Genomic DNA, 57,671 nt, shown 5'->3' with positions numbered 1-57,671 from the left:
CTTAACCGTTGAGAAGCTGTCAGCGTTTATCAAAGAGGTACTCAATGATAAGTAAGTATTTACTCACCTTTGCAGGTATCTCTGGCGCGATTGCTGTGATGCTTGGTGCCTTCGCGGCTCACGGGTTGAAAGCTATTTTACCTGAGTATCTGCTAGGCGTGTTTGAGACGGGTGTTCAGTATCAGTTTATCCATACTTTGGCGATATTGGCGTGTGGCGCTCTGCTGCAGATGAAACTTGGCGCTAAATCACAAAAATATTTTTTCATTGCGGCAATTTGCTTTATCATCGGCATCCTTTGTTTTAGTGGCAGCCTTTATGGCTTGGCACTGACAGGAATAAAATGGTTTGGCCCTATCACTCCGTTTGGTGGTCTACTATTTATCATTGGTTGGGGAGTCTTCTCCTTCGCTGCTTTGAATATAAAAGAGGTAACTCAGTGAAACACGTACTACTTTATTGTCGCTCTGGTTTTGAAAAAGAATGTGCTGGCGAAATTCAAGACAAGGCAACACAACTGGAAGTGTTTGGTTTTCCTCGCTTAAAGAACAATACAGGCTTTGTATTGTTTGAATGTTATCAAGCAGGCGAAGCCGATAAACTGGTTAAAGAGATCGACTTCCAATCGCTTATCTTTGCTCGTCAAATGATCGCGGTAGCGGTTGAAATCAAAGACCTGCCAACTGATGATCGTATTTCTCCAATTCTTGAGTCGCTTGCTGAGAAAGAAGGTTTTCCACGTTGTGGTGATATCCGCATTGAAACGCCAGACACCAATGAAGCGAAAGAGCTTTTGAAGTTCTGCCGTAAGTTTACTGTGCCAATGCGTCAAGCTATGCGCGGTAAAGGGCTGATGACAGCGAAAGACAATGTTAAGAAGCCTGTGCTTCATTTATGTTTTATCGCTCCGGGTCACTGTTTCGTTGGTTACTCTTACCCAACCAATAACTCACAGTTCTTCATGGGCATTCCTCGTTTGAAATTCCCATCAGATGCGCCAAGCCGTTCTACATTGAAGCTAGAAGAAGCATTCCACGTATTCATCCCGCGTGATGAGTGGGACGAGCGTCTGGCTCCGGGTATGTGGGGCGTAGATTTAGGTGCGTGTCCTGGTGGTTGGACTTACCAATTGGTTAAGCGTTCTATGTTTGTTCACTGTGTCGATAACGGCATGATGGCGGATAGCCTAATGGAAACGGGTCAAATTAAGCACCACATGGTGGATGGCTTTAAATTCGAACCTGACCGTAAGAACGTGACTTGGATTATTTGTGACATGGTTGAGAAGCCAGCTCGTGTTGCTCACTTAATGGGTGAGTGGATCATCAAAGGCTGGGCGAAAGAAGCACTGTTCAACCTTAAACTGCCAATGAAAGGCCGTTACGATGAAGTTCTGCAGGATATAGAAAACCTAAAACAGTTCCTGATTGATAACAAAGTGAAGTTCAAGATGCAGGCGAAGCACCTTTACCACGATCGAGAAGAGATCACTGTTCATATTCAGTCGCTTTCGAATATCTCACCGTACTAATATTTACGTTAGTGTGTCAGTGATAAAGAAATGCTCCTTTAAGGGGCATTTTTTATATCTGAAGTTTGTTTATGAGCTTGATTATCGCTTCGTACGGATAATATAGAAAGGTTGGTCTATTTGCGTTTCTTAGTCATATTTAACTTGGTTGATAGTCGTCGAATTGTCGACTATTAGTGTCGATATGAGACAAAAAAGCCGTAAGCTATCGATACTTACGGCTACCTAGTTCAGCGATGAAACGAAGAAGGGTTTATTTAAAATTCAGCAGTAAATTACAGCAAGAACATCCTAATCAAATTGTATTTTATTATAAGTAAGTAAATGTAAGTAAAGAATGTAAATGATAACCATTGCTATTAACATTATTATTAGTGTCGTGTACCATTCGTGCACTTTTACTTAAATCTATAAAATATAAGTCGCATTATGAAACTTAAAGCACTATCAGTAGCCGTTACGGTTGCCTTGACCTCATTTACAGCATTTGCTGCCGAAGAACCTGAAACCGTAGTTGTTATCGGTTCTGCCCTTGACCAATTGATTCAGACTGAAATCAACTCTGACACACTTGAAAAGAAGCAAGCATCAGACATCAAAGATGTTTTGAATACTATGCCTAGCGTTACGGTTGACGGGAACGCACGTTACTCTCGTAAAGTATTTGTACGTGGTATGGAAGACAAATTTGCCGTAGTGACTATTGATGGTGCGCGACAAGAAGGTCAGCTTTTCCACCACTCTGGTGACCAAGCGATTGATCCTGCAATGCTAAAAAGAGCTGAAATTGAATTAGGTGGTAACTCTGCTCTGTCGGGTTCTGGCGCTATCAATGGTTCATTTAGTTACGAAACGAAAGACCCAAGCGATCTTCTTAAGCCGGGGGAAAGCGTTGGTGCTCGAGTAAAAACAAGCTATCAAACAGCTTATGAGCGTTTTGCAACCAACGTTGCTGTGTATGCAAAAGTAAATGACAAATTGCAATTCATGGGTATTGCGAACTATTCAGAAGATGGTGATCTGCACATTCCTGATCAAGAAGCGGTAACCTCTAAGCAGGGTGAGCTTAAGTCGGGTTTGGCTAAGGTTATTTTCATCCCGAATGATGAGAATGAATTTAAACTGACTTTTAACCGATACAGTGATGGTGGTACGCGTCAGCTTTCTGGTGAGAAGGCAGGTGCACTGTATGCTGATGATAAACATAACTATCACTCGCTTAATCGCGATACTGTGACGCTGCAGCACGAATATGATGCGGGTAGTGATCTGGTTCACCTGAAAAGCAACGTTTACTACAACCGTCAGTACATGAATCGTGATGCATTGACCGAAAAGTATGGTGAATGGAATAAAGTTAAAGGGAAATGGAAATTTACTGAAGATGGCGATTTGTCTATCCCAGATCGCGAATACAATGTGACAACCATTGGTGGTGACATCCGTAACGTTTCTTGGGTTGGTGACCATGAGCTTACTTATGGTCTTGATGGCTACAAAGCCAAGCAATGGATTGATGCTGGTCAAGGTGTATACCTAAACGGCACTAAGCAAAGTGAAACTAAGCAGTACGGCATGGATGGCGGAACAATTACCGCTTACGGTCTGTATCTGCAAGATATGTACGAATTTAGCGACTTCCGTCTGACTACAGGCCTTCGTTACGACGTTCATAAACTTGGTGGCGTGTATAAGGGCGAGTTTGACCAACTATCTCCAAAGTTCAAAGGTGAATACCAAACAACGGAAAATCTAAAACTTCGTGTGGGTTACGGTCGTCTGTTTAAAGGCGCGTCACTGCCAGAAACGCTAACGATGAAAGCACCAAGCAAAGTTAAGCAGTCTGATACGAAGGCGATGACGGGTAATAACTATGAAGCGGGCTTTGATTACGAGTTAACACGTTTGCTTGCGGCTGATTACGCGATTCTAGGTTTCACGGCTTATACCTATGACCTTGATAACCAAATGCACCCAACTAAGAACAACGCAACATTATCTAATAAGTATGATGTTGAAGTTTGGGGTGTAGAGACTGTATTGAGCTATCAGTTAGATGCATTAAGTGTTTACGCTAACCACTCTTACTCAGATGGTGAGCAAAAAAGCCTGAAAACCGGCAAGACAAGCCACATGAATAAAACCGGTATTCATAACTTTAAGGCCGGTTTTAACTACAGCCTAAACAATGAATTTGTGTTTGGTTGGGATTCACGCTTTGTTCCGGGGAACGATTACGAGAACGAAAAAGGCAAAGAGATCAAACGCTCAGGCTTCGCAACGCACAACATTTGGGCGGCTTACACACCGACGTTTGCTAAAGACCTAGAGATGAACCTTGGTATCGATAACCTGCTTGATAAGAAGTACGCTGAGCATACTGGTTTTGGTATCTCTTGGGGTTCAGAAAAGTACACCAGCTATGAAGCGGGTCGTAACTTTAAAGCTTCTATCGCTTATAGCTTCTAATCTGCTCTTAGCTGAAAGTTACTCTAGAAATAGAGAGTTATCAGTATAAGTGCAATGTTGCGTCTTAAAATGAAACAACAAAAAAGCCTTAGTTCAGACTAAGGCTTTTCTGATTTCTAATGATTGAGTTTCTAACTTTTTTATTTGTAAATGATTGATTTGTAACTGTTAGCTTCTAGTGACGAAATTGGTAACGTCGGATTAAGACACAGCTTCATAGCGGATATCTTGCAGATTAAATCCAAGATCAATGTCGGTTTTGAGCGCTGATACTCGCTTACATACACGTGCCGATTCAATGTGTTCATCGAACTTCTTACGATATTTTTTCGGTAGGTCTTCAGCTAGGAATGCTGTTTCGATATCAGGGTATGTCGTTAATATCTCTTTGGCTGCTTTTGGCCCTATACCTGGAATTCCGGGGACTTGGCTTGAGCTGACGCCCGTTAATCCCCAGTAATCAGCCAGTTGCTCTGGCTTTACGCCAAATTCCGCTTCGATAAAGGGCTTATCTAACCAACGGTGTTGGAAATAATCACGGATTTGTAGCGTTGGAGACAACAGTTGGCAATAGCCCTTATCTGTCGAAATGATAGTGACGGTTTCTCCGTGGTCAGCGACTTTCTTTGCCAATGTTGCAACTAGATCATCCGCTTCATCGCCGTCAGAGAGCAGTGAATCAATCCCTAATTCCCACCAAGCTTGTTGAATCGCATCGAGACCTTTCATCAATGGTTCTGGCATCGGCTTACGGTTTTGCTTATAAGCGGGGAGGACTTCCGCGCGCCAACCTCGATCTTGTAAATGATGATCAAATACCGCAATGATATGAGTGGGCTTTGATTCGTTTAGGATGCGATTAAGAGTACGAGCAGTCGTGGTGATGGTTCTTGCAATATCGGTTGGGTCCGGCTGAACAGAGTGCACGCGTCGGATGAGGTTCAAGGCATCGATAATAACAAGATGGATAGACATAAGTTTCCACTAAATAGGCAATAAATAAGGGGCTGCTAGCCCCTTATAGTAACGTATCACTTGGTGAGTTGAAACTTTGGTGACGTAAACGTCATGACTTGTTTAACTTTATGCTTGTGGCTTGTTATCAGTTACTTGCCGTTATTCGCTGCTAGGCATGATTTTATAGCAAGGAACATAGTCAGTGCCGCCCGGCAGTTTCATTCGATGTTGTTCAACAAAGTCATTCAGCAGCTGGTCCATTTTTGTCATCAGCTCTTTGTCGCCATCAATCAGGAAGGGGCCATGCTTCTCTATCTCCAAAATACCTTCAGCTTTGACGTTACCAGCCACAATCCCAGAGAACGCTTTACGTAGATTCGCCGCAAGGCTTTCTGTTTTCTGATCCATATGCAGATCAAGCGCCGCCATAGATTCATGTGTAGGGTCGAAGGGCAGTTGGAACTCAGGTTCAATATGCAGTGACCAGTTGTAGCTGTAGGCATCCCCAGTTTCTTTACGGTGAGAGCGTACATCTGGCATTGCCTGCTTCATGATTTTCGCAGCGCGTGCTGGGTCATCAATTACGATCTCATAGTGTTTTTGCGCATCAGGCCCTAAGGTTTCGCCGATGAACTTATCGATAGAACGGAAGTAAGCTTCACTCTCTTTTGAGCCCGTTAAAACTATCGGCATTGGTTGGTCGACGTTATTTGGGTGCATCATGATCCCTAAGATATACAGCAGCTCTTCAGCCGTACCTGGACCACCGGGGAAAATAATGATGCCATGCGCCATACGAACGAATGCCTCAAGACGCTTCTCGATATCTGGCATGATCACCAGTTCGTTCACTATCGGGTTTGGTGGCTCAGCAGCAATGATTGATGGTTCAGTTAGCCCTAAGTAACGGTGGTCTGTATAGCGCTGTTTAGCGTGACCAATTGCAGCCCCTTTCATTGGCCCTTCCATTGCCCCGGGTCCACAACCGGTACAGATATTCAGTTCACGTAGGCCAAGTTCATTACCCACTTCGCGAGTGTATTGGTATTCAGTGGCATTAATTGAATGACCCCCCCAACACACGATCAGGTTAGGTTCGATACCTGGCGTAAGTGCGCCAGCATTTCTCAAAATGCCAAATACAAGGTTGGTAATATGAGTGGCATTGGTCAGGTTGAGTCTTTGGTTGTCTGCAAGATGCATGTTGACGTAGACAATGTCACGCAACACTGAGAATAAGTGTTCTTGGATACCCTTGATGATTTCACCATCCACAAAGGCATGTTCTGGAGGGTTGCTCAGTTCGAGTTTGATCCCGCGCTCACGACGGACGACCTCAACATCAAACGATTGATATTTATCGAGCAGCTCTTTGGAGTTGTCGGTGTGGCTACCCGAGTTGAGTACCGCTAACGTACAGTTACGATAAAGCTGGTACAGATCACTAGATGCGGTTTTCTTAAGACGCTCAACTTCAAGTTGAGAGAGTAAATCCATGCTACCGGCAGGGCTGATATGAGTGATCATAGTGCCTCCTTGTTGAAAGGAACTAAGGGACGTTGGAAGTGGCCCTTTAGTTCGAGGTGAGAAGCTAACGTTGAAAGTGTTTGGTTAAAGGGGGTGAGAGTTAACCAGACGAAACGGTTACGACAGCGTTGCTCAGTGATTTAGATACGGCATTGCTTGCGAAGAATGCTTGTTAAGCGAATGTTAATCATTAGCTTAGCAAACATTGAGGGATATGGTATGTGATAAGTATTTGAAAAAATGAAATAAATTAAATCTAGGGCAGCCTTAGTCCCAAACCAGTTGGTTGTTACCGCGCTGTTTGGCTTTGTTTAGTGTTTTATTGAGTCGTTCTAATACTTCTTCAGGTGTGTCTGACTCTTTAAACTGAGTACTTGCCGCGCACAAGGTAATTGTGATTTGTTGGTCACGGAATTTGAAAGGTAAGCGGCTGACTTGATTCTGGATGCTTTGAGTCACTTGATGGCAATATTCATCGCTTTGCTCGGGGAGTAGCAAGATGAACTCTTCACCAGAAAATCGAGCGACAGTATCGGTAGTACCAATTTCTTTGGTGATCGCTCTTGCGATGATCTTGAGTGCTTTGTCACCTGCGGTATAGCCAAAGCTATCATTAATTGCTTTGAAGTTATCGATATCTAACAGCACGACTCTTAGTGAGTGTTGTGCGCGAATCCAGCGACGATATTCTAACTCTAAACGATCCGTGAAGGCGGTACGGTTGTAGATCTTAGTCAGAGGGTCAAGCAGCATACGCTGAGCCTGATCTTCTAGGCGCTTACGATAATCTTGGGTGACTTCATAGAGCGAATCTAACTGGTTTTTTCCGTAGCTCATTCTTTCTATTAGAGCTTGTTCTTTCTGTTCTGCGTGATTCAGTCTTTCTGAAAGAGAGGCAATTTCACTGAGCAGCGGGTTTATCGAAAGTTTTAAGTTATCAATGTCCGTTGCTTTATCAACAGAGCTTTGGCTCTTAGTAACAAGTTCATTCAACTCTGAATTAAGACCTTGGCGATGTTCAAAATAGCTTTGGCTCTGGTCGGCGTTTTGATCTGCTGTTTTGATACTAGAAGCGAGCGAGGAATTGAGTTGTTCGATAAATTGTTCAGACTGCTTACGCTCTAGGCTCGTGCCATCAATCACCAGTTTGAGGATCTGAAGTGCTAGCTCAAGTAGGTTTTGTGTTGAAACACCAAGTAGTAACTTCGCTCGAATATCGGTCAGTAGATCTCCCGATTCACCCTCGAAGTCGAGTTCAGTGATCAGATGCTGTAATTCGTTTGATAGTTCGGAAAGGAGCTCTTGTTCAGTTGATTGAGCTATGTCGGCAAAATGAGTGCGTGAGTTGTTTGCCATAATCTTAATGGCACGTTCATAAATGCTGAGAAGTTTCATGGCATGGTCGACTTTTTGACTGCCATGACACTCGGAGAAGCTAAGTAAGTTTCTTAGATCGCGCTTTAGCTGTGCCGGAAGGCCTGTTATACGCTGCAGCGTTTCCCCACTGTGCTTAATACTATCATCCAGATATCCGTTCTGTTTATCCATAGCCAACGTTTTTTGCTTGAGCATCCTTTCTAATACTGCCAACTTGGGGATCATTGAGCTAATGTCTTTTTTCTTTTCGAGCTCTTCCCTAAGGGCTGTGAGATTTTCATCTAAATGAGTGTTGCTGCCAACACATGCATCACTTAAAGATGTAACGATACGCTTTAGAACTTTCTGTTCTCGAATAAATTTGAACGAGGTATCTCTTTGCGTCAAGCGGACTTGCTCCAACTGAGATTTCAGCTGGTGGAGTTGCGCCTGAATGTCTTTTTCAAGAATGCCCATAGATGTATTAATTAGCGCCGCGTAGACCGTACTCGATCGTTTAGATGAAATTCCGTGACCTTGATAATAACAAAACTAAAAATAAGGTCACGACCTACAACGTTTAACCGCTCGCAAATTAGTCATCTTTTAGTATTTTTTTGATATTGTCCTCATTCTGATGAGATGACTGTATCTTTATTAACCCTTGATTAATCGCATGTTTACAAGCTTCTCTTATGTTACCCGTTGCAAGGCTCGCCGCTGGTGCATTATCGATGGCTTTAAGGTACACCCATTGGCTACTGCGTTCTTTGAGACTGATTTCTCGAGCCAGATTGGTCGACATCAATAGTACATCAAGCAACTCTTGGTCGTTAATTGCGGTGTAAGCACGTGGTAAGAATGGGTAGTCAGCGATGCCCATGCGGACTGTTCGGTTAATGTTTCGCTCTGGTTCGAAGTGATTTACCCAAGATTGAATTTTCCTGAACATGGCCTCAGGTGATAGATCCCGGTCAGCATTTGGTTCGATATAAAGCAAGTTCGCATCGGAGAAATGGTAGACGCGCGCGGGGCCTTCTAGCTTAGATTTAAGGAACTCGCCGAAAGCATCTTCGAGTTCTAAACCTGCTTTATAACCGTTCTGTGTGTACATATTTCGTAAGAACGGTAAATCAATCATCACAAAGCGTAAACGGTCATTGAGTGGCTCATGAATAAGTTCACCAAGTTGCCATTGTTCGAAGTTTTGGCTGGTTTGTTCTAGTGAGTTTGATAGCTTCGCGTTCAGCATTCTTAGATTGGGAAGCTTTGAGCGTGAGTGTGTGAATAGGTCGGTACGCAGTGAATCCATTTCCGTGACTAATGTCTGAATGATGTAGCCTCGGCGTAGCACAAAGAAGAACAAGACAATACTAAATAAAAATAAGGCGAACGATATTTTCTGGAATTTATGGTGCTCAAGTTTGTATTTCTCTAATTCTTGCTCTTGACCTGCATAGTGCAGTGTTTGTTCGGCAAACTCTTTTTGTTGGCGGAATGCGTCCTCACCAACACGGTTGAGTTTTTGTTGTTCTAAAGAGACAAGGATATTGTATTGCTTGAGGTTTGCTAACGCTTGTTGTGGAAGCCCCGCTTGTTCATAACCCAAAGAGAGCAAGTAGTACGAGCGTTGCGACAGATGCATGTTTTCTACTTGACGCGAAATCTCTAGCGCACGTGTAGCATGCTTGATGACATCTTCGCTTTCCTGTAGATGGTAAGCCAACCCTGCCGATAAGAGTGCAGCGCGGCCTTCTAATTTAGGTATGTCGGAATACTCTAGCAATTCAAGGGCCCGTGCGAGATATTGCTCAGCTAGAGGGTAGTTATAAAGTCGTAAGTAAGTCGCAGATAAACTTAGACGAATATCAATGACTTGCTGGATGTCTCGGTCGGTACTCTCATGATCAAGGACATTGAAAAAGTGCACGAGGGCAAGGTTATATTTGCCTTGAAAGAAGTACACATCACCCATCTTTTTTAGTACTTGCGCTAATATGGGAGAGCTTTCAAAATTATCGTAAAAGTCAGCGGCTTGAGACAGGTGCTCTAGAGCTTTATCTAATACTTGGCGTTCAAAGAAAAGCTGTGCAAGTAGGCGGTTTACTTTAGCCAAGCGCGAACTCAGGTTACCTTCTACTGATTTCCAGTAGCCGTACAATAACTCAGATAGTGCATGGTTGTACTCTTTATGGGTAAGATAAAACTCGCCGACGGTGATGTGATAGTCAATGACGACTTTTTCTGAGTGACGCTGTTCTAGGTAAGTTTTTGCTTCTTGATAGAGTTTTTCTGCTTCCCCTATGTTGTTGTTATAAGAGGAAATGTCGGCTTTCAACATGATTAAGCGATAGGTAATCCCTTCCGTCAGGCGTAAGGTCTTATTAACCGACTCTAAGCTTGTTTCTATTTTTTTTAGCTCTGATTCTGCTTGGGCAGATTTTCTGTCCGTAAGCCAAAGTAGCCTAACTTTGAGTATTTCCAGATCCAACTTTAAATACTCAAGCTTATAGGTTTTTGCTAGCTCAGAGGCTTTGTCGATGTGCTGAATCGCAATACGAATGTTGCCTAGATTAAACTCTGCTTTCGCTAAGATCTTGTACGCATCGATACTGCTGTTTGGGGTTCTAATCGAAGAGTCGGCCTCTTCACGAGAAATAGCTGACGGGCTCTTCTCGCGTTGATCTGAAAGGATACGTAGCGTTAGGTAGCTGTTAGCCATTCGTTTTGCTTGGCTCGGTTCTATCTCAACCAAGTTATTGGCTTCATTGAGGAGCGCCGACGAATAGACCGACGCATTAACCGATGTGCTTAAGCTTAAAATGAATAGACTAACAACGTATAACCAACGCATTTCAATGTCCCTTTAAAGATTTGGTAGGTTCAAATAAGTGTGGGCGGTTCACGCCGATTATTGGCGAGCCATACGCTTATTGTGGCTTGGTCTATCTTGCTCAGTTGAACGGTATGGATTGATATCCAGACCGCCACGACGCGTGTAACGTGCAAATACGGTTAGCTTCGATGGTGAACAGTATTTCATGATGTCAGTGAAGATACGCTCAACACACTGTTCGTGGAATTCATTGTGCTCACGGAAAGAAACTAAATAGCGTAGCAGAGCTTCACGGTCAATTTGCTTACCGGAATATGCGATCTCTACGCTGCCCCAATCCGGTTGGTTGGTGATTAAGCAGTTCGACTTCAATAAGTGACTATGTAGAGTCTCTTCTACTTCTTGCTCGCCAGCTGCACCTTCAAGCAGTGACGCTTCAAAATCATAGCTCGCGATTTGGATGTCTTGATTGTCGATACAGTCACCTTCCATCGTCACGATAGTTTGGTTGGTGTAATCGGTTACTGAGTTTACATTCACAATCACAGATTCGCCTGCACATGCCGACAAATCTTGAGTTAGACGCTCAGTGACTTGATCCCAGTTTTCAAACTGAGTTTGGTTGTAGCTGTTTAGGTACAGCTTGAAAGATTTTGACTCAATCAAATTTTGGCTGGTTGCCGGAATGAACACTTCACCAACAGCCACTTGTGGTAAGCCATTGGTGTTTAGCCACGAAAGCTCGTACATCGTCCAAATATCATGACCAACAAAAGGTAACTCTCCGTTTAGCGCAAGATCATTACGATTAAGGCTACGAGGTACTGGTTGCAATAAACTTGCATCGTATTGGTTAGAGTACTCAGTTTTTTGGCCAAGGGTTAAACCCGCTAGCTCTTTTGCGTCAGAATATTTGCTCATACTTTCGTTTCAAATTCGATTAGAATGGGGTCGATTTTACTGAATCCCCATTACCCTGTCATTAAGTCATCGCTTAATCGGCACGGAAAGGGCTCGGATTCTATTTATTATTTTGTGTTTAGGAGATTTTCATGACTCAACGCGCTCAAGACGCACTACTTTCTTTCAGTCAGCGATACGTTGACGCGTGGCAGCAGCAACACCAAAGCTTACCTCGTAATGAGGAGTTAGTGGACATCGTATCGCCATGCGTAGAAGAAAAGAGTGGTGATGCCGTGTTGTGGAAACACTATCCACGTGAGCAATTCGCAGATTTCACCAATGTTGAAACTGGTATTGAGCTGACTCTGCATGAAGACGTCAAGACTTTCTACGGCGCACAATTTAGTGCGGATATGAACGCGACTTTTGATGGTAACGAACTGACTCTGTTACAGATTTGGAGTGATGAAGATTTTGAATGCCTACAAGAAAACATCTTAGGTCACCTAGTGACTCAGCGTCGTTTGAAGCTAAAACCAACGGTTTTCATTGCCGCGACTGATGCTGAACTGGATGTTATCTCTATCTGTAACCTAACGGGTAACGTGATCCTAGAGCGTTTAGGCACCAAAAATCGTGATGTGTTAGCCGAGACATTGGCAGAATTTTTAGAAAAGTTACAACCAGCGGTATAAATAGATGTACGTACTAGAACTTCAATTTGAGTGTTTTGATAACACAACGGTAAGCGCTGTCGACAAGGCAGTTAATGGCTTGATGGATGCACTTCGTTATAACGGACAAGTGTTAGGTCGTGAGTTTCCAATCGTGATGGGTGACGGCGAATTTTATGTTCGCGTTGTGTGTCCGGAGCAAGATAGCTTACACCCACGTAATCATTCAGATTTCGTCAAAGTCTGTTTCGAGCGCTTATCTGCGGCGAGTTTATTAGCGCCTAAGATGCGTCTGCTTGGCCGAGATCTTAATTCCGAAGAAGCAGCCGAAGATGAAACACCAAGTTGGCAGGTGTTATACACGACATTCGTGCATACCTGTTCACCGCTGCGCAGTGGTGAGAGCTTATTGCCGATCCCTTTGTACCGCAATCCACCGACTTTTAATGGTGACCATAAAGCCGTGTTGAAATGGCAGACCGAATGGCAGGCCTGCGATGAAGTCCAAATGGGTGGTGGTTGCCGTGCGGAGCATGCAACGTTGACCGAGATTAGCGATACCAAAAGTGTATTGTTTAAACGCGGTTGGGGTTTAAGAGGGCGCATTGAGTATCTCACTAAGATCCCAACGTATTACTACTTGTACCGTGTGGGCGGCATTAGCTTAAAAGCTGAAAAAGAGCGTAAATGTCCGCAATGTGGTGGCGAATGGCTGCTAGATGCGCCGATCCACGATATTTTCTATTTCAAGTGTGATGATTGCCGTCTGGTATCCAACATTTCTTGGGATCACCTCAAGTAATCGACTTCGTTTGATTCACCCAGAGAAGCTTTACTTTCTAGCAAACTTTCATTATTAAAAAAGGGGCTGACATTGAGTCAGCCCCTTTCGGTATCTATAAGTGTCTATTTAAGCTGATTACCAACCTTTAACTACGCCACCTTGGAAGATGTCAGAAGCTGCGTTGTATACTTCTTCAGTTTGGTATGCTTTAACGAAGTTTTGTACGTTTTCTGCATTTAAGTTGTCTTCACGAGAAACGATAAGGTTCACGTATGGAGAATCTTTATCTTCAACGAATACGCCGTCTTTTTGTGGAGTCAGATTGATAGAGCTCGCGTAAGTAGTGTTGATGATAGATAAAGTTACATCATCAAGAGAACGTGGCAGTTGAGCTGCGTCTAGTTCAACAATCGTTAGGTTCTTAGGGTTACCAACGATGTCACGAACGGTAGCCAGTAGACCTGCACCTTCACGAAGTTCAAGTAGACCTTGCTGCTCAAGAAGCAGTAGAGAACGACCTAGGTTTGTTGGATCGTTTGGTACAGCGATACGAGCACCATCTTGGATGTCGTCTACAGATTTAACTTCTTTAGAGTAACCAGCAATAGGGTAAACAAAAGTGTTACCAGCGACCGTTAGCTTGTAACCACGGTCAGCAACTTGCTGATCTAGGTACGGCGTGTGTTGGAATGCATTGATGTCGATAGAACCATCATCTAGCGCTGCGTTAGGTGTTACATAATCCGTAAAAGTGACCAGTTCAACATCCAGGCCGTATTGCTCTTTCGCGACTTTAGCTGCGACTTCAGCAACTTGTGCTTCTGCACCTGCCATTACGCCAACTTTGATCTTAGAAGTATCGACTTCTTTATCACCACAACCTGCTAGTATTAGCGCTGAAGCTGCTGCTGCAATAGTAAGTAAACCTTTAAGGTTAAATTTCATAATAATCTCCTTTTAATAAATCTATTTAATTTGTTTTAGATGACTTTACGTTTCTAATGACTAACGCTTTTAATGAATAGGCGTTTCCAATAACGCAGTCAGTCTTTATCTGTGGTCAACGCGGCGAACCAATGAATCACCGATTGATTGAATAATTTGTACCAGCACAATTAACATGACGACTGTCACAGCCATAATGGTCACATCGTAGCGGTGGAATCCGTAACGAATCGCGACATCACCTAGGCCACCACCACCCACAGTCCCCGCCATTGCCGAGTAGCTCACAAGAGTCACTAGCGTAATCGTCACTGAGTTGATGATCGTCGGCAGTGCTTCAGGAAGCAGAACCTTATTGATGATTTGTGTTGGTGTTGCCCCCATTGACTGAGCTGCTTCCACTAGACCTGTTGGTACTTCAAGTAGTGCACTCTCGATAAGTCGAGCCACGAATGGGATTGCGCCAATGGTTAATGGAACAATCGCTGCGGTTGTACCGATGAAGGTACCAATCAGCATCTTAGTGAGAGGGATGATCGCTACCATCAGAACTAAGAAAGGCACTGAACGGCCCACGTTCACAACGGCACCAAGAATTTTGTTTAGCTTGGTGTTCTCTAACAGACCACCTTTTTTAGTCGTGTGTAGAATCACGCCTAATGGAATACCGACAGCGAAACCAACGATGCCAGCAACAGCAACCATGTAAAGCGTTTCGCCCGTTGCTTCGAGTAGAAGGTTGCCATTAAGGCTGATCCAGTCAGCAATCTCGTTGAAACTAAAGGACATAACCAAGCACCTCTACTTTTACATTGTTGTCGCGTAGGAATTGGATAGCAGCATTATCATCTGCTTCGTTACCGAACAGTTCAGCCACCATCATGCCGAACTTCACGCCGCCGGCGTAATCGAGGTCAGAGCTTAAGATGCTGACATCGATATTGAATTTGCGAGCAATTTGCGTCATCAGCGGAGCATCAACCGTTGCACCAGTAAACTCAAGACGCACTAATGGGTAGCTACTGTTAACACGAGTTTCTTGCAAACGCGCTTGATAATCTTCAGGGATAGATAGGTCTAGCGTTGAGCGAATAAACTGATGTGCTAGCTCTGTCTTAGGGTGTGCGAAGATGTCGCCAACTGTGCCTTTCTCTACTAGCTCGCCACCACCAATGATCGCGACTTCGTGACAAATGCTCTTAACTACGTCCATCTCGTGCGTAATAAGTAGGATCGTGATGTGTAGCTTGCGGTTGATTTCACGTAGCAGCTCAAGAATAGATTGAGTCGTTGCTGGATCCAGAGCACTGGTCGCTTCATCACACAGTAGTACTTTTGGGTCTGAAGCTAGCGCACGAGCAATCGCGACACGCTGCTTTTGACCACCACTTAAGTTCGCAGGGTAGGTATCACGCTTATCCGATAGGCCGACAAGCTCAAGTAGCTCACTCACTTTCGCTTCAATCGCAGCTTTATCTCTACCAGCAAGCTCTAAAGGCAGTGCTACGTTGTTAAATACAGTACGAGAAGACAGCAGATTGAAGTGTTGGAATATCATGCCGATGTTACGGCGTGCTTCGCTAAGTTCTGATTTGCTGAGTTTTGTCAGGTCGATACCGTCAACAATCACTTCACCTGACGTTGGAGCTTCCAACATGTTTACACAACGGATAAGGGTACTTTTGCCTGCACCTGAAGAGCCGATGACTCCAAAGATTTGACCTTGAGGAATGTGGAGGTTGATATCAATTAAGGCATTGATTTCTTTAGTGCCTTGATAAAAAACCTTATTGACTTGATTCACTTTAATCATAGAGAAACCCGTGCAGGTAGAACAGAATAATATATTGATGACTCACTCGATTTACAGATGATGCTATGGTGTTCTATGATCTAAGTCAATAGATATTTTTACGTCTAGACGGCTAAACGCGAGTTGCGAAGTTAAACTAGAAACAAATCGTTAACGAACGCAAAACTAAATAGATAGTGATGAAGCAAATAAAGCGTGTAATAATTAATGATTAATAGAGAGTTGATAGAGAACTGAATTTTGTCTAAACCTGCTGTTTTTTTAGATCGTGATGGTGTGATTAACGTTGATCACGGCTACGTACATGATGAACATGACTTTGAATACATCGATGGTGTGTTTGAAGCGGCGAAAGCGTTTAAAGATATGGGTTATTTATTGGTGTTAGTGACCAACCAATCTGGTATTGCTCGCGGCATGTTTAGTGAAGACCGTTTTCTTTCTCTAACGCAGTGGATGGATTGGAACTTTGTTGATAACGGCGTTGAGCTAGATGGTATTTATTACTGCCCGCACCACGCTGAGCACGGTGTTGGTGACTACAAACAAGATTGTGAATGTCGTAAGCCAAAGCCAGGCATGTTCATTTCTGCGCGTGACTTTCTGAAGATTGATATGACTAACTCGGTCATGATCGGCGATAAAGCTGAAGACATGATGGCTGCAGAAGCGGCGGGTGTTGGCACTAAAGTACTGGTAAGAACCGGTAAGCCAATCACTGAAAAAGGTGAAGCGCTTGCAAGTGTCGTGCTTGACAGTATTAAAGATGTACCAGCATTCTTAAAAGGTTAAGACACTAAGTCTCTTTTACTTAGATATAAGTGTTATTCACTATATAAAGATGAGGAACGCAGTATGAAAGCATTGTTGATAGCATCTCTATGTACGGTAGCGTTATTCGGATGCTCTAAATCAGCAGCTCCTGAGACTGAGAGCGCAGCATCGGACGATCAATTCGTGACTTATCAATGTGAGTCTGACGCTTCATTTAAGGTCGCTTACCTTGGTGATGAAAAAGCGGTATTACGTTTGCCAGAGAATGAATATCGCCTCACTCAAATAGCGGCAGGTTCAGGAACGAAGTACATCTTAGATGATGGAACCTCTGAACTGATCAATAGCGTAACTTTACGCACTAAAGGTGACAATGCCCGTCTAGAACTTGGTCGTGTTATCTATAAAAACTGCCGAAAGTAGGTCATAGTTAGCGACTAGGATTTACAAACAGTTAAGTGAGGGAGTTCGCCCTCACTTTTTCTTTCTCTTCCCTTTAACGTCAGACTTTTTATGAGCAAAAAACTCACTATTCTCGATATTGCTAAGCTGTCCGGTGTTGGTAAGTCTACCGTATCTCGCGTTCTGACCAATGATCCCAAAGTAAAACCAGAAACCCGTGAAAGAGTGGAAAGAGTAATTCAAGAATCAGGGTACACGCCTTCGAAGTCTGCACAGTCGATGCGTGGTGGCAGTCAAAAAGTCATCGGTGTCATCATTTCACGTCTGGACTCTCCTTCTGAAAACAAAGCGGTAAGTACGATGCTGGCCGAGTTGTATCGAGCGGATTACGATGTCGTGATCATGGAAAGCCAGCTAGATAGAGAAAAAGCCAATGAGCATCTGCAGGTTCTCAAGCGTCGCAATGTAGACGGCATCATTGTATTCGGTTTTACTGACTGTGATATTCCTGCCATTGAAGCTTGGGAACATAAAGCGGTGGTGATTGCTCTGGATACCGAGAATGTGACGTCGATTAACTATGATAACCAACAGGTGATCAATAGTGCGTTAACGCATCTAGCAGAGCAGGGGATCTTTGAGGTTGGTTTCATTGGCGTTGATCCTAGCGACAAATCAACAGGTGAACTGCGTCTTAAGGCCTATCTAGATTGGTGTGAAAGCGCTGGAGTGATTGCCAACTACCGTACTGGCCAACTTCATCATGAAAGTGCTTATCAGCTGGTGGATGAGGTACTAACCCCTAACACCCAAGCTATAGTCTGTGCTAGTGACACATTGGCTCTTGGTGTGATCAAACGTCTGCAAGAGCGACAACGTGAAGATGTGGTCGTCACCGGCGTTGGTGGTAATGATCTTCTCTCTTTCCTATTCCCACGAGTATTTAGCATTGATCCTGGTTACCAATCTGCAGGTAAACTGGCTGCTAATCTATTGATCTCTCAGCTTTTAGGCAATTCAGATATCTCTCATCACACTCAATCTCCGATTCTATAATCCACTCAATTAAGCGAAATTGAACCGCTTAGATTAAAATTAGAGTGTGATCTCTTTCAATTAATGGGACTGTTCCCATTTCAATTTATCATTCACGTGGGCATTATAATGACTGTGATTGGGAATGTTCCCATTAATCTAAATTCGAGTGGTTATCGCTGCATGGTTTAGGTGAGTAATTGAATGAAACCAGGGTGGGGTAGTATGAGTAAGATAGCGAAGCAAGACGTTGCGCGTCTTATCGAGTTAGTCGGTGGTAAAGAAAACATTGCAAGTGTCAGCCACTGTCTGACTCGACTGCGTTTCGTATTGAACGATACAGAGCAGGCAAACAAAGCTGAACTCGAAAAATTGAAGCTTGTAAAAGGCTGCTTTACTAACGCAGGTCAATTCCAAGTTGTGATTGGCACTGAAGTTGATGAAGTGTACGCACTTCTGATTGAACAGACAGGTAAAGAGGCATCATCAAAAGATGAGGCGAAGCTGGCTGCCCGTCAAAATATGAACTTCCTTGAGCGTGGTATATCCCATTTAGCCGAAATTTTCGTACCACTGCTGCCTGCCATCATTACTGGTGGTTTGATTCTTGGTTTCCGTAATGTGATTGGCGACATTCGCATGTTCGACGGCAAAACCTTGGTTGAGATAAGCCAATTCTGGGCTACCGTTCATTCTTTCTTGTGGTTGATTGGCGAAGCGATTTTCTTCTTTCTACCGGTTGGTGTGTGTTGGGCGACGGTTAAGAAACTCGGCGGAACCCCTATTTTGGGTATCACGCTCGGTGTAACTTTAGTTTCACCACAACTCATGAATGCATACATGATAGGTAAATCGGTACCTGAGGTGTGGGACTTTGGTTTGTTCGTGATTGAGAAAGTCGGTTATCAAGCTCAGGTGATCCCTGCGATGTTAGCGGGCGTGGCTCTGGCTTTCATTGAGACCAACCTTAAGCGCATTGTACCTTCTTATCTGTACCTAGTTGTCGTGCCATTTGTCTCGATCATCTTGTCTGTGATTCTGGCTCACGCCTTTATTGGTCCATTTGGTCGTATGTTGGGTGATGGTGTGGCATTCGCTGCCAAAGTGGCAATGACAGGTGACTTCGCGATTCTTGGTTCAGTGGTCTTTGGCTTCCTATACGCACCTTTGGTTATCACGGGCATTCACCACACAACCAACGCTGTGGACTTACAACTGATGCAAGACTTAGGTGGCACACCAATCTGGCCTTTGATTGCGCTATCAAACATTGCACAAGCTTCAGCGGTTGTCGGCATCATCATTTTGAGTAAGCGCGAAGGCGAACGAGACATCTCGGTACCTGCGGCAATCTCTGCGTACTTGGGTGTGACGGAACCAGCGATGTACGGCATCAACCTTAAATACAAATTCCCAATGCTGAGCGCAATGATCGGCAGTGCCGCAGCGGCTGCAATCTGTGGTAGTGCAGGTGTGATGGCGAATGGTATCGGTGTTGGTGGCTTGCCGGGCATCTTATCGATTCAGCCTCAATATTGGTCGATTTACTTAGTTGCGATGCTGGTGGCGGTTGTATTGCCGATAACGCTGACATTGTTCTTCTATAAACGAGCACAGATGAAAGGCGAGCTAGAAACCGCCAACGCGTAACGCATTTAATAAGCGATGACTTCAAGTAAGTCATCGCTTTTTCCCTTATTTATAGCTTTTTCTTTTAGTTATAACGGCTATTCGACCATGTGAGCATGGTGATTTTTTATTTATATTTTCTGGTAAGTGAGTGTTAGAGATGGCGATGACTGAGCATGATGAAAGTTGGTGGAAAACCGCAACTATCTATCAAATCTACCCAAAGAGCTTTTGTGACAGTGGTAGCAAAGGTACTGGCGATATTAAAGGGATCATTTCGAAACTGGATTACCTTAAACATTTTAGCGTGGATGCGATTTGGCTAACCCCAGTTTACGCGTCACCCATGATCGACAATGGTTATGATATCTCCGACTACTACGCGATTAACCCTCAATTCGGCACCATGGAAGACTTCGACCTGTTACTGTCTGAAGCGCACCAACGTGGCATCCGTATCGTGATGGATATCGTGGTAAACCATACTTCAACCGAGCATGCATGGTTCCAGTCTGCATTGGGTGACAAAAACAGCCCATATCGCGACTACTACATCTGGAAAGACCCAGTAAACGGTCAAGCACCAACTAACTGGCAGTCTAAGTTTGGTGGTAATGCATGGGAAATGGATGAGGCTACTGGTCAATATTTCCTACACCTATTCGCGAAAGAGCAGGCCGACCTTAACTGGGAAAACCCGGTTGTACGCGAAGAAGTGAAAGACGTTATCAGTTTCTGGGCTGAGAAGGGCGTTGATGGTTTCCGCTTGGATGTAATCAACCTGATTTCGAAACAGCAAGATTTCCCTAATGATGATATCGGTGATGGTCGTCGTTTTTACACTGACGGCCCGCGTGTACACGAATATCTGAAAGAGATCAGCGAAGCGGTATTCCAGAAATACGGTAGCGTGACAGTAGGCGAGATGTCTTCAACAACACTGGAGCACTGTCAGCAGTACTCAAATATTGATAACAGCGAGTTATCGATGGTGTTTAATTTCCATCACCTCAAGGTGGATTACACCAATGGTGAGAAGTGGACTAGTGCGCCGTTTGATTTCTTACAGCTAAAATCGATCTTCAACCATTGGCAAACAGGTCTGAATGGTAAGGGGTGGGGAGCACTGTTTTGGTGTAACCATGACCAACCGAGAGTCGTGAGTCGCTTGGGTAACGATCAACAATATCGTGTTGAATCGGCTAAAATGTTGGCTGCTTCTGTGCACATGATGCAAGGCACACCTTATATCTATCAAGGTGAAGAGATTGGCATGACCAACCCAGGTTACACCGAGATCAGCCAGTATCGTGATGTTGAGAGTACCAATATGTACGACATCATGGTGAACCGTGATGGTGTGGCGCATCAAGATATGATGGCGATTTTAGCGCAGAAATCTCGTGATAATTCTCGTACACCAATGCAATGGAACAGTGAGCCTTACGCCGGATTCTCACAAGCTCAACCATGGCTTGATGTGGCTAATAACTACACTGAAATCAACGCCGAGCAAGCGTTGGAAGATAAAGACTCTGTATTTTACTTCTACAAGGCTTTGATTGAGTTACGTAAACAGCTACCGGTGATTACGGATGGCAGCTATCAAGATCTATTGCCTGAGCATTCATCTGTATTTGCGTATGTTCGTGAGAGTGAAGGGCAAACTCTACTGTGCATTAATAACTATTATGGTGAAGAGGCTGAATGCGTTTTACCTGAACGTTTTGAGATGGCGAAGGTTAAGAGCTTGTTGTCTAATTATCAAGTGAGCGAGAGTTTAGTGGCGTCTCATCATCAAGTTTTGCGACCTTACGAGACTCGTATTCTCTTGATTGAAGATTAGCCTTGTTTCTATTTCTATTTCTATAAGCCTAATTCTATTCCCCTTAAGAATTAGGTTGTTAAAAAGGCTTTGGAGTGCTCCCCAAAGCCTTTTTTAGTTATGCCTGGATTATCGTGCCAGGTCTGCTTGCGAGAAGCTAGAGCATAAATTGCCTGTCACGACAGAGTTGGTAATGAATGCTAGGACGCGTAATTCACCGAGTAGCGAGTTGGTTTGTGGTTCATTGCCAATACGATGTTCAATACTGCGGTGCCTAATACAGATACGGCAATCACCCAAGGTGATACAAAGAAGAACGATGCAAATAGAATACAAGCATCAATGCCCATCTGAGTTTTTCCTACCGAGATACCGTAGCGGTCTTGGATAAACAAACACAATACGTTGAAGCCACCGAGGCTTGAGCGATGACGGAATAGGATAAGCATACCTAAGCCCATTAACAGACCACCGGCAACAGCACAGTAGATCTCGTTATGAACTTCTAGCGAGATCACTAAGTATAAATGATCAGCAAACACCGAGACTAAAGCGCCAGCAATTGCACTGCTAATGGCAAAGCTACGACCAAATCGTTTCCAAGCTAATAAATAGAATGGACAGTTGGCAACAAAGTACAAAATACCAAAGGTTACAGGTAAGAATTGACTCAAAAGCAGAGCCAAGCCAGTAGTACCACCGGTAAGCAGATTTGCTGACTGCAAAAAGAAGACGCCTAACGCCACCAAAAACGTGCCAGTAAGAATGGCTACCCAATCTTCTTTACGTGAGTGTTTTTCCATCGTTTTTATAATTACCTAACCAATAAAGGCGTGCATAGTAGAGAAAAACCTTAGCTTTCGGTAGCTTGAGGTGCAAAATTAAGGTAAACCTATGTAATCTGCGTTTTACAGGGTGTAAAGCGTAAAATTGACAGTAAGCGTCATCTTTGGTTGGATAAGCTCAATAACCATGATGAATCTTATTTGTGATTATGAAAAAACTGCATGATAAAATTGCAATTAGCTCTTTCTGACCTAGATCAAATTATGTAGAATGCGTCACATCAAAACGGTGACGGAAACGTTTGCTTTCGGTCGTTGTGTGGTTTTTTTGAAACTTTCAGTACAATCTGAGTCAGGAGATACAGATGCTTAAGCGTGACATGAACATTGCTGATTACGATGCGGACCTATTCGCAGCTATCCAAGAAGAAACTCTTCGTCAGGAAGAGCACATCGAACTTATCGCTTCAGAAAACTACACAAGCCCACGTGTAATGGAAGCTCAAGGTTCTCAACTTACAAACAAATACGCTGAAGGCTACCCTGGTAAGCGTTACTACGGTGGTTGTGAGTTCGTAGATAAAGTTGAAACTCTAGCAATCGAACGTGCATGTGAATTGTTTGGCGCTCAATACGCGAACGTACAACCTCACTCAGGTTCTCAAGCAAACAACGCTGTATACATGGCACTACTGAATGCTGGCGATACTGTTCTAGGTATGAGCCTAGCGCACGGTGGTCATCTAACTCACGGTTCTCCTGTAAACTTCTCTGGTAAGCTTTACAACATCATCCCTTACGGTATCGATGAAGCAGGTCAAATCGATTACGAAGAGATGGAAGCGCTAGCTATCGAGCACAAACCTAAGATGATCATTGGTGGTTTCTCAGCTTATTCTCAAGTTTGTGATTGGGCGCGCATGCGTGAAATCGCTGACAAAGTAGGTGCTTACTTCTTTGTAGATATGGCTCACGTTGCCGGTCTAATCGCTGCAGGCGTTTACCCGAACCCAGTTCCACACGCTCACGTTGTAACAACTACAACGCACAAAACGCTTGCTGGTCCTCGTGGTGGTCTTATCCTTTCTAACGAAGGCGAAGATCTTTACAAGAAACTAAACTCAGCAGTATTCCCTGGTGGCCAAGGTGGCCCTCTAATGCACGTTATCGCTGGTAAAGCAGTAGCGTTCAAAGAAGCTCTAGAACCAGAATTCAAAGAATACCAAGCTCGCGTAGTTGCTAACGCAAAAGCAATGGTTGCTGAATTCCTAGCACGCGGTTACAACATCGTTTCAGGTTCTACAGAGAACCACCTGTTCCTAGTTGACCTAATCGACAAAGACATCACAGGTAAAGAAGCTGATGCAGCACTAGGTTCAGCTAACATCACAGTTAACAAGAACTCAGTACCAAACGATCCACGTAGCCCGTTCGTTACTTCTGGTATCCGTATCGGTTCTCCCTCTATCACTCGTCGCGGTTTCTCTGAAGCAGACGCGAAAGAGCTAGCAGGTTGGATGTGTGACATCCTAGATAACATGGGTGATGAGTCTGTTATCGAAGCAACTAAAGCGAAAGTACTAGAGATCTGTAAGCGTCTACCTGTTTATGCTTAATTTTTCTGCGTAGTAATTTGAACTTCGTTGTCGAGCATGCTTACTTACATCCGTAAGCTCCGCGTGCTCTCCTAGAGTTTCAAACGACTACTTTGAAAATGATTTTAAAGGCTCCTTTTGGGGAGCTTTTTTGTATCTGTAGGTATGAGAGTTAAGTTATCTGAGAATACAGAAAGGCGGGTACTAAAAAGGGCTAATGCTTTCGCATTAACCCTTTGTTGTTTTCTGGTATCAGCTTTACTTTTTGATGCTAAGTAGGGTGCCTGACTTACACTTGAAAGAGTAGTAGTGACGGCTTTCGTTGAATTTACCTAAGCCTTCGCCATCACAATAGTCGATGTTGATATCGCGCATGATTTCTAGCGTATCTTCACTGTTTAAGGCAAATTTAGAGCCGTCAGAGCAGACGATACGTACTCTTTCATCATGGCTTACAGAGTAGATATCGACTTCAGTATTACACAGCTCAAAAGAGGCTTCACGGAAGTTGTCTTGCTGAGTGTTTGAAGCACAACCTGCGGTAAATACGGCTGCGATAACGGCTAAAAGTCCGAGTCTTTTCATTGTTAGTCCTTCGATATCATCGAATTTAGTGATGAGTTTTATATGCTGTTTGCAGTAGCCTATACAACAACACGCTTTGATTCAAGGATCGTTGTTTGACTCTAGGCTATAAAAATATAGGCGAAAACAGATAATTTCTAATAAGTTTATTCGTCTTTGACCTATTATGTACCCGGCTAAAAAATGAAAAAAGACCAACACAGAGGTTGGCCTTTCAAAATCAAGCTTGTTCTAAATGATTATCTAAACTGTTTGGCTTCCGGAAGAAACTCAAAACCGGCAGACGCAAGTTTCGCGATCAATGCCGCTTTGTCGATTTCGTAGAAGTTAACTACTCGATCTAAATCACCACCGAAGTCGTCACGTAGCTTCATGTTGACGATGCTCATCAACATCACAGGGTCCATCTTTTCAAAGTTAGCGAGGTTCATATTAGTCCTCGAAATCTGAGATCAGTAGATTCGCTGCGGCAAATGCAGCACGATCTCTTGCTTCTTTAGGAAGAGATTCATCTGCAGCAAGGTCGTTCAATGTTTTTACCGCGCAGGTGATCGCTTTAGGGATGTAGCCTTGGTCGCCACTGCCAATTTGAGAATACAGTTCACGCACCAAATCACAACAATCGTATACTTTCATTTTTATACCTAACCAAATGATAACTGATCTCAATATACACATAGAGATAAGCAAAAACAAAGTGGATCTGACTAAGTTCAGAGTTAGTTTGTTCTTGCTCAATATCTCATTCTGTTGATGCTCAATGTATCACTTTGCTAACTTGTTACTTAGCGTGATATTTACTGATGCGCCTGATAATTACCGCTTAACTAAAGATCTGCTGTTCAAGCTGATGAGTGACTTCATCAGCTAAGTTGAGCTGCTTTGCTAACTCTTTGAGGTAAGCCTTTTCCATAAAGTTCTGCTCATCCGCTACAATCAAAGAGGCTAAGTAGATCTCACTCGCTTGTTGAGGTGACGTTGCTAATTGAGCTATTTCACTTGGGTCGAGTGGCTTGTGCAGTTCTTCAGACACCAATTTGGTCAGCTGATAATCGGCGCCCATGTTTTCGACCGCTTGCTCGATCTTTGCCATCTCTTCTTCATCAACATGCCCGTCGGCTTTGGACGCGGCAATCATCGATCTTAGAATTAGTACGCTATGGTTTGAATCGTTCTCATCAAATTGAGCCTGTTCGACATTGGGTGTTTGACCTTGTTTAGACTGGTAATCGTTGTAGACCTTATAAGCGAGGGCACCCAGTGCAGCTGCGCCACCAATACCAGCGGCTTTCTTACCCATTTTCTTGGTTTTCTTAGAGCCCATTAACGCACCTAAGAGTCCGCCGCCCACTGCGCCTGCGCCGAAGGCTCCGAGCGTGCTTTTGTTGATATTCTTACCACTGCCACCTTGAGTTAGGCCACCTAAACTCGAAGAGCCTTGGGAAAGCTTCTGAGTACCTTGTTTAACGAGATCTGACTTAAGTGCTTGGTTAAGTAAGCTTTTGATATCCATCGATACCTCCAATGTAATCGTGTCTAAAGAGTTGATGAACCCAATATACGGATTTAAAGATGAACAGGGGATTAACTTACGTTATTTACTCTACCGATAAACAGAAGGGAGTTTGAAGAGAAACGACAGGCACAAAAAAAGGCCACCTAATGGTAGCCTTTCAATGTTTATCTAGCGAGTAATCGGATTACTAAGCTAGTTGAGCTGTAAGGTGCTCGATAACCGTGTCCATAGCGATTGCTTCTTTATCACCAGTACGACGGTTTTTGTATTCGAAGTTACCTTCGTCCATGCTGCGATCACCGATAACGATAGTGTGAGGGATACCCACTAGCTCGATATCTTTAAACATAACACCTGGGCGCTCTTTACGGTCATCGAATAGTACTTCGATTCCCATAGCCGTTAATTCAGCGTATAGCTTCTCAGCTGCTTCTTTAACGCGCTCAGATTTGTGCATGTTCATTGGTACGATAGCAACTTGGAATGGTGCTAGTGCGTCTGGCCAAGTGATACCGAACTTATCGTGGTTTTGTTCGATAGCTGATGCAACAACACGTGAAACACCGATACCGTAACAACCCATTTCTAGGATCACGCTCTTACCATCAGGGCCAAGCACGTTACAGTTCATTGCTTTAGAGTAAGTATTACCTAGCTGGAAGATGTGACCAACTTCGATACCGCGCTTAAGCTGGATAGTACCTTGACCACATGGGCTTAGGTCGCCTTCAACAACGTTACGTAGGTCTTCAACTTGAGCAAGCTCAACGTCACGACCCCAGTTAATACCGAAGTAGTGCTTACCGTCTACGTTTGCGCCAGCGCCGAAGTCACTCATTACAGCAACAGAGCGGTCAACGATGAAAGGTAGTTCTAGGCCAACAGGGCCAAGTGAACCAGGACCTGCACCAACAAGTGCACGGATTTCTTCTTCAGAAGCCATCTCTAGTGGAGAAGCGACTTGTGGAAGGTTTTCTGCTTTCACTTCGTTAAGCTCGTGATCACCACGGATAATAAGTGCGATGATGTCTGCGTCTACTTCATCAGAAGCTTTAACGAATAGAGTCTTAACTGTCTTCTCGATTGCTAGACCGTGTTGCTCTACAAGTTCTGCGATTGTTTTTGCGTTTGGCGTATCAACCAGTTCCATCTCTTGAGTAGGCGCTGCCGCTTCAGTAGCTGGAGCTAGTGCTTCTGCTTTCTCGATGTTCGCTGCGTAATCTGATTCAGAAGAGAATGCGATTAGGTCTTCGCCGCTTTCAGCAAGCACGTGGAACTCTTGAGAGCCACTGCCGCCGATTGCGCCAGAGTCTGCCAATACTGGACGGTACTCAAGCCCCATGCGGTCGAATGCCTTACAGTAAGCATCGTGCATCGCTTGGTAAGACTTTTCTAAGCCTTCTTTGTCGATATCAAAGCTGTACGCATCCATCATAGAGAATTCACGTGCACGCATTACGCCAAAACGAGGGCGGCGTTCATCACGGAATTTAGTCTGGATTTGGTACAGGTTTAGAGGAAGCTGTTTGTAAGAGCTGATCTCGTTGCGTACTAGGCTTGTCACTACTTCTTCAGCTGTTGGGCTAAGAACGAATGGACGAGAGTGACGGTCTGTGAAACGAAGTAGCTCAGGACCCATCTTTTCAGAACGGCCAGTCTCTTCCCAAAGCTCAAACGGTTGAACTACGGGCATCAAGATTTCAACGGCACCTGCATTATCGATCTCTTGGCGAACGATATTTTCGACTTTACGCAGTACACGTAGACCAGTAGGTAGCCAAGTATATAAACCTGAAGCTAGCTTACGGATCATACCTGCACGTAGCATCAGCTGGTGGCTGATAACTTCTGCGTCGTTTGGAGTCTCTTTCAGAGTAGAAAGAAGGTAGTTACTGGTACGCATTCTATGGTATCCGTTTCATCATTGATAAAAGAAAATTTGCTATGGTTAATGACGACAGCAAATCTGATATAGCCGCATATAATATCAGCCTATTTGGGATCTCAAAAGCGTTCAATGTCAGTTACATTGATGAAAAGCGTTTCAACAACGAATTTCACGTTAAGATCGAACAAATTTACCGCATATTCCTTGTTGTCAGGTTTACCTTTCTTATAGGCTGGGCGAGGATCTTGGCCTAGTACTTCTTTGATTACCTGAATGATATGGTGTGCCTGCGGGTGACCAGACAGCTTATTTTGGGCTTGTTGTGAGAAGTTCACATCTAACACTTCAGGTTCATCGGCGGCAAACCCTCCTAGTGCATCGGGAATTGAATCTGAGTAGGGGATATAAGGTTTGATGTCGATGATCGGTGTGCCGTCAACGAGATCAACACTGCCCAAGTCCAACCAAGTTTGTCCCTTTTCTTGAGATACACCTTTGAGTTCAACTGCAGACATACCAATTCCATTCGGTCTGAATGTAGCACGAGACGCGAAGACACCGATGCGTTCATTGCCGCCAAGTCGAGGTGGCCTAACGGTTGGTTTCCATCCTGCTTCAAGGTTCTTATCGAATAAAAACAATAACCACACATGGCTAAATTGTTCAATGTCACGAACAGACTCAAGGCAGTTCGCTGCTTCAACTAGCCTGACTCTTGAGGCAGAAGTGGGTACTAACCTAGGCTGCCTTGGCACAGCGAACTTCTCTTTATAAGGAGACTCAATAAAGCCAATAGGTTCAATGGAGTACATGAGTGGACGTTCTCTAATTACGATCTATGGTGGAAAAATATCATAAAATCGCTTGTTTTTCTTTTGATAATAATTATCATTTGGGACGTTATAACATATCAATTTGATTATTTAGGGAAATACAATGAAACCGAATATCCACCCGGATTACCGCACAGTGGTGTTCCACGACACTAGTGTTGATGAGTACTTCTTGATTGGCTCAACGTTGAAAACAGAGCGTACTATCGAATGGGAAGATGGTAATACTTACCCCTATTTCACGATTGAAGTGTCTGCAAAATCGCATCCTTTCTATACAGGTAAACAGAGAGTGCTACATAAAGAGGGACGTGTTGCTAACTTTACTCGTCGTTTTGGTCAATTAGGTAAGGGAGCTAAATAATGAAAGTTGTTAAATCACTTAAAAGTGCGAAAAGCCGTCACCCAGATTGCCAAATAGTAAAGCGTAGAGGCCGTCTCTATGTCATCTGTAAATCCAACCCGAGATTCAAAGCGGTTCAAAAATAGTCAGTCAATTTGATGTGACATGAGTGTAAAAACGAAGGGAAAGTCAAACTTCATTCATTTGTCTGTTTTTCTTTTCCTTCGAGAGGAACTTTGCAGGAGAGTATGTGTTCATTTAGCGTACGATGTTTCTTATTTGTCACTTTATCAATAACTTACAAGTGCAGGTATAAATCGAATGAATGTATCCATACCAATTATAAATCTAACTTTTGTGTTTTAATTGGAGTTATTTGCTAATTTTTTGTTTTTATTAAGTTAATAAGAATGATTTGTTACACACTTTGTAACATTTACGATTTCTAATTAACCCTTTTGTCGAGTAATCTGCGCGGGCAATTTAAACATCTTTGTCACAATTGCACAGGAATCACTACAAGGAGGGAACTGATGAGTTCATCAGCTTCAATAAAAAACAATTCGCCTAAAAAACCTATTTTTACTCGCTTTTTAGATGGCGTTGAATATTTGGGGAACCTATTACCCCACCCAATCACTCTTTTCGCAATCTTCTGCTTAGCAATCCTCGTTACTTCAGGTATTGCTGGTTACTTCGAAGTGTCTGTTATGGACCCTCGACCAGAAGGTGCTAAAGGTCGTGCTGCTGACGGCATGATCCACGTTGTAAGTCTGCTTAACGCAGAAGGTTTACAACTTATTGTGACTAACTTAGTTAAGAACTTTGTTGGTTTTGCTCCACTAGGTACTGTACTTGTTGCTATGCTTGGTGTAGCGATTGCTGAACACTCAGGTCTACTATCTGCTGCAATGCGTGGCATGGTAATGGGTGCTTCTAAGCGCATGGTTACAGTAACGGTTGTGTTTGCAGGTATTATCTCTAATACAGCATCAGAGCTTGGCTATGTGGTACTTATTCCACTAGCAGCAATGCTTTTCCATTCTTTAGGTCGTCACCCTCTTGCTGGTCTTGCTGCGGCATTCGCTGGTGTGTCAGGTGGTTATTCTGCAAACTTACTTATCGGTACGGTTGATCCACTGCTTTCTGGTATTACAGAGACAGCGGCACAGATGATAGACCCGTCTTACACGGTTGGTCCTGAGTCAAACTGGTACTTCATGTTTGTTTCTACTTTCTTCATCGCGATTACTGGTGCATTTGTAACTGAGAAGATTGTTGAACCTAAGTTAGGCAAATACAACGACGAAGAAGCTTCTGAAGATTTATCAAATGATTCGATGGGCAGACTGACGGATGTTGAGAAGAAAGGTCTAAAACTAGCAGGTATTGCTGTATTGGCTGTTTCTGCACTTCTCGCGTGGACTATCGTTCCAGCTGACGGTGTTCTACGTTCAGCGTCTGGTACGGTTTCGGGTTCTCCATTCCTGAAGAGTATTGTTGCGTTTATCTTTGTATTCTTCGCTATTCCTGGTTTTGTTTACGGTAAAGTTACTGGTTCAATGAAGAACGATCGTGACGTGATCAATGCGATGGCAACGTCTATGTCTTCAATGGGCATGTACATTGTTCTTGTATTCTTTGCTGCACAGTTTGTTGCTTTCTTTAAGTGGACTAACTTTGGTCAAGTAATCGCTGTTGGTGGCGCTAGCTTCTTACAAGATATCGGTCTTACTGGCCCAATGTTGTTCTTCGCGTTTATCCTAATGTGCGGCTTCATTAACCTAATGATCGGTTCGGCTTCTGCTCAGTGGGCAGTAACAGCACCTATCTTTGTACCTATGCTAATGCTTGTTGGTTACGCACCAGAAACGATTCAAGCAGCTTACCGTATCGGTGACTCAACGACGAACATCATTACACCAATGATGAGCTACTTCGGTCTTATCCTTGCCGTAGCAACTCGCTACATGAAGAACCTTGGTATCGGTACACTGATCGCGACAATGTTGCCATACTCAATCTGCTTTATGTTCGGTTGGAGCATCTTGTTCTACCTATGGGTGTTCGTATTTGGTCTTCCAGTAGGCCCAGGTGCAGCAACGTTCTACACGCCGTAGTAACGTTAGTACAAGTCATATTGTTCGATTTTAAAGCCTGCCTCGTGCAGGTTTTTTTTGATCGAAAGTATGGTGTACCAATCACGGAGAGTGATCTGAAAGAGTGTAGAAAAGGGGATGATTTTAAAAGAAGAGATGGTGACAAGATGGATAATCAATACCCCGTTAAAGTAACAAGTAACAAGAACGGAGTATGTCGACAAATATATCTACAGGTTCACAGTTATGGCTATGAACGAATATCAATATTTCTTAATGATTAACGCTTTGCTAGCAGGCGATCGAGGTGGTTTGCGAACTCACGACGGTCGGTTTGAGAAAGGGCGCTTGGTCCACCCGTTTGGATGCCGCTTGAACGCATGGTATCCATAAAGTCACGAATGTTGAGGCGCGCTTTGATGGTTTCTTTGGTGTAGAGCTCGCCACGAGAGCTGAGTGCTTGACCACCTTTGGTGATCACTTCATCGGCGAGAGGGATATCGGATGTAATCACGAGATCACCGGGTTCAGTGCGTTTTACGATTTCATCATCTGCAATATCAAATCCGCTCGGCACTTGAATTGAGTGGATGTTATTGCGTTTAGGAACGGGAACCAAATGGTTTGCCACAAAGGTACATTCAACCCCAGTGCGCTCAGTTGCGCGTACGATTGTTTCTCGGATAACCTTAGGACAAGCGTCCGCATCAACCCATATTTTCATAGTGTTCTATTTCTCTGTTAGCTTATTTATCTGTCAACGTACTGCTCGGTTAACTTATTGTTCAGTTAACTTATTACTCAGTTAATTTGGCTTCAAGCGTGGCAACACGAGCAGTAAGTTCTAGGATTTGCTTTTCCAGTTGGCTAACACGATCGAGTGCTGGCTCTTCTTGTGTCGCGACTTCAACTTTAGGAACGCGATTCGCGCTTTTCCAGCTCTTGATAGTTGTGATTAAAGCGGGCATCGGAACCGATGTACTCATACGAGCTTTCACTAACGCAACGGTCGGCTCTTTACCTTGTGCTTGCAGTCCTTCAAGCACTGATTTCAACTCTTCAGACACATCTTTTGTCAGCATGTTGACCTCCATTTTTAGTCTTTGGTCATTTTACTCGCTCCGGTGGATGATAGCGAATCATAAAACATCCCATGGCTTGTGAGAGATCTCTTACAAAGGCTGTGAGATAACACGAATACATCGCTAGAGAGATTGAGGTGCATATGATTAAGTGGTTGATTTTTTGTTGTTTTATATAATTAACAACTTTTATGAATTCAAAGTGTGATGCAAATCTATTGTCCCAAATCGTAAATCGCGTAAATTAAACCTTGTCGGAAGGATTCTGACACGGAACAGGAAAGCACCAAGGATTTGGTTATCTTCAGGATGAAGATTTGGTTACTTAGGATTGAGTAGTCAAGCATGGAGCGTAAGGACATTGTAGGGATACAGTCAGTTAACAGGAAGTTAGCTGCAACGGAATGACAATGGACACCTTTAGGATTAAAGGGTTGGATTAGCATCAGGACGATGTAAAGGACACCGCTCACGGAACAAGTGATGTGCGCTAACTAGGATTGTTAGCTTTCAGGATGATTGGACACCGCTAGGACGGCGAAGTAAAGGAAAGAGCTGAAGGATTACAGCCACTATTATGGATGATGCATGGAGCATTAATTAGTAGCCGGACTGCTGCGAGTAAGACCCTAGCCCTGACACTTCGGTGTCGGGGCTTTTCTTTATCTGAGGCTTATCTTCTATCTAGGGGGCTCTTTAATTCAGGAGCTTTTATGTAAGATCGCGACATCCGCTTTTCTGCTAATGGTCAACACAAGGAGTGTTTTATGACGATAGCAACCTCAAGAACGCTGTTGGTACCTTATACCGAACAGCTACAACACGACTTTATCAAGTTGAATTGCTGCCCCGTTAATCGTTCTGAAATGAATGGGCCGCACTCTATTGCCTCTGCGAAGCTCTTATTTCAAGAGATACTGCAAGACAACGTCGGCTTCTGCCGCGCTATCATCCACAACCAAACCCGTGAATATCTTGGACATGTCTTTATTTCATCAGAAGAGGGTAGGCATGAGCTTGGCTTTATTTTGGATAAAGAGTATTGGAATCACGGCTTTGCTAGTGAGGTGCTAAAACCATTTTTAAGTTTGGTGTGTTTTGAAGAGCGCCTAACGAATGTTGTTGCGACTGTGAATATCGGCCACAACCCATCGATTAAGTTATTAGAAAAACTAGGATTTGAATTTAAGGAAACCAAACAAGATTCGTTTGGCCCTTATCATGAATATAGCTATAACGCGCACTGCGACGTTACATTCTATGAGGCTGTAGCTCAAACTGCATAGAGCGGAAGCCAACCATGGTCAGTTTACCTTGGTATAGGTCATCACCTAACGCTGAAAATTCAAATTGGTACACAGTATGCCAGCGCCAAATAGTGGTTAACTCATGGCGCATCTTAAGCTTATGACCACTGAAAGCGACACTTAATAATTGTAGGTCTAGCTCTTTACACTTTCTCGCAATGGCAGCCTTCGCAAGCTCGGATTGCCTGCGCTGCTGCCAAAACAGAAAGCAAAAGAAGCACAGAAACAAAATAGCCAATAAGTTATCTATCATTTAATCCATACTTCCTTTTTTATCTCTTCATTCCAATTGTGATAGCTGCGCATTTTGATGAGCTACAGAGTGTATCTCTTTGTGAGCTTATTTAGCTTTGGCCGCTTGTTGCAGTTCGACCAGTGCGTTTGCAAGTTCTGGTGATGGGTTTGAGTTCAGTAGCGGTAAAAATACCATTCTCAGAGTTGGAATCATTACTAAATCTGCAAATAACTGATTGAACAAGTTTTGGTTCCCCGTTTGTGCGAGGCGCAACAAGAATTGCTCAGCTATCGCTGGATCTTGTAGTGCGTGCCAACTGCGACCAGCCAAACCAATTAACACCTCTTGGTGGCTTAAGCGTGGACTAGCGAGAACTTGGTTAATGATGTTATTCGCGATCCCTTGTTCTGCACCGGAAAGGGCACGAACCAAAGCTGAAAGTAAGAACAAATCAGGCTCTTTGCTTGCGATTTCATTCTCTGCAAGTTCTTGTAAGCGTTGCGCGAGTTTGTCATTGATTTGTGTATGCTCAAGCGCACCTAACGTCGCGTATAGCGGTTCTGATGGCAGCTTATTGATGGCTTTACGAATCGCAACACCGTTTTGTTGGCTGCCTAGGCGAGCACACATGTCTGTGATGCCTTGTAGTCCAACCGTTTTCCAGTTATCCCAACCAAGCTCACCCGTGAAGTAATGCTGAGCGTGCTCGTAATATTGGCTCGTCGCAAGGTCTAAACCTGCTCTTACTTGGCTATGGAATACGGCCATTTTGTCTTCAGAAGGTTTGAAGGTATAAGGGTTGTTTGACAGCTTTTGTTGTTGCTCTTCGCTGATATCACCGTTCAAACGCGTGCCCATTGCTTCGATAACAAACTTAAGAAAATTCCCCACATCTCCTTGATGCAGTAGGCCTCTTTCATCGAGTTTGAATTTTAGGAACCAGATCCAAGGCTGCTTGTGTTCGTTCCAGTAGCTAATCGCTAAGTGAGCTTGTTTTTGAAGTGGAAACGGGTATGGCTGTTTCCCCTGCTCAACATCAGAGAATAGGGTGTTGTCGATCTTCTGAATGCGACGACCGAGGTCGTAGATATCGTATTGGCAACCGCTATTCTTTAGCAACTGAGTGAGCGTGTGAATCGTTTCCATAGTAATAAAGCTCCTAACTTTCTTTCCTAAATAGATGGTACTCTATGCCCCAATTTCAAGGTCACTAGATAAATAACTTGGTGAAAAATGACAGCAGCCACAAAGTTACCTCTTTTACTTCAACAATTAGAACAACAAATGCGCCAATGTTCTCTATGGAGTGCTCTTCCGCCTTCGGATGAAGCTCTGGCGAGCGTTGAACCTTTCGCGATTGATTCGCTACAACCTGAAGAGTGGTTGCAGTGGATCTTCATCGTTAAGATCAATGCAATGATGGATGCCCAAATGAGCCTACCTAAAGGCTTTGCTATTCATCCTTATTTTGGCGAAGTGTGGAAAAATGAGGCAGAGAAAGCGGAATTGCTAGTGACGATTCAGAGCATTGATGAGGTATGCGTGTAATGTTAGAGATCATTTATCAAGATGAGTATTTTGTCGCGGTGAATAAGCCTGCGGGTATGCTAGTGCATCGCTCATGGTTGGATAAACACGAGACTCAATTTGTTATGCAGACTCTGCGCGACCAAATTGGTCAGCATGTCTTTCCTCTGCATCGTTTAGACCGTCCAACGTCTGGCGTATTGGTGTTTGCACTGTCGAGTGAGGTTGCCTCTGAGGTGATGCCGATGTTCGCCAACAATGAGATGCAAAAAACCTATCATGCGATTGTGCGTGGTTGGATAGAAGAGGGCGATACGCTCGATTACGCACTCAAGGTCGAGTTGGATAAGATCGCCGATAAGTTCGCGAAAGAAGATAAAGAACCACAAGAGGCCGTCACCGTTTACGAGCCGTTAGCGAAAGTCGAAGTGCCGTATTCAACAGGTCGTTTTCCTACCAGTCGTTACTGTTTAGTTGAGATGATGCCAAAGACAGGGCGTAAACATCAGCTGCGTCGTCACATGGCTCACCTAAGACACCCAATCGTTGGCGATACTTCGCATGGTGATGGTAAGCATAACCGACTGTTTCGTGATGATTTAGACTCACACCGTCTGTTGCTGCATGCTTCTGAATTGCGTTTCATTCATCCTTTCACTAAAAAAGAGTTAGTGATGAAGGCCAGCCTAGATGAAACTTGGTTAAGGTTGTTTGAAACCTTTGAGTGGGATACTCACTTAATCGATGCTCAAACTAGCTTGTCGAAGTAAGTCACGCGTGTTTAAGCAATCGCGAGTCTAAGTGAATAGAGAAAATAGAATAAAAAAAGGGCTGATAGTGATATCAGCCCTTTTTGATGTCTGTGCGACCTTCACGGCATAACTAATGTTGGTTAGTTAATAGTTAATCGCTGACAGTTTATCGCGGGATCATTTTAGCTTTTCTAGATCAGCCTCGATCTCTGCGATCTTGCTTGATACCACTTTTTCTAGATGGCGTAAGTCAGTAAGGATCTTCTGCTTCACATCCACCTCAGACGTTGGTGCCGGTTTGGTGATCTTGTTGAGTTCATCAATCACAAGAGTGAGGTTGCGGTTAATCTCTGTCACTTCTTTGTATTGATTATTGCCGCCGCTAACAAGCACACTTTTTACTTGTCGTGGGTACTTAAACTTAACGCTTTTCGCGAACAGTTCACCTTTCTGCTTACGAAAGTAAATCTTCAGGATATCTTTGTGCGCTTCTTGGCGAAGGGAGTAACGTTCAATCTGTTTAGGTTCGTGGATACCTAAGCCAGTGAGGTTTGGATACATAAGCGACCTCTAGGTTATGAATGTAATACTTTTATGTAATTGACTTGATCAATGTAGCAGCCTAACGACGAGCTAGATAGTTGATATCTGTGAATTGATTGTAAGTTGTGGGCAAGATCGCTCTCTACCTTTACCCACACTTATTTGGCTATTAAAGCAGCTCCTAGAGCTAAACTTGTTTCCTAGTCACAACTTACTTCTAGCTCTAAATTAGCTTTCTAAGGCGCGAGTTCCGAAACGTGCTCAGTTAATCTTTCTCTTAAGGCTTGTTCTTGTTCTTCAGACAACCTTCCTCCCGCGTCACTGGTCAGAATAAACAAATCTTCTGCACGTTCGCCGATGGTGGTAATTTTAGCGCCGTGCAAATTGATGTCTAACTCAGCAAAGGTTGCACCGACTTGAGCCAACAACCCTGGAGTATCAAGAGCTCTCAACTCCATCAAGGTGCGCTTCTTGCTCTTAGTTGGTAGGAACTCAACCCGAGTTTTTACCTTGAAATGCTGTAAGTTTCGAGGCGTGCGACGTGTCTTAATCTTAGTTGGACGGCCATCCGCCAGAACATGAGTTAGATGTTTCGCAACGGCTTTGTGTCTTGCTTCATCAATCGCTTCACCGTGCTGATCCAGTACGATAAAGGTATCCAAAACGTGGCCATCTTTACTGACCATGACTTGTGCGTCATGAACGTTAAAGTTGCGTCTATCGAGCTCGGCAACCACGGTCGCAAAAAGTGCCGCTTGGTCTTTACAGTAAACGAATACCTCTGTGCCGCCACGTGTCGCTTTTTGGCTGATAAGCACTAAAGGTTGACTCGGATCTTCTAAGCGAAGTAAGTGTTCACAGTGCCATGCGATTTGAGAGTGTGTATGACGCAAGAAATAGTCAGCTTTGAAACGCTGCCACAACACCTCAATTTCACGAGCCGTGAAACCTTCTTTACGCAGCAGTGCTGATGCCATTTGTTGATTGTGACGAATACGGTCTCGAACATCGACTGGGTTTTCCAAGCCTCGGCGCAGTGCTCGCTGCGTAGAATGGAATAACTCTGCGAGTAGGGTACGTTTCCAGCTGTTCCATAGTTCCGGGTTGGTTGCACAGATATCAGCGACAGTTAAGCAAACCAGCAGCTCTAGTGACTCTTCATCGCGAACTTTTTTGGCGAATTCGGTAATCACATCCGGATCGTAGATATCACGGCGCTGAGCGGTCACTGACATCAATAGGTGATTTTGTACCAACCACGCGACTTGTTTAGCTTCAGGCTTCGATAGCCCGTGTTCAATACAGAAAGAGTAAGCTTCAATAGCGCCGATCTCGGAATGGTCTCCACCACGGCCTTTGCCGATATCGTGGAAGATAGCCGCCAGGATCAGGAGTTCTTTCTTCTGTACGCGTGGATAGACTTCACAACAGATAGGGTGCTTATCGTGGTTTTCGATCTGACTAAAGCGATTGATGTGCTTGAGCAGACGGATACTGTGTTCATCAACGGTGTAAACGTGGAACAGATCAAACTGCATTTGGCCGACAATTTGACTCCACTGTGGCAAATAGGCCGAGAGCACGCCCAATTTATGCATCAAGCTAAAGGCTTTGTGCAGTGCGTTGGGGTGGCGAACCAAATCCATGAACTTGTCACGTGCTTCAGGAATGGTATGCAGAAAGCGGTTCAATCGGCGACGTGCCGTACGCAGTTGTCGTAAGGTTGGCGGACTCACCCCTTCGATAGACGAATCATTAGCGATATGGATAAACATATCGAGAATCGTTTCTGGTCGCGCTTGGAATAGGGCTGGCTTACGCGCTTCGATCAATGAACCACGACGTTGGAAGTCATTGTCGAGAATCTCGGCTTCTTGTGTTTGACCACCGTTAATGATTGCTTGGTCAAACAGCTTAAGCAGCATCTTGTTGAGCTCAGCTACACGACGAAGTGTTCGGTAGAACTCCTTCATCATCATTTCTACGCCGCGATTGCCCTCACCAGTGTAACCAAGGTGTTCGGCTACTTGAGCTTGGTGCGCAAAGGTAAGTCGGTTGTCATAACGGCGCAGCTCTATGTGCAGTGCAAAGCGAACTCGCCATAAGAAGTCTTGGCACTCCACTAGTTCACGATATTCCGCGTCGGTAAGAAAGCCATACTTGCTCATTTCTAACAAAGAAGTCGCACCGAAGTGGCGACGTGCTACCCAACTTAGGGTGTGGATGTCTCTGAGCCCGCCCGGAGTTGATTTGATATCCGGTTCTAGATTGTAAGTCGTGTCGTGATAACGAGCGTGACGCTCTCTCTGTTCTTGAATCTTCGCCTTGTAGAAGGTCTCACTTGGCCAAAATGAATCGGAATGAATCTTTAGCTTTAACTCTTGAAAGGTGTCTTCGCTTCCGCATAGTAAACGTGACTCTTGCAAATTGGTCGCAACGGTTAAATCATCGATGCCGATCTCAAGACACTCGGCAATGGTACGGACTGCGTGGCCGACTTCTAACTTCAAATCCCACAGTAGGGTTATGAATTGACTGACTTTCTCACCTAGTGCTGGTGGCAGTGTTTTTTGCGAGACGATGAGAATATCAATATCGGATAAAGGGTGTAGTTCACCACGGCCATAGCCGCCGACAGCGACCAGTGCGATATGCGGCAGTTTGCTAAATCCAAAATGATTCCATAAACGATTGAGAAGCAAATCCATGTATTCGGAGCGCAGCAGAACCAAATCGGTAACTGGATGATGATTTAGAAATTCACTCTTTTGATACTGCGTGAAGATTTCGAGCTGATTTTTTAATTCGCAGATTTCAAGTTGTTCGTCATTGAACGTAATAGGGCATTGATAAGGCATAGTCTGCTATCCGTGCAAGCAAGTGAGAATAGTAAACAATTTAACAGAAGCTGATGCAAAATCGAAATTGAGTGGATAAAAAAATATCCTCGGCAATGCGAGGATATTTTCAAAAGTCTGAGGTGCTCTGTTTGTTGAACTAAGCGTTCTTCATGATACGTGGAATCGTATCGTCGCTGCGTAGTGTTAGGACTTCACAACCTGTCTCAGTTACAACCAGTGTGTGTTCCCACTGTGCAGAGTTCTTGCTGTCTGCTGTGTACACTGTCCAGCTATCTTCGTCATCTAGACGGCAACCAAATTTACCAGCATTGATCATTGGCTCGATTGTGAAACACATGCCTGCTTTTAGCACTGTGCGATCGCTGTTTTTGTAGTGAACGACTTGTGGATCTTCGTGGAACTCAGAACCAATGCCGTGACCACAGTAATCTTTTACAATAGAGAACTTAGCGCGTGGGTTATTCTTGTTGTTTGTCTTGATGTACTTCTCGATAGCAGTACCAACTTGGCCAAGCTGAACGCCTGGTTTAACCTGACGCATGCCTTCGTAAAGTGCTTCTTGAGCAACCATGCATAGACGTTTGTTTGCTGGTGACACTTCACCCACAAGGAACATTTTAGATGTGTCACCATGGTAACCTTGCGGACGAGTGCTTAGGTCTGCATTTTCGTCATCAGGAACAATCACAGTGATATCAACGTTTAGAATGTCGCCATCTTTCAATACTGCAGGTTTGAATTGACCTGTGCTACCAGTCTCATCTTGTGATGCTGGAATACCGTGGCATACAATGTGGTTGATAGACGTACAGATAGACTTAGGGAAACCGTGATAATCAAGTGGTGCTGAGTATGCGCCTCTCTCTAGAGCGTACTCGTGACAGATTTGGTTAAGCTCTTCTGTCGTTGTACCCACTTGGATGTGAGGTTCAATCATCTCTAAAATTTCAGAAGCCAGCTTGCCGGCTACGCGCATTTTTTCAATTTCTTCAGCAGTTTTAATTTTTACAGCCATTGCATATCTCTTAATTTGGTAGCACCTAAGTGTGCATATTGGGGCTATTCTAGCAGTGCTGCATTTTAGCGCAACATTCCCATATCCATACAATGCTGGTGGATACTACTAACTTAAGCCGATATTGCTCTGTAAGACGATGCTGAATCGATTTGATTAGGCCGCGATTTATCGGTGAAATCCGCTAATAGGGTTCAGTATAGCAGTCGCCATTTTTAGATTTTTTTCTAGCCATAGATAGACAAAATATGGTATAAAGCGCGCCGGACATCAGGACTGTTTTCTCTAATTGGCGAAACAAGCTTTGTGTCCACTAACTTATTTCTTTAAATCACACACATTCCGACACATGTTCCGGGGTGCCTCAACAACACAGATAACGGCTGAAAAGTGGTTAGTTGTTAGGGGTCGGATTCATGGGGGATGTGGAGGCCTAACCCCATAGAGGATTTTAAAATGGCAACTGTATCAATGCGCGATATGCTTAAAGCTGGTGTTCACTTCGGTCACCAAACTCGTTACTGGAACCCAAAAATGAAGCCATTCATCTTTGGTGCTCGTAACAAAGTACATATCATCAACCTAGAAAAAACTGTACCAATGTTCAACGACGCTCTAGCTGAAATCGCTAAAGTTGGCGAGAAGAAAGGTAAAGTTCTTTTTGTTGGTACTAAGCGCGCTGCATCTGAAGCTGTTAAAGAAGCTGCTATCAACAGCAACCAGTTCTACGTTAACAACCGCTGGTTAGGCGGTATGCTAACGAACTACAAAACTGTTCGTCAATCTATCAAGCGTCTGAAAGAACTTGAAGCGCAAGCTCAAGACGGTACTTTCGACAAGCTTACTAAGAAAGAAGCTCTAATGCGCACTCGTGAAATGGAGAAGCTAGAGAAGTCTCTTGGTGGTATCAAGAACATGGGCGGCCTTCCAGACGCTCTATTCGTTATCGATGCTGATCACGAACACATCGCAGTTAAAGAAGCAAACAACCTAGGTATCCCAGTTTACGCTGTAGTTGATACTAACTCTAACCCAGACGGTGTTGACTTCGTTATCCCTGGTAACGATGATGCAATCCGTGCAGTACAGCTTTACCTAAACGCTGCTGCAGACGCGGTTAAAGAAGGTCGTAACAAAGATGTTGCTGCTGTAGCTGCTGAAAAAGACGGTTTTGTAGAAGCTGAATAATAGCGGCTCTGAGCCATATTTAGTTCATATTAAGCGGTCATAATCGATGGCTTAAGAACTGAATACAGTCAATATCAGGGGCCAATTAATTAGGCCCCTGTTTTTTATCTTTTTTAGAATTTACTGAGGAATAGAGAATGGCAACTGTAACTGCAGCTCTAGTTAAAGAACTTCGTGAACGCACAGCTGCGGGCATGATGGAATGTAAAAAAGCGCTTGTTGCTGCTGAAGGCGACATCGAGCTAGCAATTGAAAACATGCGTAAATCTGGCGCAGCGAAAGCAGCTAAAAAAGCTGGTAACGTTGCTGCTGAAGGCGCAATCATCATTAAAGAAGAAGCTGGCGTTGCTGCTCTTCTTGAAGTGAACTGCCAAACTGACTTCGTAGCTAAAGATGCAGGTTTCCTTGCATTCGCTAACGAAGTTGCTGAAGTTGCTCTAGCTGAACGTCTAGACATCGTTGCACTTCAAGCTAAGTTTGAAGACGCACGTATCGCTCTAGTAACTAAGATCGGTGAGAACATCAGCATCCGTCGTGTTGAGCTTGTTGAAGGTGTTGCACTAGCTTCTTACCGTCACGGCGAGAAAATCGGTGTTGTTGTTGCTGGTGAAGGCGAAGCTGAAACGCTTAAGCACATCGCTATGCACGTTGCTGCTTCTAAGCCTGAGTACGTTAACCCATCTGACGTACCTGCTGACGTAGTAGAAAAAGAAAAAGCTGTTCAAGTTGAAATCGCTATGAACGAAGGCAAGCCACAAGAGATCGCTGAGAAAATGGTTATCGGCCGTATGAAGAAATTCACGGGCGAAGTATCTCTTACTGGTCAAGCTTTCATCATGGAACCTAAGAAAACTGTTGCTGATATTCTTAAAGAGAAAGGCGCATCAGTTACTACCTTCGTTCGTTTAGAAGTTGGTGAAGGTATCGAGAAAGCAGCTGAAATGAGCTTCGCAGACGAAGTTGCAGCGGTACAAAAAGGTTAATCCTTAGCGTATTGTTTGAAAAGAGACCGTGGCAAATGCTGCGGTCTTTTTATGAATAATGAATTATTTCCGACTTTTAGCTGTTATGAATGCAAACTGAGCTCTTCAGTTTTTATCCATGACTGTTAATCATCAACTCTTTGGAAGGTAAGCTCCATGACTACGAACCCTAAACCAGCGTATCAACGTATTCTGTTAAAACTTAGCGGTGAAGCGCTACAAGGCGAAGAAGGTTTTGGTATTGACCCAACGATCCTTGATCGTATGGCTCAAGAAGTAAAAGAATTAGTTGAACTAGGCGTTCAAGTTGGTGTTGTTATCGGTGGTGGTAACCTATTCCGTGGCGCAGGCCTAGCAGAAGCGGGTATGAACCGTGTTGTTGGTGACCATATGGGGATGCTTGCAACGGTAATGAACGGCCTTGCTATGCGTGATGCTCTGCACCGTGCTTATGTAAACGCACGTGTAATGTCTGCAATTCCTCTTAAAGGTGTATGTGACGACTACAACTGGGCAGATGCAATCAGCCAACTACGTCAAGGTCGTGTTGTGATCTTCTCTGCAGGTACTGGTAACCCATTCTTTACTACAGACTCTGCTGCATGTTTACGCGGTATCGAAATCGAAGCCGACGTAGTTCTAAAAGCAACAAAAGTAGATGGTGTATTTACTGCTGACCCAGTAGCAAACCCAGACGCAGAGTTGTATGATACGTTGTCTTACAACACAATTCTTGAGAAAGAATTGAAAGTAATGGACTTGGCCGCATTTACGCTAGCACGTGACCACAAAATGCCAATCCGTGTATTTAACATGAATAAGCCAGGCGCACTACGTCGCGTGGTTATGGGTGAAACTGAAGGTACATTAATCAGCGACGCTGACTAATTTTTCGGGCTTACTGAAGTATAATGCTTCGGTAAGCTTATCCTTATCACTCCAAATAAAAAGCTTTCTTGAAGAAAGAACATAATCAAGGTGAAATTGTGATTAACGAAATCAAAAAAGACGCTCAAGAGCGCATGGTAAAAAGTGTTGATGCACTAAAAAACAGCCTACAAAAAATCCGTACAGGCCGAGCTCACCCGAGCCTACTCTCTGGTCTTACCGTTGAGTACTACGGCGCACCAACGCCTTTGACTCAAGTAGCTAACGTTATTGCTGAAGACGCACGTACACTAGCAATTACAGTGTTTGATAAAACACTAACTCCTCTTGTTGAAAAAGCAATCATGACTTCTGACCTAGGCTTAAACCCTATGTCTGCAGGTACGGTTATTCGCGTTCCACTTCCACCGCTTACGGAAGAGCGTCGTAAAGACTTAGTTAAAATCGTTCGTGGTGAAGCTGAAGGTGGCCGTGTTGCTATCCGTAACATCCGTCGTGACGCGAATGGCGATCTAAAAGCGCTTCTTAAAGACAAAGAAATTTCAGAAGACGAAGATCGTAAAGCACAAGACGAAATTCAAAAGCTAACTGACGCTGCGGTTAAGAACGTAGACGAAGTTCTAGCAGTTAAAGAAAAAGAGTTGATGGAAGTTTAATTTTCCATATTCTTTTCTTTCAGGAAAAACGCTGTACTCACGGTGCAGCGTTTTTTTATGCTATTCTGTTCGACTATTAGAATTTGATTCACTCTTTTATGCATAATTCTCAAGCGTTCACAGACTCTCTTCCTAAACATATTGCTATCATTATGGATGGTAATGGTCGCTGGGCAAAAGCTCAGGGTAAGCCTCGCGTCTTTGGTCATAAAAATGGCGTTCAAGCCGTTCGAAAAACCATATCTTCAGCAGCCAGACTTGGCATTAAAGCCGTAACTCTTTTTGCGTTTAGCAGTGAGAATTGGCGTCGTCCTGAAGAAGAAGTCGGCATCTTGATGGAACTGTTTATTTCAGTGTTGTCGAGTGAAGTAAAAAAGCTTCATAAAAATAATCTACAACTTCGTGTTATTGGTGATAAAAGTCGTTTCAATGATCGACTACAAAAGAAGATAGAAGAAGCGGAAGCTTTGACTAGCACTAATACCGGTATGGTTATTAACATTGCGGCTAACTACGGCGGTAAGTGGGATATCCAGCAAGCGATGACTTCGATTGCTCAACAGGTTAAGTCTGGCGATATTAATGTAGAAGACATTGATGAAGCTATGATTACACAGCACCTGACTATGGCAGATATTCCAGAAGTCGATTTACTTATCCGCACCAGTGGCGAGTGCCGCATTAGTAACTTTATGCTTTGGCAATTGGCTTACGCCGAAATGTATTTCACTGAACAATTCTGGCCAGACTTTAATGAAGATAGCTTAGTAGAAGCTGTGACTTGGTTTGTAAACCGCGAGCGTCGTTTTGGATGCACCGGTGAGCAAATTAAAGCTCTGATGGACAGTTAATAAGGATTTTTTTGGTTTGAAACAACGAATTATTACGGCGTTGATTTTAGCTCCCCTAGTTATTCTAGGTATTTTCGAGTTATCACTTCCCACGTTTATTCTTTCACTAGCAGTAATCTCGCTATTGGGTTTTTGGGAGTGGACTCAGTTTGTTGAAAGCAAATCACGTTATTTAGCGTTGATTCCAACAGTTGTGGTAAGTGCTGCAAGTTTTGCTTTTATACCTTTTGATGCATTTAGTCTTAATAACTTATCGAGTGTTCACTACGCCATTCTAACGATTGGTTCAATTTGGTGGGTAATCGCGAGTGGTATGGCAGTGACTTATCCTAAGTCTATGCCTGCATGGAAAGACTCATCCATTCTTCGTCACGCATTTGGCGTGCTGACTTTGCTACCATTCTTCTGGAGTGTGGTTATCCTGCGTGCTAACGGTATCGATGTTGATCCTTACCACGGTGCAAAATTGGTGATGTTCGTTTGCTTGCTTGTTTGGGCTGCGGACAGTGGTGCTTACTTTTCAGGAAAGAGCTTTGGCAAGCGCAAAATGGCCCCTGCAGTGAGTCCTAATAAGACGATTGAAGGTCTTATTGGTGGCATCATTACAGCAGTGATCATGGCCTGGATCTTTGCCGACTTGTTTGATATCCAATTCACAAGTCCTCTCCACATGATTGTTATTACTCTTGTGACCGTCGTTATTTCTGTTCTTGGTGATCTTGTTGAAAGCATGTTTAAGCGTGTTTCTGGGGTGAAAGACAGCAGTAATCTTATTCCTGGTCATGGTGGTATACTTGATAGAATAGATAGCTTAACGGCTGCATTCCCTGTCTTTGCTCTGCTTTATTTAGCATTCTAATAAAAAAGGGCAGTGATTCTGCCCTTTATTACATTTCTACGGTCATATGTGATGCGAAATCTAACTATCCTTGGCGCTACCGGCTCAATTGGTGCAAGTACACTAAAAGTCGTTGAACAAAACCCAGACCTCTATTCGGTTGTAGCAATGGCTGCTGGCTCGAATGTTGAAAAGATGCTGGCGTTAGTTGAAAAGTGGCAACCAAGCTATGTTGCTATGGCTTGCCCTGATGCAGCATCTAAGCTGACAGAAGTGTTGTCTGCGAATTACCCAAACATCAAAGTTCTTTCTGGTTCTGAAGGCATGTGTCAGGTCGCTTCTCTAGATGAAGTGGACACGGTAATGGCTGCTATTGTGGGTGCGGCAGGTTTGCTTCCTACGATGTCTGCGGTTAAGGCTGGTAAGCGCATCTTGCTGGCTAACAAAGAAGCGTTGGTGATGTCTGGACAGTTGTTTATCGACGCCGTAGAGAAGTACGGTGCTGAACTGCTTCCTGTCGACAGCGAGCATAATGCTATCTTTCAATGCTTACCTCAGAATGTGCAAACCAAGCTAGGCCGTTGTGACCTTGAAGAAAATGGTATCAATCATATCCTTTTGACAGGCTCTGGTGGCCCTTTTCGCTATACGGATGTTGCAGAGTTAGATTCGGTCACACCTGAGAGAGCGATTGCACACCCAAACTGGTCAATGGGCCCTAAGATCTCTGTCGATTCAGCAACCATGATGAATAAAGGCTTAGAGTACATTGAGGCTAAGTGGCTATTTAATGCCTCTCAAGAGCAACTCAAAGTCATTATCCACCCTCAGTCTGTGATTCATTCTATGGTTCAGTACAAGGATGGCTCGGTGCTCGCTCAAATGGGCGAACCCGATATGGCAACGCCAATCGCTTTGACGATGTCTTATCCTGAACGTACAGAAGCGGGTGTTAAGCCTCTGGATTTCACCAAAGTGGGCGAGCTTACCTTCTTAGAGCCTGATTTAACTCGTTACCCATGTTTGAGATTAGCCATTGAGGCGTGCTATTTGGGTCAGCATGCAACAACAGCGATTAATGCGGCAAACGAAATTGCAGTCGATGCTTTCTTGAACAATCAAGTGAAGTTTACCGATATTGCTATCATTAACGAGCATGTTATGAACAAAGTATGTGAACAACATAACTCTGAGGGCTTAGATAGCTTGGAAAGCCTTCTCGAGCTCGATAATATGTCTCGTCAAATAGCCATTCAATTTATAAAAGAGCAGCTAGCATGAGTGGAATTCTGTGGAACTTCGCATCCTTTATTGTAGCGCTTGGTATTCTGGTCGCTGTTCATGAATTTGGACACTTTTGGGTTGCTCGTCGCTGCGGTGTGAAAGTAGAAAAATTCTCGATTGGTTTTGGTAAATCGATCTGGAGTAAAGTTGGCCGTGACGGAACGGAATACAGCTTGTCAGTCATTCCATTGGGCGGCTACGTTAAGATGCTTGATGGCCGTGTTGACGACCTTTCTGAAGATGAACAGCAATACGCTTTTGACAAAAAGCCATTGTGGAAACGCACGGCGATAGTGGGTGCTGGTCCAGCGTTCAACTTTATCTTTGCCGTTTTTGCGTATTGGTTAGTATTTTTAATCGGTGTGCCGGCAGTTAAGCCTGTGATTGGCGAGGTAACACCTCAATCTATCGTGGCACAAGCCGGAATTGAAACTGGAATGGAACTTAAATCTATTTCAGGAATCAAAACCGCAGATTGGGAATCAGTAAACTTGGGTTTGATATCACATATTGGTGATGAGTCCATGACTGTAACTGTTTCTTCTCAAGACGACATCGGCTTTGAACAACAGATAACATTGGATATTTCTGACTGGTCGTTTAACCCAGAAACTGAGTCAGCAATGACAACGCTTGGTTTTAGACCGTATTCTCCAGAGATATCGACAGTGCTCGCTCAAGTAATTGATGACGGTGCTGCCTATTCTGCAGGGCTAGAATCTGGCGACAAAATTGTAGAAATTAATGGTCAGCCTATTGAGCAGTGGAAGTCGGTTGTTGAATTAATCCGTTCACACCCAATGATGCCCTTGGACCTTGTCGTATTACGAAATGGTGTTGAGCGGTCATTGGTTATGACGCCGAATAGTCGCGAATTTTCTGATGGTTCTACAATCGGCTATGCGGGTATTGCTCCCGAAGTCGCAGAATGGCCAGAAGATTATCGCTTTGAGTTACAATTTGGTGTAATTGAGTCTGTAGGAAAAGCATTTGATAAAACAGGTCAAATCATAGGTTTGACGCTGACAATGCTTAAGAAGCTCATCGTTGGTGATGTTGGCTTAAATAACTTGAGTGGCCCAATTTCAATTGCTAAAGGCGCAGGGGCAACCGCCGATTACGGTTTGGTTTACTTCTTAGGTTTTTTAGCTCTGATTAGTGTTAACTTGGGTATTATTAATTTAGTTCCGCTGCCTATGCTTGATGGCGGACATTTGCTCTTTTTCGCTATTGAGGCCGTTACTCGTAAACCTGTACCTGAAAAAGTTCAAGAAATGGGATACAGAGTGGGAGGCGCAATCCTCTTCTCTTTGATGGCTCTGGCAATATTTAATGATTTTACTCGTCTGTGAATGGTTTCTCACAGGCATTGGTAGTAGCAAGGAATAATTAGAATAAGTATGGCGATTAAGCAAATTCTGTTCGCAAGTCTATTGGCCACTAGTGTGGCTGCGAACGGAGCACAAAACTTTGTAGTTCAAGATATCAAGATCGAAGGTTTACAGCGTGTTGCACTTGGTGCAGCTCTACTGAAAATGCCAGTACGTATTGGCGATGAAGTGGATGACGGCGATGTATCTGAGATCATTCGTGCACTGTATGCTTCAGGGAACTTTGAGGACGTTAAAGTCCTTCGCGATGATGATGTTTTAGTTGTTCAAGTCAAAGAACGACCGACCATCGCAAGCATCTCCTTCTCTGGTAATAAAGCGATTAAAGAAGAACAGCTTCAACAGAACCTAGATGCATCTGGTGTTCGTGAAGGTGAAGCCCTTGACCGTACTACGCTGAGTAACATTGAGAAAGGCCTTGAAGATTTTTACTACAGTGTTGGTAAATACAACGCGACAGTAAAAGCCGTAGTGACGCCTCTGCCTCGTAACCGTTCTGACCTTAAGTTTGTGTTTACTGAAGGCGTGTCCGCTAAGATTCAGCAAATTAACTTTATCGGCAACGAAGTTTTCTCTGACGCTGATCTACTTAGTCGTTTCAACTTGAACGTTGATGTTGCATGGTGGAATTTTCTTGCGGATGAAAAATACCAGAAGCAAGTATTAGCAGGTGACATCGAAGCGTTGAAATCTTACTACCTTGACCGTGGTTACCTTAAGTTTAAGGTCGATTCGACTCAGGTTGCGATCTCTCCTGATAAGAAAGGTGTTTACATCACTCTAGGCCTAGATGAAGGCGAAGCTTATACCGTTAAAGATGTCTCTTTCCGTGGTGAACTTATCGGCCGCGAGGCTGACTTTGAAGCGTTAGTACCATTCGAAGATGGCGATACATATAACGGTTCTTCTGTAACGTCTTTAGAAGAGAGCGTAAAACGAATTCTAGGCGAATCTGGCTATGCGTATCCACAAGTTCGTACGATTCCTGAATTTGACGATGAGACCAAAGAAGTGTCGTTGGTTATCAATGTAGAAGCGGGCAGCCGTATCTACGTTCGTGATATTCGATTCACGGGCAACAACTCAACGAAAGATGAAGTACTGCGTCGTGAAATGCGTCAAATGGAAGGCAGTTGGCTGAACTCCAAGTCGATTGATACAGGTAAGAGCCGTCTTAACCGTCTAGGTTTTTTTGAAACGGTTGATGTGCAAACGGTACGTGTTCCTGGCAGTGAAGACCAAGTGGATCTGGTTTACAACGTTAAGGAAGCTAACTCGGGTAGCGTCAACTTCGGTGTTGGCTACGGTACTGAATCGGGTGTCAGCTTCCAGGTCGGTTTACAGCAAGATAACTTTGCAGGTTCAGGTAACCGTGTTGGCGTGAGCGCCATGATGAATGACTACCAAAAGAACGTGAGCTTAGATTACCGTGACCCATACTGGAACCTTGATGGTGTGAGTATGGGAGGGAAAGTCTTCTACAACGAATTTGAAGCCTCTGAAGCGGGTATTGTCGATTATACCAACCAAAGTTATGGTACGAGCTTAACATGGGGTTTCCCTATGGATGAGCTTAACCGTCTCGAGTATGGTTTTGGTTATACGCACAACAAGATCGGCAACGTTCCGACTTATATTCAAGTTGAACAGTTTGCAAGAAGTATCGACCAATACGGTGATGAGCACATCTTAACCGATGACTTCGATATCAATATCTCTTGGACGCGCAACAACCTTAACCGTGGCTTCTTCCCTACTGAAGGTAACCATCAACGTGCTTTCGCGAAAATAACCGTACCCGGCTCGGATGCGAAATACTTCAAAGCGCAATACGATGTAAAACACTACATTCCGTTGACTAAAAAGCATGAGTTCACACTATTGATGCGTGGTCGATTAGGCTATGGTAACGGTTATGGTCAAACGGATGGTAATGATAACTTATTCCCATTCTACGAGAACTACTACGCGGGTGGTTTTACAACACTACGTGGTTTTGGTTCTAACTCAGCTGGTCCAAAAGCTGTTTACGGAAACAGCACGGGTAACAACCCGACGTATAATTCCGCAACTGATGATTCGGTTGGTGGTAATGCGGTTGCTTTGGCTAGCGTAGAGTTAATCGTACCAACACCATTTGCTTCTGATGAAGCGCGCAGTCAGATTCGAACTAGTGTGTTCTTCGATATGGCAAGTGTATGGGATACCGAATTCGTAGACCGTGGCGCACCGAATAGCGGTCAACAGTACTACTACGATTACTCTGACCCAACAAATTACCGTTCATCTTATGGTGCCGCTCTTCAGTGGATGTCACCGATGGGACCATTGGTTTTCTCTCTAGCGAAACCAATCAAAATCTACGAAGGTGATGACGAAGAATTCTTCACATTCACCATTGGTAGAACTTTCTAATCTTTAAAGGACAATATTTTGAAAAATATGATTAAAGCAGCAGGTTTAGGCCTTGTAGTTCTTAGCTCTTCTTTCTTTGCAACAGCGGCTGAAGCTGCGCAAAAAGTAGGCTATGTAAACACTGCACAAGTATTCCAGGCTCTACCTCAGCGTGAAGTTGTTCTTCAAAAAATGCAGGAAGAGTTTAAAGATAAAGCCGCTGAGCTACAGAGTATCCAAGCTGAAGCGAAAACCAAGATTGAAAAGCTTAAGCGTGATGGTGAGCTATTAGGGCCTGATGAAGTAGAGAAACTTCGTATTGAAGTCGGTCAACTAGACAGCAAATACAAAATCAAAGCTCAAGCACTAGAAAAAGCAAGCCAACGTCGTGAAGCACAAGAGAAGCAGAAGCTATTCAAAGTTATTCAAGATGCTGTAACTAAAGTTGCAGAGAAAGAAGGCTACGACATGATCGTTGATATTCAAGCTCTGCAGTACGGCAAGCCAGAATACAACATCTCTGAAAAAGTAATTAAATCACTGAAATAAGTTTTATGAAGAATCTGACCTTAGCCGAATTGGCAACGATTACCGGTGGAGAGCTACACGGAGACGGTACAGTTACCGTTTCGGCAGTCGCTCCTATGGATAAAGCACAAGAAGGTAACATTACGTTCCTTTCTAACGTGAAGTACAGCAAACACCTAGGTGACTGTAAAGCGTCCGCTATTATGGTTAAAGCGAGCGAGCGTGAACTCTGTAAGACCAACGTTATTGTGGTCAGCGACCCTTACGTTGCTTTTGCTAAGGTTGCTCAAGCGCTTGATACCACGCCAGCGCCAGCTGCGGCTATTGCTGATTCTGCTTCAATTTCAGAAGACGCGACCATTGGACAAAATGTGTCTATTGGTGCCAATGCTGTGATTGAAACTGGCGTAGTGCTTGGTGATGACGTCGTTATCGGTGCTGGTTGCTTTATTGGTCAAAATGCAAAAATTGGCGCAGGCACTAAGCTTTGGGCTAACGTAAGTGTTTACCATGAAGTGGTGATTGGCGAAGCATGTTTGATTCAATCTAGTACTGTGATTGGATCCGATGGTTTTGGTTATGCGAACGAGAAAGGTGAGTGGGTTAAGATCCCACAAGTCGGTTCAGTTCGTGTTGGTAATCGTGTAGAAATTGGCGCGTGTACTACCGTTGACCGTGGCGCATTAGATGACACTATCATTGAAGATAACGTTATCTTAGATAATCAACTTCAGATAGCTCATAATGTTCACATCGGATATGGTTCTGCTATTGCAGGTGGTACTATCATCGCCGGCAGCACAACGATAGGTAAGTACTGTATTATTGGTGGCGGTTGTGTGATTAATGGTCATATAGAAATCGTTGACGGCGTTACAATCACCGGTATGGGGATGGTAATGCGCAGTATCACCGAAAAAGGCATGTACTCTTCAGGTATTCCTTTGCAGCCAAATAAAGATTGGCGTAAAACAGCAACGCGAGTTCATCGTATTGATGAAATGAACAAGCGTTTGAAAACCGTTGAAAAACTTATCGAGAAGAGCGCGGAATCATAATTCCAGCATTTCTAATAAAAGGCTCGCGTACAGCGAGTCTTTTTCGTTTATAATCCTTCTCATTAAATAAAGAATATACATAGGAATACGACTTTGACTACTGAACAGACAACGATGAACATTACTGAAATTCAGGAACTATTACCTCATCGCTACCCATTCTTAATGGTTGATCGTGTGACTAGCTTTGAAAAAGAAAAAACACTGACTGCGATTAAGAATGTTTCTGTTAACGAACCTCAGTTCACAGGCCACTTCCCACAACTTCCTGTATTCCCAGGCGTGTTGATCTTAGAAGCAATGGCGCAAGCAACAGGTCTTCTAGCATTTAAATCTTTTGGTGCACCTTCTGGTAATGAGCTTTACTACTTTGCTAGCGTAGATAAAGCGAAGTTCCGCAAGCCAGTAGTGCCAGGTGACCAATTGGTTATCGAAGTTGAGTTCTTAAAAGAACGTCGTGGCATTGCATCGTTCAACGGTGTGGCTAAAGTTGACGGCGTAGTTGTATGTTCAGCTGAACTTAAATGTGCTCGTAGAGAGTTTTAATATGATTCATGAAACAGCGAAAATTCACCCGGCAGCAGTAATCGAAGGTGATGTAACTATCGGTGCTAACGTGACGGTTGGTCCTTTCACTTACATTGCTGGTAACGTGACAATTGGTGACGACACTGAAGTGATGTCGCATGTTGTGATCAAAGGTCACACGACAATTGGTAAGCAAAACCGAATCTTCCCACACGCAGTGATTGGAGAAGAAAACCAAGATAAGAAATACGGTGGTGAAGATACAACTGTTGTGATCGGTGACCGTAATGTGATTCGTGAAGCAGTTCAGATCCACCGAGGTACAACTCAAGACAAAGCTACCACTGTGATTGGCGATGATAACTTACTTTGTGTAAATGCTCACGTAGCGCACGATGTTATTGTTGGTAACCATACTCACATTGGTAATAATGCTATTCTTGGTGGCCACGTAACCGTTGGCGATTATGCTGGCGTTATGGCGCTTTCTGCTATTCACCCATTTTGTTCTATTGGTGCTTACGCTTACATTGGCGGCTGTTCTGCAGTTGTTCAAGATGTACTGCCGTACGTGCTTGCACAGGGTAATCATGCCGCTCCATTCGGCCTCAACCTAGTGGGCTTGAAGCGTAACGGATTTGAGAAACCAGAAATTCGAGCATTACAGAAAGCGTACAAAGAGTTATACCGTTCAGGCAAAACACTTGAAGAAGCGAAAGCTGCTTTAGTTGAAATGGCGAAAGAGTTTGCTTCGGTAACTCCTATGTTAGAAATGTTAGAGAGCTCTGAGCGCGGTATTATTCGTTAATACTTGATGTGGTTATGTACCAATCAATATGAGTATGACAATAGTTACCTCACTAGATTGGTATAACAAAAAGATCGCTACTCGTTAGGCGATCTTTTTTGTTTTAGGCAAGAAGGGAATTAGAAAACTATGGCACAGCAAGAAGCAGCAACCAATAGCTTGGACTTTGTTTCGAATGAACCTCTGCGTGTAGGTATCGTTGTCGGAGAACTCTCTGGTGACACGCTTGGCGAAGGCTTTATTAAAGCGATCAAATCACAATATCCGAATGCTGAATTCGTGGGTATTGGCGGACCAAAAATGAAGGCGCTTGGTTGTGAGTCTCTTTTCGAAATGGAAGAGCTTGCAGTGATGGGGCTTGTAGAAGTGCTTGGTCGTTTACCTCGCTTGCTAAAAGTGAAAGCGGAGCTGGTTAAGTATTTTACTCAAAACCCGCCAGATGTATTCGTCGGTATCGATGCGCCAGACTTTAACCTAAGACTTGAATTAGATCTTAAGAATGCGGGCATTAAGACTGTTCATTATGTCAGCCCTTCAGTATGGGCATGGCGTCCAAAGCGTATCTTTAAAATCGACAAAGCAACCGATCTGGTACTGGCTTTCTTACCATTCGAAAAAGCGTTTTATGATAAATATAACGTTGCTTGTGAATTCGTTGGCCACACGTTGGCTGATACCATTCCACTGAAGCCGAATAAGAAAGAGGCTCGCGAACTTTTAGGTTTAGATCAAGATAAGCCGTGGTTAGCGGTATTGCCAGGTAGCCGTGGTGGTGAAATGAGTTTGATTGCTCAACCATTTATCGAAACTTGTCAGCGCATTAAGCAAAAGTACCCTGATATCAATTTTGTTGTTGCATTGGTTAATGAACAGCGCAAGAAACAATTTACAGAGATTTGGCAATCGACGGCACCTGAACTTGAATTTACCTTGGTAGAAGATACGGCTACCAATGTGATTACTGCTGCTGATTCTGTTTTGTTAGCTTCTGGTACTGTTGCCCTTGAGTGTATGTTGCTGAAACGCCCAATGGTCGTTGGCTACAAGGTCAACAAGCTCACTGGCTATATCGTTAAGAAATTGTCGATCACAGAATTTGTCTCGTTACCGAATATCCTAGCGGGTGAAGAAATCGTAAAAGAACACATTCTTGAAGAGTGTCACCCAGATTACCTTTTCCCATCGGTCGATAAGATGCTTTCAACGGACAACGCGCCACTTATTGAACGCTTTACTGAAATGCATCACTGGATTCGTAAAGATGCTGACACACAGGCGGCTAACGCAGTTCTGAAATTGATCGGTCGAGAGTTTGTTGAATCATAAAGTGCTTCTTTCAAAAGCATTTGCTTAACAGTTACAAAGAGAATTGTCATGGCAGTAAAAGAGAAAAAAGAATTTCCTCCTTTTGAGTATCCTCAAGGCTACCAGTTATTCGCTGGTGTTGATGAAGTGGGGCGTGGGCCGTTAGTTGGTGATGTAGTTACTGCCGCGGTTATCCTCGATCCGAATAACCCAATCGAAGGCTTGAACGATTCAAAAAAACTGTCTGAGAAAAAGCGCCTTGCTCTGCTTCCTGAAATTAAAGAGAAAGCCTTGGCATGGTCTGTGGGTCGTTGTTCCCCACAAGAAATTGATGAGTTGAATATCTTACAAGCGACTATGGTCGCTATGCAGCGTGCTATTGCCGGGCTGAGTGTTCAACCTGATATGGCGCTAATAGATGGAAACAGAGTCCCTGAGCTACCGATGGCCGGTCTGGCTATTGTGAAAGGGGATTTACGGGTGGCTGAAATCAGCGCAGCGTCTATCATCGCTAAAGTGGTTCGTGACCAAGAGATGGAAGAACTTGATAAGCTTCATCCAGAGTTTGGTTTTGCTAAACATAAAGGTTACCCGACAAAAGCGCATTTTGAAGCGATTGAAAAACATGGCGTAACCGAGCATTACCGCAAAAGCTTTAAGCCAGTAAAACGTATTCTTGGCATAGATTAGAGCGAATTGAATATGCTCTATATAGATTAGAGCTTTACGTTGATTAGCGCTTCCTATTGATTGGAGCTTGGCATCGAATAAAGTTGCTTAGTGACGCTAGAAAAAAATAGAATACACACAGTTGTAATCCTAGGCTCAAACCTAGAACTCAGGAAAAATAATGTCAGATCCAAAATTTGTTCACCTACGCGTACACAGTGACTTTTCGATGGTGGATGGCCTATCCAAGGTGCCACCATTAGTTAAAAAAGTCGCTGAAATGGGTATGCCAGCTCTAGCATTGACCGACTTTACCAACCTGTGCGGTTTGGTGAAATTCTACGGTACTGCCCATGGGTGTGGGGTTAAACCAATTATTGGTGCTGACTTCTTGATGCAGTCTCCTGATTTTGGCGATGAATTGACAAAACTCACAGTGATTGCAACGAGTAATAAAGGCTACAACAACCTAACGTTATTAATATCAAAAGCTTACCTTCGTGGCCATGTGCAGCATCAGCCTGTTATTGATAAAGAGTGGCTGATTGAACATGCGGAAGGTCTGATTCTTTTATCGGGTGCAAAAGAAGGTGAGATTGGTAAAGCGTTGCTGAAAGGCAATCGAGAGTTGGTTGCAAGCAGCGTTGAGTTTTACAAAACACATTTCGCAGACCGTTTTTATCTGGAGCTCATTCGAACTGGACGTACGGACGAAGAGTCTTATCTGCACTTTGCGTTGGAACTGGCTGAGCAAGAAGACCTGCCAGTTGTTGCGACCAACGAAGTGGTATTCATTTCTGAAGACTTGTTTGACGCCCATGAAATCCGTGTGGCGATTCACGACGGCTTTACCATGGTTGATCCACGTCGACCAAAAAACTACAGCCCACAGCAGTATCTACGTAGCGAAGAAGAGATGTGTGAGCTGTTCTCAGACATTCCTGAAGCATTAGAGAACAGTGTTGAGATCGCCAAGCGTTGTAACGTGACTGTACGTTTAGGGGAGTACTTCCTACCTAACTTCCCAACGGAAGGTTTAGCGATTGAAGACTTCCTGATCAAAAAATCAGAAGAAGGTCTTGAGCGACGTTTAGCATTCCTGTTTCCTGATGAAAAAGTCAGAGCTGAACGCAGGCCTGAATACGATGAGCGACTTAAAATCGAGCTAGAAGTAGTTAATAACATGGGTTTCCCAGGTTACTTCTTGATCGTAATGGAGTTCATCCAGTGGTCAAAAGATAACGATGTACCAGTAGGCCCTGGTCGTGGTTCTGGTGCCGGTTCTTTGGTGGCTTACGCGCTTGATATCACCGATCTTGATCCACTTGAATATGACTTGCTGTTCGAACGTTTCTTGAACCCAGAACGTGTATCCATGCCCGATTTCGATATCGATTTCTGTATGGATAAACGTGACCAAGTTATTGACCACGTAGCTGAAATGTACGGCCGTGATGCCGTTTCTCAGATCATCACCTTCGGTACTATGGCGGCAAAAGCGGTAATCCGTGACGTTGGTCGTGTGTTAGGCCACCCATTTGGTTTTGTTGACCGAATTTCTAAGCTGGTTCCGCCTGATCCGGGTATGACGCTAGAGAAAGCATTCCTAGCTGAGCCTGCCTTGCCAGAACTCTACGACGGCGATGAAGAAGTTCGTGAGCTGATTGATAAGTGTCGCATCCTTGAAGGTTGTACGCGAAATGCTGGCAAGCACGCGGGTGGTGTTGTTATCTCACCAACCACGATCACTGATTTTGCACCTATCTATGCCGATGCAGAAGGTCATTTCCCGGTAACGCAATTCGATAAGAATGACGTTGAAACCGCCGGCTTGGTTAAGTTTGACTTCTTGGGGCTGCGTACACTGACCATCATC

Annotated in this window: 56 protein-coding genes (2 of these 56 only partly in view); 34 read left to right on the top strand and 22 right to left on the bottom strand. The window is 43.9% G+C overall.

Translation table 11 applies throughout. From position 1 onward, the window contains the following. The 4 genes from Q5H80_RS10810 to Q5H80_RS10795 form a co-directional block, all read left to right on the top strand. On the top strand, window positions 1-55 hold the 3' portion of the coding sequence (locus Q5H80_RS10810; RefSeq protein WP_304564744.1) for an alpha/beta fold hydrolase. It extends 569 nt beyond the left edge of the window; the window shows 55 of its 624 coding nt (coding positions 570-624); its start codon lies off the left edge, out of view; it ends in the stop codon at window positions 53-55. Then, on the top strand, window positions 45-443 hold the full coding sequence (locus Q5H80_RS10805) for a DUF423 domain-containing protein (protein ID WP_054542964.1): 399 nt from the start codon (window positions 45-47) through the stop codon (window positions 441-443). Before Q5H80_RS10810 ends, Q5H80_RS10805 begins: the two co-directional genes overlap by 11 nt. Further along, a complete protein-coding gene (gene rlmM, locus Q5H80_RS10800) occupies window positions 440-1,531 on the top strand; it encodes a 23S rRNA (cytidine(2498)-2'-O)-methyltransferase RlmM (RefSeq protein ID WP_304564743.1) in 1,092 nt (363 codons plus the stop codon). The genes Q5H80_RS10805 and rlmM overlap by 4 nt, the downstream gene beginning before the upstream one ends. Before the next feature lie 429 nt (window positions 1,532-1,960). Continuing rightward, the gene (locus tag Q5H80_RS10795; RefSeq protein WP_304564742.1) at window positions 1,961-4,000 is read left to right on the top strand and encodes a TonB-dependent receptor; all 2,040 of its coding nucleotides are present in this window, start codon (window positions 1,961-1,963) and stop codon (window positions 3,998-4,000) included. Window positions 4,001-4,201: 201 nt separating this feature from the next. Here the strand turns inward: Q5H80_RS10795 and xni are convergent, their stop codons facing one another. The 5 genes from xni to queF all read right to left on the bottom strand — a co-directional run bounded on the left by xni (window position 4,202) and on the right by queF (window position 11,597). Further along, window positions 4,202-4,975 carry a flap endonuclease Xni gene (gene xni, locus Q5H80_RS10790; protein WP_304564741.1) on the bottom strand — a complete coding sequence of 258 codons (774 nt, stop codon included), beginning with the start codon at window positions 4,973-4,975 and terminating at the stop codon, window positions 4,202-4,204. A gap of 141 nt (window positions 4,976-5,116) precedes the next feature. Continuing rightward, window positions 5,117-6,484 (bottom strand): nucleotide 5'-monophosphate nucleosidase PpnN, encoded by a 1,368-nt coding sequence (gene ppnN / locus Q5H80_RS10785; protein ID WP_009847457.1) that lies wholly within the window; start codon window positions 6,482-6,484, stop codon window positions 5,117-5,119. A gap of 267 nt (window positions 6,485-6,751) precedes the next feature. Further along, window positions 6,752-8,317 (bottom strand): GGDEF domain-containing protein, encoded by a 1,566-nt coding sequence (locus Q5H80_RS10780; protein ID WP_304564740.1) that lies wholly within the window; start codon window positions 8,315-8,317, stop codon window positions 6,752-6,754. A gap of 118 nt (window positions 8,318-8,435) precedes the next feature. Then, the gene (locus tag Q5H80_RS10775) at window positions 8,436-10,694 is read right to left on the bottom strand and encodes a tetratricopeptide repeat protein (protein ID WP_304564739.1); all 2,259 of its coding nucleotides are present in this window, start codon (window positions 10,692-10,694) and stop codon (window positions 8,436-8,438) included. 57 nt (window positions 10,695-10,751) lie between these two features. Continuing rightward, window positions 10,752-11,597, bottom strand: a complete 846-nt coding sequence (gene queF / locus Q5H80_RS10770; protein ID WP_304564738.1) for an NADPH-dependent 7-cyano-7-deazaguanine reductase QueF — start codon at window positions 11,595-11,597, stop codon at window positions 10,752-10,754. A gap of 131 nt (window positions 11,598-11,728) precedes the next feature. On the opposite strand from queF, the gene syd reads away from it, so the two are divergent. Both syd and Q5H80_RS10760 read left to right on the top strand, forming a co-directional pair. Next, window positions 11,729-12,274 carry a SecY-interacting protein gene (gene syd, locus Q5H80_RS10765; protein ID WP_009847453.1) on the top strand — a complete coding sequence of 182 codons (546 nt, stop codon included), beginning with the start codon at window positions 11,729-11,731 and terminating at the stop codon, window positions 12,272-12,274. Window positions 12,275-12,278: 4 nt separating this feature from the next. After that, window positions 12,279-13,055, top strand: coding sequence for a Zn-ribbon-containing protein (locus Q5H80_RS10760; RefSeq protein WP_304564737.1), 777 nt, complete (start codon window positions 12,279-12,281; stop codon window positions 13,053-13,055). 117 nt (window positions 13,056-13,172) lie between these two features. On the opposite strand, the gene metQ is transcribed toward Q5H80_RS10760, so the two are convergent. From metQ to metN, 3 genes are all read right to left on the bottom strand, one after another. Beyond that, window positions 13,173-13,982, bottom strand: a complete 810-nt coding sequence (metQ, locus tag Q5H80_RS10755) for a methionine ABC transporter substrate-binding lipoprotein MetQ (RefSeq protein WP_304564736.1) — start codon at window positions 13,980-13,982, stop codon at window positions 13,173-13,175. 105 nt (window positions 13,983-14,087) lie between these two features. Further along, window positions 14,088-14,771, bottom strand: a complete 684-nt coding sequence (locus Q5H80_RS10750) for a methionine ABC transporter permease (protein ID WP_009847449.1) — start codon at window positions 14,769-14,771, stop codon at window positions 14,088-14,090. Then, complete coding sequence (gene metN / locus Q5H80_RS10745; protein WP_017096798.1) at window positions 14,761-15,795, bottom strand: methionine ABC transporter ATP-binding protein MetN; 1,035 nt, start codon at window positions 15,793-15,795, stop codon at window positions 14,761-14,763. The genes Q5H80_RS10750 and metN overlap by 11 nt, the downstream gene beginning before the upstream one ends. A 240-nt stretch (window positions 15,796-16,035) precedes the next feature. On the opposite strand from metN, the gene gmhB reads away from it, so the two are divergent. The 5 genes from gmhB (at window position 16,036) to treC (ending at window position 21,481) form a co-directional block, all read left to right on the top strand. Next, window positions 16,036-16,587 carry a D-glycero-beta-D-manno-heptose 1,7-bisphosphate 7-phosphatase gene (gene gmhB, locus Q5H80_RS10740; RefSeq protein WP_304564735.1) on the top strand — a complete coding sequence of 184 codons (552 nt, stop codon included), beginning with the start codon at window positions 16,036-16,038 and terminating at the stop codon, window positions 16,585-16,587. A 63-nt stretch (window positions 16,588-16,650) separates the two neighbouring features. After that, the gene (locus Q5H80_RS10735; RefSeq protein WP_304564734.1) at window positions 16,651-16,992 is read left to right on the top strand and encodes an MliC family protein; all 342 of its coding nucleotides are present in this window, start codon (window positions 16,651-16,653) and stop codon (window positions 16,990-16,992) included. Between the two features lie 90 nt (window positions 16,993-17,082). Then, window positions 17,083-18,027: a trehalose operon repressor TreR gene (gene treR / locus Q5H80_RS10730; protein WP_304564733.1), complete on the top strand. Its 945-nt coding sequence runs from the start codon at window positions 17,083-17,085 to the stop codon at window positions 18,025-18,027. A gap of 204 nt (window positions 18,028-18,231) precedes the next feature. Beyond that, on the top strand, window positions 18,232-19,656 hold the full coding sequence (treB, locus tag Q5H80_RS10725) for a PTS trehalose transporter subunit IIBC (protein WP_304564732.1): 1,425 nt from the start codon (window positions 18,232-18,234) through the stop codon (window positions 19,654-19,656). 139 nt (window positions 19,657-19,795) lie between these two features. Further along, window positions 19,796-21,481, top strand: a complete 1,686-nt coding sequence (gene treC / locus Q5H80_RS10720) for an alpha,alpha-phosphotrehalase (RefSeq protein ID WP_304564731.1) — start codon at window positions 19,796-19,798, stop codon at window positions 21,479-21,481. A 179-nt stretch (window positions 21,482-21,660) separates the two neighbouring features. Here treC and Q5H80_RS10715 read toward each other — a convergent pair whose 3' ends face one another. Next, entirely contained in the window at window positions 21,661-22,263 is a 603-nt protein-coding gene (locus Q5H80_RS10715) for a YitT family protein (RefSeq protein ID WP_304564730.1), read from the bottom strand. A 347-nt stretch (window positions 22,264-22,610) separates the two neighbouring features. Between Q5H80_RS10715 and glyA the strand changes: the two genes are divergently transcribed. Beyond that, window positions 22,611-23,861 (top strand): serine hydroxymethyltransferase, encoded by a 1,251-nt coding sequence (glyA, locus tag Q5H80_RS10710; protein WP_017084166.1) that lies wholly within the window; start codon window positions 22,611-22,613, stop codon window positions 23,859-23,861. Between the two features lie 237 nt (window positions 23,862-24,098). Here the strand turns inward: glyA and Q5H80_RS10705 are convergent, their stop codons facing one another. The 6 genes from Q5H80_RS10705 to tsaA form a co-directional block, all read right to left on the bottom strand. Next, a complete protein-coding gene (locus Q5H80_RS10705) occupies window positions 24,099-24,425 on the bottom strand; it encodes a hypothetical protein (protein WP_009847438.1) in 327 nt (108 codons plus the stop codon). A gap of 239 nt (window positions 24,426-24,664) precedes the next feature. Continuing rightward, window positions 24,665-24,856, bottom strand: coding sequence for a DUF4250 domain-containing protein (locus Q5H80_RS10700; RefSeq protein WP_010436438.1), 192 nt, complete (start codon window positions 24,854-24,856; stop codon window positions 24,665-24,667). A gap of 1 nt (window position 24,857) precedes the next feature. Then, complete coding sequence (locus Q5H80_RS10695) at window positions 24,858-25,061, bottom strand: YaeP family protein (RefSeq protein WP_009847436.1); 204 nt, start codon at window positions 25,059-25,061, stop codon at window positions 24,858-24,860. 187 nt (window positions 25,062-25,248) lie between these two features. Further along, window positions 25,249-25,938, bottom strand: coding sequence for a tellurite resistance TerB family protein (locus Q5H80_RS10690; protein WP_304564729.1), 690 nt, complete (start codon window positions 25,936-25,938; stop codon window positions 25,249-25,251). Between the two features lie 190 nt (window positions 25,939-26,128). Continuing rightward, window positions 26,129-27,844, bottom strand: a complete 1,716-nt coding sequence (locus Q5H80_RS10685) for a proline--tRNA ligase (protein ID WP_304564728.1) — start codon at window positions 27,842-27,844, stop codon at window positions 26,129-26,131. Between the two features lie 101 nt (window positions 27,845-27,945). Continuing rightward, window positions 27,946-28,641 carry a tRNA (N6-threonylcarbamoyladenosine(37)-N6)-methyltransferase TrmO gene (gene tsaA / locus Q5H80_RS10680; protein WP_304564727.1) on the bottom strand — a complete coding sequence of 232 codons (696 nt, stop codon included), beginning with the start codon at window positions 28,639-28,641 and terminating at the stop codon, window positions 27,946-27,948. 124 nt (window positions 28,642-28,765) lie between these two features. Between tsaA and Q5H80_RS10675 the strand changes: the two genes are divergently transcribed. From Q5H80_RS10675 to Q5H80_RS10665, 3 genes are all read left to right on the top strand, one after another. Further along, on the top strand, window positions 28,766-29,026 hold the full coding sequence (locus Q5H80_RS10675) for a type B 50S ribosomal protein L31 (RefSeq protein ID WP_004734366.1): 261 nt from the start codon (window positions 28,766-28,768) through the stop codon (window positions 29,024-29,026). Continuing rightward, a complete protein-coding gene (ykgO, locus tag Q5H80_RS10670; protein WP_009847431.1) occupies window positions 29,026-29,151 on the top strand; it encodes a type B 50S ribosomal protein L36 in 126 nt (41 codons plus the stop codon). Before Q5H80_RS10675 ends, ykgO begins: the two co-directional genes overlap by 1 nt. 387 nt (window positions 29,152-29,538) lie before the next feature. Next, window positions 29,539-31,125 carry an AbgT family transporter gene (locus tag Q5H80_RS10665; RefSeq protein WP_009847430.1) on the top strand — a complete coding sequence of 529 codons (1,587 nt, stop codon included), beginning with the start codon at window positions 29,539-29,541 and terminating at the stop codon, window positions 31,123-31,125. A gap of 259 nt (window positions 31,126-31,384) precedes the next feature. On the opposite strand, the gene Q5H80_RS10660 is transcribed toward Q5H80_RS10665, so the two are convergent. Together Q5H80_RS10660 and Q5H80_RS10655 are read right to left on the bottom strand one after the other, a co-directional pair. Beyond that, window positions 31,385-31,828, bottom strand: coding sequence for a YaiI/YqxD family protein (locus Q5H80_RS10660; RefSeq protein WP_304564726.1), 444 nt, complete (start codon window positions 31,826-31,828; stop codon window positions 31,385-31,387). 73 nt (window positions 31,829-31,901) lie between these two features. Next, window positions 31,902-32,186, bottom strand: a complete 285-nt coding sequence (locus tag Q5H80_RS10655) for a hypothetical protein (RefSeq protein WP_017093239.1) — start codon at window positions 32,184-32,186, stop codon at window positions 31,902-31,904. A 767-nt stretch (window positions 32,187-32,953) separates the two neighbouring features. Here Q5H80_RS10655 and Q5H80_RS10650 point away from each other — a divergent pair. Then, window positions 32,954-33,472 carry a GNAT family N-acetyltransferase gene (locus tag Q5H80_RS10650; RefSeq protein ID WP_304564725.1) on the top strand — a complete coding sequence of 173 codons (519 nt, stop codon included), beginning with the start codon at window positions 32,954-32,956 and terminating at the stop codon, window positions 33,470-33,472. Here the strand turns inward: Q5H80_RS10650 and Q5H80_RS10645 are convergent. Both Q5H80_RS10645 and Q5H80_RS10640 read right to left on the bottom strand, forming a co-directional pair. Next, entirely contained in the window at window positions 33,438-33,746 is a 309-nt protein-coding gene (locus tag Q5H80_RS10645; RefSeq protein WP_304564724.1) for a DUF3301 domain-containing protein, read from the bottom strand. The two genes, Q5H80_RS10650 and Q5H80_RS10645, sit on opposite strands and share 35 nt — an antisense overlap. Before the next feature lie 87 nt (window positions 33,747-33,833). Further along, window positions 33,834-34,874 (bottom strand): DUF3549 family protein, encoded by a 1,041-nt coding sequence (locus Q5H80_RS10640; RefSeq protein ID WP_304564723.1) that lies wholly within the window; start codon window positions 34,872-34,874, stop codon window positions 33,834-33,836. 87 nt (window positions 34,875-34,961) lie between these two features. Here Q5H80_RS10640 and Q5H80_RS10635 point away from each other — a divergent pair, with 87 nt between their 5' ends. Beyond that, the gene (locus tag Q5H80_RS10635) at window positions 34,962-35,276 is read left to right on the top strand and encodes a YqcC family protein (RefSeq protein ID WP_304564722.1); all 315 of its coding nucleotides are present in this window, start codon (window positions 34,962-34,964) and stop codon (window positions 35,274-35,276) included. After that, entirely contained in the window at window positions 35,267-36,025 is a 759-nt protein-coding gene (gene truC / locus Q5H80_RS10630) for a tRNA pseudouridine(65) synthase TruC (RefSeq protein ID WP_304564721.1), read from the top strand. The genes Q5H80_RS10635 and truC overlap by 10 nt, the downstream gene beginning before the upstream one ends. 159 nt (window positions 36,026-36,184) lie before the next feature. Here truC and Q5H80_RS10625 read toward each other — a convergent pair whose 3' ends face one another. The 3 genes from Q5H80_RS10625 to map form a co-directional block, all read right to left on the bottom strand. Beyond that, window positions 36,185-36,568, bottom strand: a complete 384-nt coding sequence (locus Q5H80_RS10625; protein ID WP_304564720.1) for a DUF3461 family protein — start codon at window positions 36,566-36,568, stop codon at window positions 36,185-36,187. A 218-nt stretch (window positions 36,569-36,786) separates the two neighbouring features. After that, window positions 36,787-39,408 (bottom strand): bifunctional uridylyltransferase/uridylyl-removing protein GlnD, encoded by a 2,622-nt coding sequence (gene glnD, locus Q5H80_RS10620; RefSeq protein ID WP_304564719.1) that lies wholly within the window; start codon window positions 39,406-39,408, stop codon window positions 36,787-36,789. 139 nt (window positions 39,409-39,547) lie between these two features. Next, window positions 39,548-40,426: a type I methionyl aminopeptidase gene (map, locus tag Q5H80_RS10615; protein ID WP_086049914.1), complete on the bottom strand. Its 879-nt coding sequence runs from the start codon at window positions 40,424-40,426 to the stop codon at window positions 39,548-39,550. 456 nt (window positions 40,427-40,882) lie between these two features. Between map and rpsB the strand changes: the two genes are divergently transcribed. The 16 genes from rpsB to dnaE form a co-directional block, all read left to right on the top strand. Next, the gene (gene rpsB / locus Q5H80_RS10610; protein WP_009847420.1) at window positions 40,883-41,614 is read left to right on the top strand and encodes a 30S ribosomal protein S2; all 732 of its coding nucleotides are present in this window, start codon (window positions 40,883-40,885) and stop codon (window positions 41,612-41,614) included. A gap of 137 nt (window positions 41,615-41,751) precedes the next feature. After that, window positions 41,752-42,597, top strand: coding sequence for a translation elongation factor Ts (tsf, locus tag Q5H80_RS10605; protein ID WP_009847419.1), 846 nt, complete (start codon window positions 41,752-41,754; stop codon window positions 42,595-42,597). 156 nt (window positions 42,598-42,753) lie between these two features. Further along, complete coding sequence (gene pyrH / locus Q5H80_RS10600) at window positions 42,754-43,485, top strand: UMP kinase (protein WP_009847418.1); 732 nt, start codon at window positions 42,754-42,756, stop codon at window positions 43,483-43,485. Between the two features lie 98 nt (window positions 43,486-43,583). Continuing rightward, window positions 43,584-44,141, top strand: coding sequence for a ribosome recycling factor (frr, locus tag Q5H80_RS10595; RefSeq protein WP_009847417.1), 558 nt, complete (start codon window positions 43,584-43,586; stop codon window positions 44,139-44,141). A gap of 98 nt (window positions 44,142-44,239) precedes the next feature. Beyond that, a complete protein-coding gene (locus tag Q5H80_RS10590) occupies window positions 44,240-44,992 on the top strand; it encodes an isoprenyl transferase (protein ID WP_086715188.1) in 753 nt (250 codons plus the stop codon). Between the two features lie 16 nt (window positions 44,993-45,008). Continuing rightward, the gene (locus tag Q5H80_RS10585; protein WP_304564718.1) at window positions 45,009-45,851 is read left to right on the top strand and encodes a phosphatidate cytidylyltransferase; all 843 of its coding nucleotides are present in this window, start codon (window positions 45,009-45,011) and stop codon (window positions 45,849-45,851) included. Window positions 45,852-45,902: 51 nt separating this feature from the next. Beyond that, window positions 45,903-47,111 carry a 1-deoxy-D-xylulose-5-phosphate reductoisomerase gene (ispC, locus tag Q5H80_RS10580; RefSeq protein ID WP_304564717.1) on the top strand — a complete coding sequence of 403 codons (1,209 nt, stop codon included), beginning with the start codon at window positions 45,903-45,905 and terminating at the stop codon, window positions 47,109-47,111. Further along, window positions 47,108-48,466: a sigma E protease regulator RseP gene (rseP, locus tag Q5H80_RS10575; protein ID WP_017103660.1), complete on the top strand. Its 1,359-nt coding sequence runs from the start codon at window positions 47,108-47,110 to the stop codon at window positions 48,464-48,466. The genes ispC and rseP overlap by 4 nt, the downstream gene beginning before the upstream one ends. 48 nt (window positions 48,467-48,514) lie before the next feature. Next, window positions 48,515-50,920, top strand: coding sequence for an outer membrane protein assembly factor BamA (gene bamA / locus Q5H80_RS10570; RefSeq protein ID WP_304564716.1), 2,406 nt, complete (start codon window positions 48,515-48,517; stop codon window positions 50,918-50,920). Between the two features lie 27 nt (window positions 50,921-50,947). Next, on the top strand, window positions 50,948-51,448 hold the full coding sequence (locus tag Q5H80_RS10565) for an OmpH family outer membrane protein (protein ID WP_009847410.1): 501 nt from the start codon (window positions 50,948-50,950) through the stop codon (window positions 51,446-51,448). Between the two features lie 5 nt (window positions 51,449-51,453). Next, entirely contained in the window at window positions 51,454-52,485 is a 1,032-nt protein-coding gene (gene lpxD, locus Q5H80_RS10560) for a UDP-3-O-(3-hydroxymyristoyl)glucosamine N-acyltransferase (protein ID WP_304564715.1), read from the top strand. A gap of 93 nt (window positions 52,486-52,578) precedes the next feature. Beyond that, window positions 52,579-53,031, top strand: coding sequence for a 3-hydroxyacyl-ACP dehydratase FabZ (gene fabZ / locus Q5H80_RS10555; RefSeq protein ID WP_009847408.1), 453 nt, complete (start codon window positions 52,579-52,581; stop codon window positions 53,029-53,031). Between the two features lies 1 nt (window position 53,032). After that, a complete protein-coding gene (gene lpxA, locus Q5H80_RS10550; RefSeq protein ID WP_009847407.1) occupies window positions 53,033-53,821 on the top strand; it encodes an acyl-ACP--UDP-N-acetylglucosamine O-acyltransferase in 789 nt (262 codons plus the stop codon). 129 nt (window positions 53,822-53,950) lie between these two features. Further along, window positions 53,951-55,147, top strand: coding sequence for a lipid-A-disaccharide synthase (gene lpxB / locus Q5H80_RS10545; protein WP_304564714.1), 1,197 nt, complete (start codon window positions 53,951-53,953; stop codon window positions 55,145-55,147). Window positions 55,148-55,195: 48 nt separating this feature from the next. Beyond that, a complete protein-coding gene (gene rnhB / locus Q5H80_RS10540) occupies window positions 55,196-55,816 on the top strand; it encodes a ribonuclease HII (protein WP_012604594.1) in 621 nt (206 codons plus the stop codon). 160 nt (window positions 55,817-55,976) lie between these two features. After that, window positions 55,977-57,671: the beginning of a DNA polymerase III subunit alpha gene (dnaE, locus tag Q5H80_RS10535; protein ID WP_304564713.1), read on the top strand. The gene runs 1,785 nt beyond the window's last position; 1,695 of the gene's 3,480 nt are visible here — the first part of the coding sequence; it begins with the start codon at window positions 55,977-55,979; its stop codon lies off the right edge, out of view.

Origin of the sequence: Vibrio sp. SNU_ST1 (genome assembly GCF_030563405.1) — a bacterium.
Classification (GTDB): Bacteria; Pseudomonadota; Gammaproteobacteria; order Enterobacterales; family Vibrionaceae; genus Vibrio.
This window is presented reverse-complemented; position numbering and strand designations above follow the sequence as displayed.

Bases quoted from the DNA above. Each gene is read 5' to 3' on its own strand.
- Q5H80_RS10735 (WP_304564734.1), top strand. From the start codon at position 16,651: ATGAAAGCATTGTTGATAGCATCTCTATGTACGGTAGCGTTATTCGGA.
- Q5H80_RS10665 (WP_009847430.1), top strand. From the start codon at position 29,539: ATGAGTTCATCAGCTTCAATAAAAAACAATTCGCCTAAAAAACCTATT.
- Q5H80_RS10675 (WP_004734366.1), top strand. From the start codon at position 28,766: ATGAAACCGAATATCCACCCGGATTACCGCACAGTGGTGTTCCACGAC.
- lpxB (WP_304564714.1), top strand. From the start codon at position 53,951: ATGGCACAGCAAGAAGCAGCAACCAATAGCTTGGACTTTGTTTCGAAT.
- Q5H80_RS10705 (WP_009847438.1), bottom strand. From the start codon at position 24,425: ATGAAAAGACTCGGACTTTTAGCCGTTATCGCAGCCGTATTTACCGCA.
- Q5H80_RS10660 (WP_304564726.1), bottom strand. From the start codon at position 31,828: ATGAAAATATGGGTTGATGCGGACGCTTGTCCTAAGGTTATCCGAGAA.
- glnD (WP_304564719.1), bottom strand. From the start codon at position 39,408: ATGCCTTATCAATGCCCTATTACGTTCAATGACGAACAACTTGAAATC.
- Q5H80_RS10690 (WP_304564729.1), bottom strand. From the start codon at position 25,938: ATGGATATCAAAAGCTTACTTAACCAAGCACTTAAGTCAGATCTCGTT.
- xni (WP_304564741.1), bottom strand. From the start codon at position 4,975: ATGTCTATCCATCTTGTTATTATCGATGCCTTGAACCTCATCCGACGC.
- Q5H80_RS10760 (WP_304564737.1), top strand. From the start codon at position 12,279: ATGTACGTACTAGAACTTCAATTTGAGTGTTTTGATAACACAACGGTA.
- Q5H80_RS10750 (WP_009847449.1), bottom strand. From the start codon at position 14,771: ATGTCCTTTAGTTTCAACGAGATTGCTGACTGGATCAGCCTTAATGGC.
- Q5H80_RS10635 (WP_304564722.1), top strand. From the start codon at position 34,962: ATGACAGCAGCCACAAAGTTACCTCTTTTACTTCAACAATTAGAACAA.
- Q5H80_RS10655 (WP_017093239.1), bottom strand. From the start codon at position 32,186: ATGCTGACAAAAGATGTGTCTGAAGAGTTGAAATCAGTGCTTGAAGGA.
- syd (WP_009847453.1), top strand. From the start codon at position 11,729: ATGACTCAACGCGCTCAAGACGCACTACTTTCTTTCAGTCAGCGATAC.
- rnhB (WP_012604594.1), top strand. From the start codon at position 55,196: ATGGCAGTAAAAGAGAAAAAAGAATTTCCTCCTTTTGAGTATCCTCAA.
- metN (WP_017096798.1), bottom strand. From the start codon at position 15,795: ATGATTAAAGTGAATCAAGTCAATAAGGTTTTTTATCAAGGCACTAAA.
- ispC (WP_304564717.1), top strand. From the start codon at position 45,903: ATGCGAAATCTAACTATCCTTGGCGCTACCGGCTCAATTGGTGCAAGT.
- truC (WP_304564721.1), top strand. From the start codon at position 35,267: ATGCGTGTAATGTTAGAGATCATTTATCAAGATGAGTATTTTGTCGCG.
- ppnN (WP_009847457.1), bottom strand. From the start codon at position 6,484: ATGATCACTCATATCAGCCCTGCCGGTAGCATGGATTTACTCTCTCAA.
- rpsB (WP_009847420.1), top strand. From the start codon at position 40,883: ATGGCAACTGTATCAATGCGCGATATGCTTAAAGCTGGTGTTCACTTC.
- rseP (WP_017103660.1), top strand. From the start codon at position 47,108: ATGAGTGGAATTCTGTGGAACTTCGCATCCTTTATTGTAGCGCTTGGT.
- Q5H80_RS10775 (WP_304564739.1), bottom strand. From the start codon at position 10,694: ATGCGTTGGTTATACGTTGTTAGTCTATTCATTTTAAGCTTAAGCACA.
- treC (WP_304564731.1), top strand. From the start codon at position 19,796: ATGGCGATGACTGAGCATGATGAAAGTTGGTGGAAAACCGCAACTATC.
- bamA (WP_304564716.1), top strand. From the start codon at position 48,515: ATGGCGATTAAGCAAATTCTGTTCGCAAGTCTATTGGCCACTAGTGTG.
- Q5H80_RS10795 (WP_304564742.1), top strand. From the start codon at position 1,961: ATGAAACTTAAAGCACTATCAGTAGCCGTTACGGTTGCCTTGACCTCA.
- Q5H80_RS10650 (WP_304564725.1), top strand. From the start codon at position 32,954: ATGACGATAGCAACCTCAAGAACGCTGTTGGTACCTTATACCGAACAG.
- Q5H80_RS10640 (WP_304564723.1), bottom strand. From the start codon at position 34,874: ATGGAAACGATTCACACGCTCACTCAGTTGCTAAAGAATAGCGGTTGC.
- tsaA (WP_304564727.1), bottom strand. From the start codon at position 28,641: ATGTACTCCATTGAACCTATTGGCTTTATTGAGTCTCCTTATAAAGAG.
- glyA (WP_017084166.1), top strand. From the start codon at position 22,611: ATGCTTAAGCGTGACATGAACATTGCTGATTACGATGCGGACCTATTC.
- pyrH (WP_009847418.1), top strand. From the start codon at position 42,754: ATGACTACGAACCCTAAACCAGCGTATCAACGTATTCTGTTAAAACTT.
- Q5H80_RS10685 (WP_304564728.1), bottom strand. From the start codon at position 27,844: ATGCGTACCAGTAACTACCTTCTTTCTACTCTGAAAGAGACTCCAAAC.
- Q5H80_RS10700 (WP_010436438.1), bottom strand. From the start codon at position 24,856: ATGAACCTCGCTAACTTTGAAAAGATGGACCCTGTGATGTTGATGAGC.
- Q5H80_RS10780 (WP_304564740.1), bottom strand. From the start codon at position 8,317: ATGGGCATTCTTGAAAAAGACATTCAGGCGCAACTCCACCAGCTGAAA.
- ykgO (WP_009847431.1), top strand. From the start codon at position 29,026: ATGAAAGTTGTTAAATCACTTAAAAGTGCGAAAAGCCGTCACCCAGAT.
- lpxD (WP_304564715.1), top strand. From the start codon at position 51,454: ATGAAGAATCTGACCTTAGCCGAATTGGCAACGATTACCGGTGGAGAG.
- tsf (WP_009847419.1), top strand. From the start codon at position 41,752: ATGGCAACTGTAACTGCAGCTCTAGTTAAAGAACTTCGTGAACGCACA.
- Q5H80_RS10715 (WP_304564730.1), bottom strand. From the start codon at position 22,263: ATGGAAAAACACTCACGTAAAGAAGATTGGGTAGCCATTCTTACTGGC.
- Q5H80_RS10645 (WP_304564724.1), bottom strand. From the start codon at position 33,746: ATGATAGATAACTTATTGGCTATTTTGTTTCTGTGCTTCTTTTGCTTT.
- Q5H80_RS10590 (WP_086715188.1), top strand. From the start codon at position 44,240: ATGCATAATTCTCAAGCGTTCACAGACTCTCTTCCTAAACATATTGCT.
- lpxA (WP_009847407.1), top strand. From the start codon at position 53,033: ATGATTCATGAAACAGCGAAAATTCACCCGGCAGCAGTAATCGAAGGT.
- Q5H80_RS10695 (WP_009847436.1), bottom strand. From the start codon at position 25,061: ATGAAAGTATACGATTGTTGTGATTTGGTGCGTGAACTGTATTCTCAA.
- treB (WP_304564732.1), top strand. From the start codon at position 18,232: ATGAGTAAGATAGCGAAGCAAGACGTTGCGCGTCTTATCGAGTTAGTC.
- Q5H80_RS10625 (WP_304564720.1), bottom strand. From the start codon at position 36,568: ATGTATCCAAACCTCACTGGCTTAGGTATCCACGAACCTAAACAGATT.
- map (WP_086049914.1), bottom strand. From the start codon at position 40,426: ATGGCTGTAAAAATTAAAACTGCTGAAGAAATTGAAAAAATGCGCGTA.
- Q5H80_RS10565 (WP_009847410.1), top strand. From the start codon at position 50,948: ATGATTAAAGCAGCAGGTTTAGGCCTTGTAGTTCTTAGCTCTTCTTTC.
- metQ (WP_304564736.1), bottom strand. From the start codon at position 13,982: ATGAAATTTAACCTTAAAGGTTTACTTACTATTGCAGCAGCAGCTTCA.
- Q5H80_RS10805 (WP_054542964.1), top strand. From the start codon at position 45: ATGATAAGTAAGTATTTACTCACCTTTGCAGGTATCTCTGGCGCGATT.
- treR (WP_304564733.1), top strand. From the start codon at position 17,083: ATGAGCAAAAAACTCACTATTCTCGATATTGCTAAGCTGTCCGGTGTT.
- queF (WP_304564738.1), bottom strand. From the start codon at position 11,597: ATGAGCAAATATTCTGACGCAAAAGAGCTAGCGGGTTTAACCCTTGGC.